General features: G+C 63.0%; 50 protein-coding genes (1 of these 50 only partly in view). 36 read left to right on the plus strand and 14 right to left on the minus strand.

What is annotated here, in order from left to right:
- Positions 1-68: the 3' end of a response regulator gene (locus tag AB0I57_RS19695; protein WP_358339140.1), read on the plus strand. Its footprint begins 550 nt before the window's first position; only the last 68 of its 618 coding nucleotides appear in the window; its start codon lies off the left edge, out of view; its stop codon occupies positions 66-68.
- A gap of 268 nt (positions 69-336) precedes the next feature.
- On the plus strand, positions 337-1,668 hold the full coding sequence (locus tag AB0I57_RS19700; RefSeq protein ID WP_358339143.1) for an ABC transporter substrate-binding protein: 1,332 nt from the start codon (positions 337-339) through the stop codon (positions 1,666-1,668).
- 46 nt (positions 1,669-1,714) lie between these two features.
- Here AB0I57_RS19700 and AB0I57_RS19705 read toward each other — a convergent pair whose 3' ends face one another.
- The 4 genes from AB0I57_RS19705 to AB0I57_RS19720 are packed head-to-tail and all read right to left on the minus strand — an operon-like array spanning position 1,715 to position 5,818.
- The gene (locus AB0I57_RS19705) at positions 1,715-2,506 is read right to left on the minus strand and encodes an ABC transporter ATP-binding protein (protein WP_358339146.1); all 792 of its coding nucleotides are present in this window, start codon (positions 2,504-2,506) and stop codon (positions 1,715-1,717) included.
- Positions 2,503-3,492: an ABC transporter ATP-binding protein gene (locus AB0I57_RS19710; RefSeq protein ID WP_358339148.1), complete on the minus strand. Its 990-nt coding sequence runs from the start codon at positions 3,490-3,492 to the stop codon at positions 2,503-2,505. The genes AB0I57_RS19705 and AB0I57_RS19710 overlap by 4 nt, the downstream gene beginning before the upstream one ends.
- Complete coding sequence (locus tag AB0I57_RS19715) at positions 3,485-4,474, minus strand: branched-chain amino acid ABC transporter permease (protein ID WP_358339151.1); 990 nt, start codon at positions 4,472-4,474, stop codon at positions 3,485-3,487. The genes AB0I57_RS19710 and AB0I57_RS19715 overlap by 8 nt, the downstream gene beginning before the upstream one ends.
- 3 nt (positions 4,475-4,477) lie before the next feature.
- Complete coding sequence (locus AB0I57_RS19720) at positions 4,478-5,818, minus strand: branched-chain amino acid ABC transporter permease (protein ID WP_358339154.1); 1,341 nt, start codon at positions 5,816-5,818, stop codon at positions 4,478-4,480.
- A gap of 251 nt (positions 5,819-6,069) precedes the next feature.
- On the opposite strand from AB0I57_RS19720, the gene polA reads away from it, so the two are divergent.
- Positions 6,070-8,814 carry a DNA polymerase I gene (polA, locus tag AB0I57_RS19725; RefSeq protein WP_358339157.1) on the plus strand — a complete coding sequence of 915 codons (2,745 nt, stop codon included), beginning with the start codon at positions 6,070-6,072 and terminating at the stop codon, positions 8,812-8,814.
- Positions 8,815-8,831: 17 nt separating this feature from the next.
- Here the strand turns inward: polA and trxA are convergent, their stop codons facing one another.
- Positions 8,832-9,200 (minus strand): thioredoxin, encoded by a 369-nt coding sequence (trxA, locus tag AB0I57_RS19730; RefSeq protein WP_358339160.1) that lies wholly within the window; start codon positions 9,198-9,200, stop codon positions 8,832-8,834.
- A gap of 73 nt (positions 9,201-9,273) precedes the next feature.
- Positions 9,274-10,272 carry a helix-turn-helix domain-containing protein gene (locus tag AB0I57_RS19735; protein WP_358339163.1) on the minus strand — a complete coding sequence of 333 codons (999 nt, stop codon included), beginning with the start codon at positions 10,270-10,272 and terminating at the stop codon, positions 9,274-9,276.
- 194 nt (positions 10,273-10,466) lie between these two features.
- On the opposite strand from AB0I57_RS19735, the gene AB0I57_RS19740 reads away from it, so the two are divergent.
- Positions 10,467-11,372: a DMT family transporter gene (locus AB0I57_RS19740; RefSeq protein WP_358339165.1), complete on the plus strand. Its 906-nt coding sequence runs from the start codon at positions 10,467-10,469 to the stop codon at positions 11,370-11,372.
- Here the strand turns inward: AB0I57_RS19740 and AB0I57_RS19745 are convergent, their stop codons facing one another.
- The gene (locus AB0I57_RS19745) at positions 11,373-11,897 is read right to left on the minus strand and encodes a 2'-5' RNA ligase family protein (RefSeq protein WP_358339168.1); all 525 of its coding nucleotides are present in this window, start codon (positions 11,895-11,897) and stop codon (positions 11,373-11,375) included.
- A 463-nt stretch (positions 11,898-12,360) separates the two neighbouring features.
- Here AB0I57_RS19745 and AB0I57_RS19750 point away from each other — a divergent pair, with 463 nt between their 5' ends.
- The 3 genes from AB0I57_RS19750 to AB0I57_RS19760 are packed head-to-tail and all read left to right on the plus strand — an operon-like array spanning position 12,361 to position 15,043.
- Complete coding sequence (locus AB0I57_RS19750; RefSeq protein ID WP_358339170.1) at positions 12,361-13,281, plus strand: ABC transporter substrate-binding protein; 921 nt, start codon at positions 12,361-12,363, stop codon at positions 13,279-13,281.
- Positions 13,282-13,292: 11 nt separating this feature from the next.
- Complete coding sequence (locus AB0I57_RS19755; RefSeq protein ID WP_358339173.1) at positions 13,293-14,285, plus strand: amino acid ABC transporter permease; 993 nt, start codon at positions 13,293-13,295, stop codon at positions 14,283-14,285.
- Positions 14,282-15,043, plus strand: a complete 762-nt coding sequence (locus AB0I57_RS19760; RefSeq protein WP_358339176.1) for an amino acid ABC transporter ATP-binding protein — start codon at positions 14,282-14,284, stop codon at positions 15,041-15,043. The genes AB0I57_RS19755 and AB0I57_RS19760 overlap by 4 nt, the downstream gene beginning before the upstream one ends.
- Before the next feature lie 36 nt (positions 15,044-15,079).
- Here the strand turns inward: AB0I57_RS19760 and AB0I57_RS19765 are convergent, their stop codons facing one another.
- A complete protein-coding gene (locus AB0I57_RS19765; RefSeq protein ID WP_358339179.1) occupies positions 15,080-15,973 on the minus strand; it encodes a class I SAM-dependent methyltransferase in 894 nt (297 codons plus the stop codon).
- 250 nt (positions 15,974-16,223) lie between these two features.
- On the opposite strand from AB0I57_RS19765, the gene rpsA reads away from it, so the two are divergent.
- Positions 16,224-17,708 carry a 30S ribosomal protein S1 gene (gene rpsA / locus AB0I57_RS19770; RefSeq protein WP_358339182.1) on the plus strand — a complete coding sequence of 495 codons (1,485 nt, stop codon included), beginning with the start codon at positions 16,224-16,226 and terminating at the stop codon, positions 17,706-17,708.
- Positions 17,709-17,833: 125 nt separating this feature from the next.
- Positions 17,834-19,048, plus strand: coding sequence for a dephospho-CoA kinase (gene coaE / locus AB0I57_RS19775; RefSeq protein ID WP_358339184.1), 1,215 nt, complete (start codon positions 17,834-17,836; stop codon positions 19,046-19,048).
- 3 nt (positions 19,049-19,051) lie between these two features.
- Here coaE and AB0I57_RS19780 read toward each other — a convergent pair whose 3' ends face one another.
- The gene (locus tag AB0I57_RS19780) at positions 19,052-19,570 is read right to left on the minus strand and encodes a DUF402 domain-containing protein (protein WP_358339187.1); all 519 of its coding nucleotides are present in this window, start codon (positions 19,568-19,570) and stop codon (positions 19,052-19,054) included.
- 78 nt (positions 19,571-19,648) lie between these two features.
- Between AB0I57_RS19780 and uvrB the strand changes: the two genes are divergently transcribed.
- On the plus strand, positions 19,649-21,811 hold the full coding sequence (uvrB, locus tag AB0I57_RS19785; protein ID WP_358339190.1) for an excinuclease ABC subunit UvrB: 2,163 nt from the start codon (positions 19,649-19,651) through the stop codon (positions 21,809-21,811).
- A gap of 53 nt (positions 21,812-21,864) precedes the next feature.
- Here uvrB and AB0I57_RS19790 read toward each other — a convergent pair whose 3' ends face one another.
- On the minus strand, positions 21,865-22,899 hold the full coding sequence (locus AB0I57_RS19790) for an FAD-dependent oxidoreductase (RefSeq protein WP_358339193.1): 1,035 nt from the start codon (positions 22,897-22,899) through the stop codon (positions 21,865-21,867).
- Positions 22,900-23,385: 486 nt separating this feature from the next.
- On the opposite strand from AB0I57_RS19790, the gene AB0I57_RS19795 reads away from it, so the two are divergent.
- The gene (locus AB0I57_RS19795) at positions 23,386-23,838 is read left to right on the plus strand and encodes a universal stress protein (RefSeq protein WP_358339196.1); all 453 of its coding nucleotides are present in this window, start codon (positions 23,386-23,388) and stop codon (positions 23,836-23,838) included.
- Between the two features lie 75 nt (positions 23,839-23,913).
- Here AB0I57_RS19795 and AB0I57_RS19800 read toward each other — a convergent pair whose 3' ends face one another.
- A complete protein-coding gene (locus AB0I57_RS19800) occupies positions 23,914-26,196 on the minus strand; it encodes an AAA family ATPase (protein WP_358339198.1) in 2,283 nt (760 codons plus the stop codon).
- 564 nt (positions 26,197-26,760) lie between these two features.
- On the opposite strand from AB0I57_RS19800, the gene AB0I57_RS19805 reads away from it, so the two are divergent.
- The 4 genes from AB0I57_RS19805 (at position 26,761) to AB0I57_RS19820 (ending at position 30,863) form a co-directional block, all read left to right on the plus strand.
- The gene (locus tag AB0I57_RS19805) at positions 26,761-28,287 is read left to right on the plus strand and encodes a sodium-dependent transporter (protein WP_358339201.1); all 1,527 of its coding nucleotides are present in this window, start codon (positions 26,761-26,763) and stop codon (positions 28,285-28,287) included.
- Positions 28,284-28,391 carry a methionine/alanine import family NSS transporter small subunit gene (locus AB0I57_RS19810; RefSeq protein WP_358339204.1) on the plus strand — a complete coding sequence of 36 codons (108 nt, stop codon included), beginning with the start codon at positions 28,284-28,286 and terminating at the stop codon, positions 28,389-28,391. The genes AB0I57_RS19805 and AB0I57_RS19810 overlap by 4 nt, the downstream gene beginning before the upstream one ends.
- Positions 28,392-29,238: 847 nt before the next feature.
- On the plus strand, positions 29,239-30,762 hold the full coding sequence (locus AB0I57_RS19815; RefSeq protein ID WP_358339206.1) for a sodium-dependent transporter: 1,524 nt from the start codon (positions 29,239-29,241) through the stop codon (positions 30,760-30,762).
- Positions 30,759-30,863: a methionine/alanine import family NSS transporter small subunit gene (locus tag AB0I57_RS19820; protein ID WP_358339209.1), complete on the plus strand. Its 105-nt coding sequence runs from the start codon at positions 30,759-30,761 to the stop codon at positions 30,861-30,863. Before AB0I57_RS19815 ends, AB0I57_RS19820 begins: the two co-directional genes overlap by 4 nt.
- 87 nt (positions 30,864-30,950) lie before the next feature.
- On the opposite strand, the gene AB0I57_RS19825 is transcribed toward AB0I57_RS19820, so the two are convergent.
- A complete protein-coding gene (locus AB0I57_RS19825) occupies positions 30,951-31,640 on the minus strand; it encodes an MBL fold metallo-hydrolase (RefSeq protein WP_358339212.1) in 690 nt (229 codons plus the stop codon).
- A 153-nt stretch (positions 31,641-31,793) separates the two neighbouring features.
- Between AB0I57_RS19825 and uvrA the strand changes: the two genes are divergently transcribed.
- Positions 31,794-34,781, plus strand: coding sequence for an excinuclease ABC subunit UvrA (gene uvrA / locus AB0I57_RS19830; RefSeq protein WP_358339215.1), 2,988 nt, complete (start codon positions 31,794-31,796; stop codon positions 34,779-34,781).
- A 7-nt stretch (positions 34,782-34,788) separates the two neighbouring features.
- Here uvrA and AB0I57_RS19835 read toward each other — a convergent pair whose 3' ends face one another.
- On the minus strand, positions 34,789-35,526 hold the full coding sequence (locus AB0I57_RS19835; protein WP_358339283.1) for an alpha/beta fold hydrolase: 738 nt from the start codon (positions 35,524-35,526) through the stop codon (positions 34,789-34,791).
- Between the two features lie 111 nt (positions 35,527-35,637).
- Between AB0I57_RS19835 and AB0I57_RS19840 the strand changes: the two genes are divergently transcribed.
- Entirely contained in the window at positions 35,638-36,339 is a 702-nt protein-coding gene (locus AB0I57_RS19840) for a WYL domain-containing protein (protein WP_358339218.1), read from the plus strand.
- 96 nt (positions 36,340-36,435) lie between these two features.
- On the opposite strand, the gene AB0I57_RS19845 is transcribed toward AB0I57_RS19840, so the two are convergent.
- Entirely contained in the window at positions 36,436-36,819 is a 384-nt protein-coding gene (locus AB0I57_RS19845) for a DUF1844 domain-containing protein (protein WP_358339221.1), read from the minus strand.
- A gap of 373 nt (positions 36,820-37,192) precedes the next feature.
- Between AB0I57_RS19845 and infC the strand changes: the two genes are divergently transcribed.
- The 19 genes from infC (at position 37,193) to tyrS (ending at position 57,554) form a co-directional block, all read left to right on the plus strand.
- A complete protein-coding gene (infC, locus tag AB0I57_RS19850; RefSeq protein WP_358339286.1) occupies positions 37,193-37,804 on the plus strand; it encodes a translation initiation factor IF-3 in 612 nt (203 codons plus the stop codon).
- A 46-nt stretch (positions 37,805-37,850) separates the two neighbouring features.
- Entirely contained in the window at positions 37,851-38,045 is a 195-nt protein-coding gene (rpmI, locus tag AB0I57_RS19855) for a 50S ribosomal protein L35 (protein ID WP_358339224.1), read from the plus strand.
- A 61-nt stretch (positions 38,046-38,106) separates the two neighbouring features.
- Positions 38,107-38,496 carry a 50S ribosomal protein L20 gene (gene rplT, locus AB0I57_RS19860; protein ID WP_358339227.1) on the plus strand — a complete coding sequence of 130 codons (390 nt, stop codon included), beginning with the start codon at positions 38,107-38,109 and terminating at the stop codon, positions 38,494-38,496.
- Positions 38,497-38,549: 53 nt separating this feature from the next.
- Entirely contained in the window at positions 38,550-39,359 is an 810-nt protein-coding gene (locus AB0I57_RS19865) for an RNA methyltransferase (RefSeq protein WP_358339230.1), read from the plus strand.
- Positions 39,360-39,453: 94 nt separating this feature from the next.
- Entirely contained in the window at positions 39,454-40,536 is a 1,083-nt protein-coding gene (pheS, locus tag AB0I57_RS19870) for a phenylalanine--tRNA ligase subunit alpha (protein ID WP_358339233.1), read from the plus strand.
- Positions 40,537-40,603: 67 nt separating this feature from the next.
- Positions 40,604-43,090 (plus strand): phenylalanine--tRNA ligase subunit beta, encoded by a 2,487-nt coding sequence (pheT, locus tag AB0I57_RS19875; RefSeq protein WP_358339236.1) that lies wholly within the window; start codon positions 40,604-40,606, stop codon positions 43,088-43,090.
- A gap of 41 nt (positions 43,091-43,131) precedes the next feature.
- Entirely contained in the window at positions 43,132-43,587 is a 456-nt protein-coding gene (locus AB0I57_RS19880; RefSeq protein WP_358339239.1) for a hypothetical protein, read from the plus strand.
- Positions 43,588-43,655: 68 nt separating this feature from the next.
- Positions 43,656-44,711 (plus strand): N-acetyl-gamma-glutamyl-phosphate reductase, encoded by a 1,056-nt coding sequence (argC, locus tag AB0I57_RS19885; protein ID WP_358339242.1) that lies wholly within the window; start codon positions 43,656-43,658, stop codon positions 44,709-44,711.
- Positions 44,712-44,722: 11 nt separating this feature from the next.
- Positions 44,723-45,952 (plus strand): bifunctional glutamate N-acetyltransferase/amino-acid acetyltransferase ArgJ, encoded by a 1,230-nt coding sequence (gene argJ / locus AB0I57_RS19890; RefSeq protein WP_358339245.1) that lies wholly within the window; start codon positions 44,723-44,725, stop codon positions 45,950-45,952.
- A complete protein-coding gene (gene argB, locus AB0I57_RS19895) occupies positions 45,949-46,860 on the plus strand; it encodes an acetylglutamate kinase (RefSeq protein ID WP_358339248.1) in 912 nt (303 codons plus the stop codon). The genes argJ and argB overlap by 4 nt, the downstream gene beginning before the upstream one ends.
- Positions 46,857-48,056, plus strand: coding sequence for an acetylornithine transaminase (locus AB0I57_RS19900; protein ID WP_358339251.1), 1,200 nt, complete (start codon positions 46,857-46,859; stop codon positions 48,054-48,056). Before argB ends, AB0I57_RS19900 begins: the two co-directional genes overlap by 4 nt.
- Before the next feature lie 5 nt (positions 48,057-48,061).
- Positions 48,062-49,000 carry an ornithine carbamoyltransferase gene (gene argF / locus AB0I57_RS19905; protein ID WP_358339254.1) on the plus strand — a complete coding sequence of 313 codons (939 nt, stop codon included), beginning with the start codon at positions 48,062-48,064 and terminating at the stop codon, positions 48,998-49,000.
- On the plus strand, positions 48,997-49,503 hold the full coding sequence (locus tag AB0I57_RS19910; protein ID WP_358339256.1) for an arginine repressor: 507 nt from the start codon (positions 48,997-48,999) through the stop codon (positions 49,501-49,503). The genes argF and AB0I57_RS19910 overlap by 4 nt, the downstream gene beginning before the upstream one ends.
- Before the next feature lie 48 nt (positions 49,504-49,551).
- Positions 49,552-50,751, plus strand: a complete 1,200-nt coding sequence (locus tag AB0I57_RS19915; protein WP_358339259.1) for an argininosuccinate synthase — start codon at positions 49,552-49,554, stop codon at positions 50,749-50,751.
- Between the two features lie 2 nt (positions 50,752-50,753).
- Positions 50,754-52,202, plus strand: a complete 1,449-nt coding sequence (argH, locus tag AB0I57_RS19920) for an argininosuccinate lyase (protein ID WP_358339262.1) — start codon at positions 50,754-50,756, stop codon at positions 52,200-52,202.
- 136 nt (positions 52,203-52,338) lie between these two features.
- On the plus strand, positions 52,339-55,296 hold the full coding sequence (locus AB0I57_RS19925) for an acyl-CoA synthetase (RefSeq protein WP_358339265.1): 2,958 nt from the start codon (positions 52,339-52,341) through the stop codon (positions 55,294-55,296).
- A 34-nt stretch (positions 55,297-55,330) separates the two neighbouring features.
- Positions 55,331-55,570 carry a Trm112 family protein gene (locus tag AB0I57_RS19930; RefSeq protein ID WP_358339267.1) on the plus strand — a complete coding sequence of 80 codons (240 nt, stop codon included), beginning with the start codon at positions 55,331-55,333 and terminating at the stop codon, positions 55,568-55,570.
- Between the two features lie 81 nt (positions 55,571-55,651).
- A complete protein-coding gene (locus tag AB0I57_RS19935) occupies positions 55,652-56,260 on the plus strand; it encodes a DNA-3-methyladenine glycosylase (RefSeq protein WP_358339271.1) in 609 nt (202 codons plus the stop codon).
- A gap of 16 nt (positions 56,261-56,276) precedes the next feature.
- Complete coding sequence (tyrS, locus tag AB0I57_RS19940; RefSeq protein WP_358339274.1) at positions 56,277-57,554, plus strand: tyrosine--tRNA ligase; 1,278 nt, start codon at positions 56,277-56,279, stop codon at positions 57,552-57,554.
- Positions 57,555-57,671 lie beyond the last annotated feature (117 nt).

Here is a 57,671-nt window from a genome sequence, read left to right on the forward strand (position 1 = left end):
GTCGCTCGACCATGAAGGCCGTCGCTCAGGTGGTACTCGAGACTCTAGGTGGGGAAGCGCTGAGTTGATGCCGGCGCGCTCGAGTCGGAACACCAAGCGGTGGACGAGCCGTGCGAGTTCTCATTGTTTGCCCGGAACCTGGCGAGGGGTTGGACGGGCTCGCAGGGGGCTTTCATGTGACGTCGGTGTTAATGCTGGGGCCGTTCAGGTCACAGTAAGGTCACGAGCCGGTTCGGACGGATCGCGAATGCTGTTGGACCGCTACCGTCTGATCCGATGACGGACGCAGATTCAGTTGGCGTCCGTCCGTGTATATGTGATCTAAGGAGATTCTGGATGGCAAAACAGACCTTCGTGCGGACGGCCGCGGTTCTCGGTGCGGCATCTCTCGCGCTCGCAGGCTGCAGTTCGAGCGGTGGCGACGCCGCGGCGAGCGAAACCGACAGTTCCGGCCCGGGCGCCACGGTTTCGACCGACTGCATGCCCGAAGTAGCGACGGCATCAGACGTTCCGTCTAACGGGCCACTGAAAATAGGCACCCTGCTTCCGAATACGGGCAGCCTGTCCTTCCTGGGCCCGCCGATGGTGGCAGGCACCCAGTTGGGCGTCAACGATGTCAACGCTGCCGGTGGGGTCCTCGACCAACCGGTCGAACTGATCCCCGGCGACTCGGGTGACACCACCACCGATACGGCGAACGTCACCGTGGACCGGGAACTCGCTGCGGGCACGCAGGTGATCATCGGTGCAGCGTCGTCGTCGGTGTCCCTCAAGGTCATCGACAAGGTGACCAGCGCGGGTGTCGTAATGTTCTCCCCGGCCAACACGTCCGATCAGTTCGTGTGCTACGAGGACGGCGGGCTCTACTTCCGCACCGCCCCGACTGACGTGCTGCAGGCGCAGGCTGTCTCACAGCTCATTTCGGATGACGGAGGCCAGCGTGTGTCGATCCTGGCGCTCAACGATCCGTACGGCACCGGGCTTGCCGAAAACCTGGTGCAGAACCTCGTGGACGCCGGCATCCCCGAAGATCAGATCGAGAAGATCATCTACGACCCCAATGCGCAGTCGTTCAACTCCGAGGTCGACCAGGTCAAGGATTTCGGACCGGACTCCGTCGCCGTAATCGGATTCGAGGAGTCGGCGAAGATCATCGACCGCATGCATTCGGTGGGCATTGGGCCGTCCGACGGCATGATGGTCTACGGCGTGGACGGCAACATGGGCAACGCGCTCGGCGAGAACGTGGCGCCACCGCTGCTGGAGGGCATGAAGGGCACCACACCCATGACCTACCTCGGCGAGTCGTTCGAGAATCGCCTCATGGACGTCGACCCTGAATTGATCGACTTCAACTATGCCGCCGAATCCTATGATGCGGTGATCGTTTCCGCGCTCGCGGCGGAGGCCGCGAAATCGACGGCGGGCACGGACATCGCCGCCAACATCAACGCGGTCACCGAGGGTGGCACCCCCTGCGCCTCATACGAGGAATGCCTCCCGCTGGTTCGTGACGGTCAGGACATCGACTACGACGGCATCACCGGCAAGCTCGACTTCAGTGCCGCCGGAGAGCCGTCGATCGGTTCCTACGCCAAGCTGCAGTTCGGTGCAGACAACAAGCTGACAACACCGACGGAGGACGATTTCATCATCGTCGGCGGTTGATCTCCCGCTCGCGGGTGACCAGGGTCCCTGGTCACCCGCGGGACTGCTACTTCTCTTGGCTTCCCGCGAGAGTGCCGAGGTAGAGTTCGATCACCTTGGGGTCGTGCATGAGATTCGGCCCCGAGTCGGTATAGGCGTTACGGCCCTGGTCGAGAACGTATCCGCGATCGCAGATCTGCAGGCATCGGCGGGCGTTCTGCTCCACCATGATCACCGACACTCCCGCGCCGTTGATGCTTTTGCAGCGGATGAACACCTCGTCCTGGAACATCGGTGACAGACCGGCGGACGGCTCATCGAGAAGCAGAACAGACGGGTCCATCATCAGGGCGCGCCCCATGGCGACCATCTGTCGTTCGCCGCCGGACAGGGCGCCGGCCTTCACCTTTCTCCGCTCGACCAGCAGGGGAAACAGTTCGCCGACGAACTCGAACCTCTCCTCGAAGAGTTTGGGGCGCAAGTACATCCCCATCTCGAGGTTCTCCTCGATGGTGAGCGAAGGAAAGACGTTCTGGGTCTGCGGGACATAGCCGACTCCTTTGTGCACAAGCTCGTGGGCAGGCCTGGATGTGATGTCTTCACCGCGCAGGACTACGGATCCCTCCCGGGCCGGAACCAGCCCGAACAACGACTTGAGGAGCGTGGACTTGCCCGCACCGTTCGGGCCGATGATGCCTACGATCTCGCCCTCGCGCAGAAAGAAGTTGCACTCATTGAGAATGTTGACGCCGGGAATGTAACCGGCAACCAAGCCGTCCGCTCGGAGGAGTGCATCCTCGGCGAGTCTTGCGTGCTCTTCGGGTGTAGCTGCGAATTCCGCTGGGGTCAGTTCGGTCATGGGGTTTCATGCCTCAGTTCGGTTATTTCGGGTTCGGAGAGGTCGCCACCGCTCTCGAGGGTCTCGGCCTCGGCCGCTTCGAGAGCCTCGGCGAGGACGGCGGTTTCGCCCACGGGATTTCCCGCGTCGTCGAATTGGAGTGCCTGATCGTGGTGGGCGCCCAGATACGCGTCGACCACAGCTTCGTTCGACGAGAGATGTTCCGGAGTGGACTCGGCGATCACGCTGCCCTGAGACATCACCACCACCCAGTCACTGATATCGCGGATGACATCCATGTCGTGTTCGACGAACACGACGGTCATGCCCTCGTCGCGCAACGACTTGATGTGGCCGAGCAGGCTCTGGGTCAACGCCGGGTTCACGCCGGCCATCGGCTCGTCGAGCATCACTACCGTGGGATCGGTCATCAACGCCCGGGCCATCTCCAGCAACTTCCGCTGACCGCCGGACAACGAACCGGCGAGGTCATCGGCCTTGGCATCGAGCTTGAACCGGGCGAGCAGTTCGTGGGCGCGTTCGGTGACGGTACGTTCCTGAGCCTTCCACGTCCATGGCAGCAGGGTGTTGGCGATGCGCTCGCCCCGTTGCCCCGTTGCCCCGAGTCGCACGTTGTCGAGCACGGACAGCTTTGACAGCGCCTTGGTGAGCTGGAACGTGCGTACCACCCCCTTGCGAGCCACCTGGTGTGGATACAACCGGCCCAGGGGCTGGCCGTCCATCGACCACGTACCGGTGTCGGGCCGGTCGAAACCGGTGAGCAGGTTGAACAGAGTTGTCTTACCCGCACCGTTGGGCCCGATGAGTCCAGTGATACAGCCGCGCTGGATCTCCAGATGGTCGACGTGGACTGCCTTGAGCCCGCCGAACGACCGGGATACGTTGTCCACCACAAGCATCGGGTCCGGTTTTGGCACGCCTGGCGAGTGTGGCACGTCGGTGAAGATCGCCGCGCGTTGTTCGGCTGTGAGGTTGGTGTCAGGCATTGAGCTGTACCTCCCGCTTGTTGCCCAGTATGCCCTGTGGCCGGAAGACCATCAGGACGGCGATCATGATGCCGAGCAATACGAATCGCATGGCACCCACCTGCTGTTCCGTCAGAGCGAGGAGCGGTTCGGGTCCCGAGATAGCCTGCCGCAGCAACGCGTCGGGGATGGCCAAGAGGAACCAGAACAGCATCGCGCCGATGACGGGTCCGAAGACGGTGGCGGCGCCACCGAGGATGAGCGCGCCGAAGGCGAAGAACGTCTGGGCGGTCGAATAGAAGTCGGGGTTGATCGACTTGGTTTGCAGTGCGTTGAACACGCCACCCAGGCCGCCGATCATGCCGCCGAGGACAAGGGCCTGCATCTTGTAGACGAAGACGTTCTTACCCAACGATCGCGCGGCGTCCTCGTCCTCGCGGACTGCTTTGAGCACGCGACCCCACGGGCTGTGTGTCAGAAGGTATACGAACCCGCACAGCAAGAGGACGAGCGACCAGCCGACCACCATCGACCACAGGTCGTCGCCGTAGAACTTCACCCCGAGGAAGGAGTACTGCTTCCCTGAATCGAACGGGCTGAGGTCCGTGAACGGGTCTGCGAAACCGAACAACCCGTTGGTGGATCCGGTGACGGAATCCGCAGCGGTGGAACGAAATACCAGCCGCAGGATCTCCGATGCGGCAATCGTGACGATGGCGAGGTAGTCGGCGCGTAGCCGCAGCGTCGGGATGCCGAGGACCAGGGCCAAGAGTCCCGCTAATGCGAGACCGACGAGAACGCCGAGCCACAGCGGCTGGTCATAGGTGACTGTCATGATTCCCACGCCGTAGCCACCGAGGAGTGCGAATCCGATCTGGCCGAAGTTCAGCAGTCCCGCGTAGCCGAAATGCAGGTTCAAGCCGATTGCGAGCAGTGCGTAGAAGATCGCCGACGGCCCGATCAGCTGGGCGAGCGAAACCTGTAGTGCTCCGATGATGTCCATGTCTCACCCGATCCTCTGTCGGCTGCCGAGAATGCCCTGAGGCCGGACTACGAGGATGACGATCAAGATGAGCAGTCCTCCGATGTACTTGAGGTCAGGGTTGATTACGAGCGTGGACAGTTGGACGAGAAGGCCGACGATCACACAACCGAGCAGCGCACCGTACGCGGTGCCGAGTCCACCGAGCGTGATTCCGGCGAACATCAGCAGTAGAAGCTTGAAGCCCATCTCCCACTGCACGCGCCCGCCGAGCTCGGAGATGGCGAACAGGATCCCGCCGAGGGCGGCGAGACCTCCGCCGAGACCCCAGACGAAGCGGATCACACGTTCGACGTCGATCCCGGATGACTCCGCGAGGTCACGGTTGTCGGAAACGGCGCGCATGGCCTTGCCGATGCGCGTCTTCTGTAGTAGCAGCGCGACGCTGACCAAGACGACGAGACTGATGACGATGGATACGAGATTGGCATCGGTGATCGCGATCGGACCCCACTGCCTCTGCACCTGGACTTGGTAGTCGTCGAACGGTTCCGTGCGGTCGGAAAAGAAGATGAGGATCAGGTAGCGCAGGGCAATCGCGAGACCGATCGACACCACGAGCTGCGCAATCAGTCCGGTCTTGCGTCGGCGCAAGGGTTTCCAGACAGCGGCGTTGTTCAGAAGGCCGATCAGGACGCCGACGATGATCGCGATGACAGAGGCCGCGATCAGCTGCATCCCGAACGTCACATTGACGACCCACGCCGCAACGGCACCAAGCGTCACCAGTTCGCCGTGCGCGAAGTTCGTCAGACCGGTGGTGCCGTAGATCAGGCTCAAGCCGACACCCGCGATGGCGATGATCAGACCGAACCGGAGCCCGTCGACGGTTTGCCGGATCAGCTTCTCGTAGAACGAGATGTCGGAACCGGTTCGTTCCTCTCCGAACAAGAAGATCACGGTGTTGGCACGACCGGCCACCACTTCTCGCTCCACGGTCTCTTGCACGCTCACGCCGTCGGGGAGCGATTCTTCGACGATCTCGAACGTGTAGGTGCCGGGAGCGAGATGAACCTCCCAGCGACCGTTGTCAGCTGAATCGGTGCGGGTGGATTCTTGCCCCGACGAGTCGAGGGCGCGCACTTCGACGCCGGCGAGACGGTCGCCGCCGTTGTTGAGGGTGCCGGTAACCCGGACCGCGTTCTCCGGGGGTGCGGTTTGCGCACTGGCGTCGAGGGGTGGCGGCGGGGTCGACTCCTGTGCCGCTGCGGGACCGCTGAATGTGATCGCAGCGACGAGGCTGAGCAGGAATAGGGCGAACACGCGGCCGAGGTACGGGGTTACCGGACCTCGTCTCGTGCTCATCCCTGGGGGTGTCGGTCGCGTACTCATTCTTGGGAGTCGCTTCCTTACGGTTGGGGCCACGAACAGGTCCTCCGGGTATGTCTAGTTGGTCGGGTCGTGCAGCGACGGACTGTCGAAAGCCCGTTCGCGACTTCCGGACTCTAGCGGCTCAGGTCGCGCGAAATCGGGTTCTCGGATTTCTGGCAAGTTTCTGTTGGGTTTCGAAGCGTCCGGCTGATCGCTGTCGTCCACGCTCCCTAGACTGGGCAATCGTGAGCCCCGCAACGACACCCCGGTCCACCACGTCCGTTACCTCCGGCGCAGCGGCGCCAGATGGTGACCGCCCCACCTTGATGCTTCTCGACGGTCACTCGTTGGCCTTCCGCGCGTTCTATGCACTGCCGGCAGAGAACTTCAAGACCCACAGCGGCCAGGTCACCAACGCGGTGTACGGGTTCACGTCGATGTTGATCAACCTGCTGCGCGATGAACAGCCCAGCCATGTCGCGGCGGCGTTCGATGTGTCGAGGCAAACCTTCAGGGCGGAGAAGTTCCCCGAGTACAAGGCGAATCGCAGCAAAGCACCGGACGAGTTCAAAGGTCAGGTGGAGATCACCAAGGATGTTCTCGGCGCGCTGGGCATTCCCGTCATGGCAGAAGAAGGCTTCGAGGCCGACGACATCATCGCGACACTGACCACCCAGGCGGAGGCGCTCGGGTACCGCGTTCTCGTGGTGACCGGTGACCGGGACTCGCTCCAGCTGGTCACCGACCAGGTGACGGTTCTGTACCCGAAGAAGGGTGTCTCGGACCTGGCCCGGTTCACCCCTGCGGCGGTGGAGGAGAAATACGGGCTCACACCAGCGCAGTACCCTGACTTCGCGGCTCTGCGGGGAGACCCGAGCGACAACCTGCCGGGCATCCCGGGCGTGGGGGAGAAGACCGCGACCAAGTGGATCAGGGAATACGGCGACCTCGTCGGCCTGGTCGACAACGTCGACAAGGTGCGCGGCAAGGTCGGCGACGCGCTGCGCGAGAATCTTCCGAACGTCCTCCTCAATCGGGAACTCACCGAGATGGTGCGCGACGTTCCACTTCCTTACACCCCGGACCAATTGATCCTCGCCCAGTGGGATCGTGACAGGATCCACGCACTGTTCGACGATCTCGAGTTCAAGGTGCTGCGAGACCGGTTGTTCGCGACACTCGCACCCGTAGAGGCCGAAGCGGAAGAGGGCTTCGAGGTGCGCGGCGGCGCGCTCGAACCCGGTGAGGTCGCCGACTGGCTGTCCGAGCACGCTTCGGGCGGCGATAGATCCGGAGTCTCCGTGGTTGGAACACGGACGCCGTACGGTGCCGACGTGACGGCGATAGCCGTCGCGGCCGCGGACGGCGAAGGCGCCTATATCGACACCGCGCGGGTCACACCCGACGACGAGAAGGCGCTCGGTGACTGGCTTGCCGATCCAGACAAGCCGAAGGCCCTGCACGAGGCGAAGTGGGCGATGCACGCGCTGCGCTCCCGCGGTTGGGTGCTCCGTGGACTCACGAGTGATACCGCGTTGGCGGCCTATTTGGTGAGGCCCGGCCAACGGACGTTCAATCTCGACGACCTGGCGCTGCGCTATCTGCGCCGAGAGCTTCGGGTGGAGGGGAACGTTGAGGAGCAATTGTCGCTACTGGACGACGCCGACAAGGTGGAGGCCGAAGCTGCGGAAGCTGAAATCCTAAGCGCGCGTGCCGTGCTCGACCTGGCGGCCGCACTCGACGTGGAACTGTCCGACATCGAGTCGAGCACCCTGCTCTCCGAAATCGAGTTGCCTCTGATGGAAGTTCTTGCAGACCTAGAGGCGTCAGGCATCGCGGTCGACGTCGATCACCTGCAGGATTTGCAGAGCCGTTTCGCCGCCCAGGTCTCCGAGGCGGCGGAGGCGGCCTACGGGGTCATAGGGAAGCAGATCAATCTCGGTTCACCCAAACAGCTGCAAGTCGTGCTCTTCGACGAACTGGAGATGCCCAAGACGAAGAGGACCAAGACCGGCTACACCACGGACGCCGATGCGCTGCAGAACCTGTTCGAAAAGACGTCGCACCCGTTTCTCGAGCATCTGCTCGCGCACCGAGACGCGACACGTCTGAAGGTGACCGTGGACGGTCTACTCAAGACCGTTGCCGAGGACGGCCGCATACATACGACGTTCAATCAGACGGTAGCGGCCACGGGACGGCTTTCCTCGACCGAACCCAATCTTCAGAACATCCCCGTCCGTACCGACGCGGGGCGTCAGATCCGCGACGGCTTCGTGGTCGGTGAGGGTTTCGATACCTTGCTGACTGCGGACTACAGCCAGATCGAGATGCGGATCATGGCTCACGTGTCCGGGGACGAAGGGCTGATCGAGGCGTTCAACACCGGAGAGGACTTGCACAGCTTCGTCGGTGCCCGCGCGTTCGGCGTGCCGATCGACGAGGTCACGCCCGAGCTGCGGCGCCGGGTGAAGGCAATGTCCTACGGTCTTGCGTACGGACTCAGCGCCTTCGGGCTCGCATCGCAGCTCAAGATCTCGACCGAAGAGGCCAGATCTCAGATGGAGGCTTACTTCGCGCGGTTCGGTGGCGTGCGCGACTACTTGCGCGAGGTCGTGGAACAAGCCAGGAAGGACGGTTTCACATCGACGCTGTATGGTCGCCGTCGCTATCTGCCCGATCTCAACAGTGACAACCGACAGCGGCGGGAAGTCGCGGAGCGGGCCGCGTTGAATGCCCCGATCCAGGGCACGGCCGCCGACATCATCAAGGTTGCGATGATCAACGTTGCACGCTCACTGCGTGAGGCGAGGCTGAAATCGCGCATGCTGCTGCAAGTTCACGACGAACTCGTGCTCGAGGTGGTCGAGTCGGAGCGTGACCACGTCGAGCAGCTGGTCCGTCATGAGATGTCCTCTGCCATCGAACTGTCGGTGCCGCTCGAGGTGTCCGTCGGTACGGGGCGCAGTTGGGACGCCGCCGCACACTAGGCGACGCCCCCGTCGTCCTATTCGGCCGGCGCTTGCTCGGCGATCTGCTTGCGCACCTCGTCCATGTCGAGGGCCTTTACCTGCGTGAGCAGATCCTCGAGCGCGGCAGGTGGCAGCGCACCCGGTTGGTTGAACACCAGTACACCCTCACGGAACGCCATGATGGTCGGGATCGAGCGGATGTTTGCCGCCGCCGCGATGCCTTGTTCTGCTTCCGTGTCTACCTTGCCGTGCACCACGTCGGGGTGCTTCTCCGACGAAGCCTCGAAAGTAGGAGCGAATGCGCGGCACGGTCCGCACCATGATGCCCAGAAGTCGACGAGAACCACGTCATTGTTGTTCACGGTCACATCGAAATTCTGTTGAGTCAGTGTCTTGGTGGCCACGAGCGTCCTTTCGATCGATGATGGTGTTGCTTGTGCAACGCCCGTTCACCCCCGATTCTTCCCTGCATGCCGATCAGGCGGTTCGTTCAGTGTCACGGAAGGCGCGTCGGTACGTCTGCGGGGTGGTACGACGCAGCCGCAGGAAATGCTGCCGCAGTACCGCCCCACTTCCGAATCCGACGCGGTCGGCGATCACGTCGACCGGCAGGTTCGAGTTCTCGAGGAAGTGTTGTGCGGCGAGGACCCGCTGATCGCGGAGCCAACGTGCTGGGGTGGAGCCCGTCTCGGCCTGGAACCGGCGCGCGAATGTGCGCGGTGACATGCTGGCCTTCGCTGCCATGGCGGTCACCGAGAGGTCGAGGGCCAGATGTTCGGTCATCCAGTCCAGCACCGGTCCGAGCGTGTCGGTCGCCGTAGCTGCCAGCGGCGTCGCCACGTATTGGGCCTGACCGCCGTCTCGGTGGGGCGGGACCACCATGCGGCGCGCGATGCCGTTGGCCACTGCGCTGCCCTGCGCCTTTCGCACGATGTGTAGGCACAGATCTATGCCCGCTGCGGTACCAGCGCTGGTCAGAACGGGGTCGTCGTCCACATAGAGGACGTTCGGATCGACCGTGGCGGCAGGATGGCGCTCAGCGAGTCGCTCGGTGTGCTTCCAATGTGTGGTGCACTTTCGGCCATCCAGGAGGCCTGCGGCCCCCAGCACATACGCGCCGCTGCAGAGGCTGGCAACCTTGGCGCCCCGGGCGACGGCGGCTCGGAGCTTGTCCAGAAGTGGATCCATGCACGAGTCGATGTCCACGCCGCGAACGTCGATGCAGTCTGCCAGGGTATAGGTCCCACCCGCAGGAACGATGACGAGATCGGCGTCATCGAGTTGATCGAGGTCGTAGGGAACATCGATTCCGTACCCGAAACGAGTGCGAATGGGCTCAGGTGAGCCTGCGACCAGGGAGAAATCGTAGGTGGGGAGTCCGTCGTCGGATCTGTCGACTCCGAACACCTCGCAGGCGACACCGAGTTCGAACGCCTCGGTGACAGGTAAGAGTGGGACGACAACCTTCTTCAACACCGCACCAGTATGGCGGAAAAATGTCGAACTGTGTCATTCCTGCCACTTTTCTCGCGGACGAGCAGAAGCCAGGCTCGAAGCATGGCGATCCTGGTTGTGATTCTCTTCGTGTTCCTGGCGATTGACGTGCTCGTGCTCACCGGCCGTACACCAGATACGCACAAAGATGTCACCCAGCACGGGGACTTCCGGTTTTGAGGGCGGGTCCGGCTGCGCAATATTCAGGTGCTGCGCTTGCGTGGGGTGCGAGCTTTTTCTTCATCAAGGTCGGGCTCGACGGCTTGTCGTTCGTTCAGGTCGTCCTGTGGAGGCTGGTTCTCGGGGTGCTCACCCTCGGCGTGGTTCTCGGTCTGACGCGGTCACGGTTGCCGAGTGATGCGGCGACGTGGGCGCATCTTTCCGTACTTGCCGTCGTGCAATGTCTCGTACCGTGGCTGCTGTTCAGTTGGGCCGAGCAGACAATCAGCTCCGGGCTGGCCAGCATCTACAACGCGACGACACCTCTGATGACGATGGCGTTGGCGTTGGCGTTGCTGCCAGGGGAGAAACTCACGGACGCAAAACTGTTCGGGCTACTGCTCGGATTCGCGGGTGTGCTCGTGGTGTTGGCTCCGTGGCAAATAGCGTCCGTGGGCAGTGTCCAGGCCCAGCTCGCGTGCCTGGGGGCGACTGCCTCTTACGGTGTCGCACTGGTATATCTGCGCCGATTCATACTTCCGCGCGGTATCGGCGCACCCACCGTCGCCTTCGTGCAGGTTCTGGTTGCAGCGTTGGTGTTGCTCGCCGTTTCGCCCTGGGCGGCGAATACTCCAATGAACCTGACGCCCGCGATAGTTGCGTCGATGATCGGGCTCGGGGTGTTCGGCACCGGGCTGGCGTTCGTCTGGAACACCAATGTGGTGCGTGATTGGGGTCCGACAGTCGCGTCCACCGTGACATACCTGACGCCGCTGGTCGGGGTGGTGCTCGGCGCGATTGCGCTCGGAGAGAGCATCTCCTGGAACCATCCTGTAGGTGGACTTGCGGTCATTGCAGGAATTGTTGTCACGCAACGCTATTCGCGAAGAGTCACGAATACGACGGTCGTAAAAGCGAAGTGATCACGGGGGTGCGGTGAGGATCCACTCGCGTTTGGCGTCCCCATCCCATCTGCGCATCACGGATGCGTGGCCGACGATGTCGCCACCGTCGAGTAGTCGCGCGGCATCCGGGATCTGGTCGGCTGGGAGTCGCCGTGCGAGGGTCACGTGCGGTGTCCATTCCCCGGGCCGGATGTGTGGTGGGACTTTCGTGGCTTGCTCCGCGAGGTCGAAGACCTTCCGGTGCAGAGACAACAACGCCTTCGACGGCACCACCAGCCGTGAGAGGGTCACGTACCGGCTGCTGCCGAACACCACGAGGCCGCCCAGCCGGATGTGAAACGAAGGCGTGGCGATTTGCCTGCGGAGGAGTTCGTCGATCTCAGTCGGGATGTGGCGGGCCACGAACAGGGTGACATGTGGTCGATTCGATATCGCACGAACGCGGGTTCGGCTGGGTAGCCCCGCATCCCACAGACGTTGCCATTCGGCGCGAACGGCTACGTCGGTTTCCTCGTCGAACAGCAGTTCCACCGACTGGACCATGGTAGGAAATCATGGCCCCATGAGCAGTGTGACGGCAAACATTTGCGGAGACTGGGTGTCGTCGAGTCACGTGGAAGCCTTATCGAGACTTTGGGCACACCGCGCTCGGTGTGCCGACCGATAGCCTGGTCAGAGTGTTCCGTTTCAGGATCCCGCGACATTCGATGGCGACCACGGATGTTTTTCGGTGAGCGCGAAGCGGGTCTGTCGGTTGTGCATGAGCCGTCGGAGACGTTTGCCGGTCAGAGGCCGCCGCCGTGTTCGCGGATGTGTTGGAATGCTGATGCCACAGCCGGGTTGTGACGATCAACCGGAACGGAGGACGACCCACCAGGTTTTCGCACGTAGGATTCCCACGGCCGGGAGGAAGTCAAGTAGCCTTCCGTTCGAGAATTTCAGTTCGGCGATCGAGAGTTTCTCCTTCGCCGCAGTTCGTTCGATGCACCACTATTTCTTGGAGGACATGGCAGTGACTGGTCGATCCGTCATTAAGCGAGGCCGAGTTACCCGCAACCTCGGGGTGCTGGTGGGTGCCAGTGCTCTGCTGCTCGCGGGGTGCGTGTCCAACACCGAGGGTGGCGTGCCTGACGGGGGCGAAATCCCGGAGGTGAGCAAGGTCGACGCGATCGCGGCCCAGTTGCCCGAGGAGATCGCCTCGGATGGCGAGATCATCGTCGGCGTCAATGTTCCATACGCTCCCAACGAGTTCAAGGATCCGAGCGGCAAGATCGTCGGCTTCGATATCGACCTCATGGATGCCGTCGGGAAGGTACTCGGTGTGACGCCGGTCTTCACCGAGGCCGACTTCGACAAGATCATTCCGTCGGTGCAGGCCGGCAGCTACGACTTGGGCGCGTCCTCGTTCACAGACACCTTGGAACGTGAGGAGTCGGTGGACTTCGTCACCTATTTCAGCGCCGGGGTGCAGTGGGCCCAGGCCGCAGGCGGATCGGTGGATCCGAACAATGCCTGCGGGCTGCGGGTCGGCGTGCAGACGACCACCATCGAGGACATCGAAGAAGTACCCGCCAAGAGCGCGGCGTGTGTCGCAGCCGGTCAGCCGCCGATCGACATCGTCAAGTTCGATAGTCAGGACGATGTGGCCAATGCGCTCACACTCGGCAGGATCGACGCGATGTCCGCAGACTCCCCGGTCACCGGCTACGCGATCGCGCGGAGCGAGGGAAAGCTCGAAGCAGCCGGAGAGATTTTCGACGCACAGCCCTATGGCTGGCCCGTCGCGAAGGGCTCGCCTTTGGCGGAGGTTCTGCAGCAAGCTCTTCAGCATCTGATCGACGACGGCACCTACGCGCAGATCGCGCAGAACTGGGGCGTCGAGCAGGGTGTCATCACAACTTCTCAGATCAACGGCGCGACGAGCTGAACGGTTGAACAGTGTCTGATTCGGAGTACACGCCCGCAGGGTCGGTGGGCGCGACGAACGAGGAACCGGAGCCGATCAAGGCTGTCCCGCTGCGTCGTCCCGGTCGATGGATTGCCGCGATCGTCGTGGGTGCGCTGCTGGCCCTGTTCGTCTACGGAGCACTGACCAACGAGGCGTACCGGTGGGACATCTACGCACGCTACCTGTTCGACGAGCGGATCTCCGCTGCGGCGTGGAAAACCATTCAGCTCACCGTCCTGGCGATGGCGATTGCCATCGTGCTGGGTGTGATCCTCGCGGTGATGCGGTTGTCGTCGAATCCCGTGTTGAAGACTGTTGCGTGGGTCTACTTATGGGTCTTCCGTGGCACCCCGGTATACGTGCAGTTGGTGTTCTGGGGATTGTTTCCGGCCATCTACAAGCAGTTGGATCTCGGTATCCCGTTCGTCCACCAGTTCGTGCACATCGACCTGCAGGGACTGAACGCGGCCTTCCTGTTCGCGATAATCGGCCTCGGGCTGAACGAGGCCGCCTACATGGCCGAGATTGTCCGGGCCGGCGTGAACTCGGTGGGCGAGGGGCAGACCGAGGCGTCAGTGGCGCTCGGCATGACCTGGTCGCAGACCATGCGGCGAACGGTCCTGCCACAGGCCATGCGTGTGATCATCCCGCCCACGGGCAATGAGCTGATCGGCATGCTCAAGACGACATCGCTGGTCTCCGCTATTCCATATACCCTCGAATTGTACGGCCGTACCAGAGATATCTCCGGGGCCAACTTTCAGCCGATTCCATTGTTGATGGTTGCCGCCACCTGGTATCTCGCCATCACGAGCGTGCTGATGATCGGCCAGTACTACCTGGAGCGATACTTCTCCAAGGGCGCGACCCGCGAGCTGACGACGCGACAGTTGCAGGCCCTCGCCGACGCGGAGGGTAAGCCACTCATAGTCGAACCCGGCACCGCCCACTTGCCGGATGCACCCGGAGGGGAACGAAAATGACGCCGATGGTCAAGGCGGATCGGGTGTGCAAGAACTTCGGCGCACTCGAGGTACTCAAGGGTGTGTCGCTCGAAATCGATCGGGGTCAGGTCCTGTGCCTGGTCGGCCCGTCCGGATCGGGTAAGTCGACGTTCCTGCGCTGCATCAACCACCTCGAGCAGGTCAACGCGGGGCGGTTGTATGTCGACGGCGAGATCGTGGGCTACGCCGAACGGCACGGAAAACTCCACGAACTGCATCCGCGTGCTGCGGCGAAGCAACGCCGCGGCATAGGCATGGTGTTCCAGCACTTCAATCTCTTCCCGCACCGGACAGCGCTGGAGAACATCATCGAGGCGCCCACGCAGGTGAAGCGGATGAACAAGAAGAAGGCCATCGAACGCGCGCGGGCGCTGCTCGAGCAGGTCGGGTTGAGCGAGAAGGCGGACGCTTATCCGGCGCAACTGTCTGGCGGCCAGCAGCAACGCGTTGCCATCGCCCGCGCGCTTGCAATGGATCCCAAGCTGATGTTGTTCGACGAGCCGACTTCCGCTCTCGACCCAGAATTGGTCGGAGAGGTACTCGGCGTAATGAAAGATCTCGCCGCGGGCGGCATGACCATGGTCGTCGTGACCCATGAAATAGGCTTCGCACGGGAGGTGGCCGACCGCCTGGCGTTCATGGATGCCGGCGTGATCGTCGAATCGGGCAAACCCAACGAGTTGCTGACCAATCCGCAGCACGAACGTACGAAGGCGTTTCTCTCCAAGCTGCTCTGACGAGGCGTCCTCGAGTACTTCGTGGGCCTTGCAAGGTCACGGAGTGCTCGAGGGCTTGCGGCAACTGAAGATGGCGGTCCCGGGGAATAGTTGCCCGCGCAGCGGACTCCACTGGCCCCACTCGCGCTCGAGCCACTCGGGCCACTCCGGCTCGATGATGTCGCGGATCTCGAGCCCCGCCGCTACGATCTCACGGACCCGGTCGCCGAGGGTCCGGTGATGCTCCACGTACGTGGGTACACCGTCGTCATCGACCTCCACGTAGGGCGTGCGATCGAAGTAGGGGAGAGTGGCGGTCAGTCCCCGCGGGCCCGGATCGTCCGGAAAGATCCAGCGGATCGGGTGGTTGACCGCGAATACCCAGAGTCCTCCGGGGCGAAGAACTCGCGCAACCTCGAGCATTACCTGCTGTGAGTCCGCAACAAACGGAACTGCACCAAAAGCCGAACACGCTATGTCGAAACTGGAGTCTGCAAAAGGCAGGTGTTCAGCCCCCGCCTGCACGAGCGGCACTGTTGCCCCTCCCACCCGCATCGCCTGGGCGCCTCGGGTCAACATCGACATCGACAGATCGAGTCCGACGGCCCGAGCGCCTCGAGCCGCCAGCCAACGCGCGCACGGTGCGGACCCGCAACCGACTTCGAGGATGTCCTTTCCCGCCACCTCACCGAGAAGGTGGTGATCGCCTTCGTGAAGGCCTTCCGGGCACCAAACGAACTCGCCATCCCGCGCGTCGACGCCGAGGAACTCGCCGTGCGCGCGGTGGTAGTCGTCGGCGTCAGCGTCCCACCAGGCGCGACTCGCACGTTCGCTGGTTTCGGAATCGACGCGGACTCGGCCGACCGCGGCGGTTCCGAGGACTGAATTTGCCGCGCCGTGACGGTCGTCTTCGGGCGAGAAGGGTGATCCGGCGGAGTGAGAATCGGGCATGGGGGACAGACTAGAGCGCGAGGACGTGCCCGGGTTTGCCCAGCTTGCCCCAAGGCGCGTAGCCTATTGCACGCAAGTGTCTACGTGTGCGACATCGGATTCGGTTCAGTTCGAGATTGTTCTGTTCCAATCGGGTGTCGTTCGCTGCACTCAGGGTGGCCTGATTCGGCGGGTATGTTTCGTCGGTTCAGGTTGCTAGTCCGACAGAACACCATCAACCGACCACAACCCGTCCGGAGCAACTCAACACATGCCCTCCACCACCGTGACCTCGCCGCAGGTCGCCGTCAATGACATCGGCTCCGCCGAGGACTTCCTCGCCGCCATCGACGCTACGATCAAGTACTTCAACGATGGCGACATCGTCGAAGGCACCATCGTCAAGGTCGATCGGGACGAGGTTTTGCTCGACATCGGTTACAAGACCGAAGGCGTCATCCCCTCTCGTGAGCTCTCCATCAAACACGACGTAGACCCCAACGAGGTCGTCTCCGTGGGAGATGAGGTCGAAGCTCTCGTCCTCACCAAGGAGGACAAGGAAGGCCGACTGATCCTGTCGAAGAAGCGTGCTCAGTACGAGCGCGCTTGGGGCACCATCGAGGAGCTCAAAGAGAAGGACGAGGCAGTCAAGGGCACCGTCATCGAGGTTGTCAAGGGCGGTCTGATCCTCGACATCGGCCTTCGCGGCTTCCTTCCTGCTTCGCTCGTCGAGATGCGGCGGGTCCGTGACCTCCAGCCGTACGTCGGCAAGGAGATCGAGGCCAAGATCATCGAGCTCGACAAGAACCGCAACAATGTGGTCCTCTCACGTCGTGCATGGCTCGAGCAGACGCAGTCCGAGGTTCGCAGCGAGTTCCTGAACCAGCTGCAGAAGGGCCAGGTCCGCAAGGGCGTTGTTTCCTCCATCGTCAACTTCGGTGCCTTCGTGGACCTCGGCGGCGTCGACGGCTTGGTGCACGTGTCCGAGTTGTCCTGGAAGCACATCGACCACCCGTCCGAGGTCGTCGAGGTCGGCACCGAGGTCACTGTCGAGGTTCTCGACGTCGACTTGGATCGCGAGCGCGTTTCCCTGTCGCTCAAGGCCACGCAGGAAGACCCGTGGCGTCAGTTCGCCCGCACCCATGCCATCGGCCAGATCGTCCCCGGCAAGGTCACGAAGCTGGTTCCGTTCGGTGCCTTCGTGCGCGTCGAAGAAGGAATCGAAGGCCTCGTCCACATCTCGGAGCTGGCCGAGCGCCACGTAGAGGTTCCGGACCAGGTTGTCGGCGTCGGCGACGATGCACTCGTCAAGGTCATCGACATCGACCTCGAACGTCGCCGGATCTCGCTGTCGCTGAAGCAAGCGAACGAGGACTACAACGCCGAGTTCGATCCGTCGAAGTACGGCATGGCGGACAGCTACGACGAGCAGGGCAACTACATCTTCCCCGAGGGATTCGATCCCGAGACCAACGAATGGCTCGAGGGCTTCGACAAGCAGCGTGAAGAGTGGGAGAACCGCTACGCCGAGGCTGAGCGTCGCCACAAGATGCACACCGCCCAGATGGAGAAGACGGCCGCAGACGAGGCCGCCGAGGCTGCCACTGCTGCCGCCGGCTACTCCTCGGAATCGGGTGGCGAAGAGGCCGACGCAGCTGCAGCGCCCGCCGCATCGGCGTCCGAGGCTGCTGGTGGATCGTTGGCCAGCGATGCACAGCTCGCCGCTCTGCGCGAGAAGCTGTCCGGCAACGCCTGACGAATTCGGCTGACACCTTTCGTTAAGCCAAAGACCCCGCCCCTGAATTTGCAGGGGCGGGGTCTTTTCTGTATGTGGACCCTCCGGAATGTGGGCTGCTGTGGATGGATGCAACACTGGGGAGCGTGTTGAGAATCGGCCTCACTGGAGGCATAGGAGCCGGGAAGTCCACGGTGTCGAAGATCCTTGCCGACCTCGGGGCCGTCATCGTCGACGCTGACCTGATAGCGAGGGAGGTCGTCGAACCCGGAACCCCTGGCCTCGCAGCCCTCACCGACCGATTCGGCGAGGACATCCTGACAGAGGGCGGGGCACTGGACCGTCAGGCCCTGGCCGCACGGGCTTTCGCCGACGAAGAATCTCGGCTGGCGCTGAACTCGATAGTCCACCCCCTTGTCGGCGCGCGCACGATGGAGATCATCGAGTCGGTTCCTGAGGACGCGGTGCTCGTTCAGGACATCCCATTGCTCGTCGAGGGTCAGATGGGCGCTGCCTTCCATTTGGTGCTCATCGTGTGCGTCGAAGCCGAAGAGCGCGTGCGGCGCCTCGTCGGTTCGAGGGGGATGCTCGAGTCCGACGTGCGGTCCCGCATCGCTGCCCAGGCTGACGACACTCAGCGGCGGATTGCAGGCGATATCCTGCTCGACAACAATGGGGCTCCGGATTCGCTGGAGCCGAAGATCCGTGAGTTGTGGGCCGAGCGTCTCGTGCCGTTCGAGTCCAACATTCGTTCTCGGACCGTCGTGAGTGCCCTGCCTGTGCTCGTTCCGGCCAATCCGCAATGGCCCGAGCAGGCGCGTCGGCTCATCGCTCGGCTCGAGCTCGCGTGCGGCGATCGGGCTTTGCGTATCGACCACATCGGCTCGACCGCTGTTGACGCACTGCCCGCCAGAGATGTCATCGATATTCAGATCACTGTTGCGAGCCTGGAGATCGCAGATGACCTCGGCGAATCCCTCGCCGCCGCAGGTTTTCCGCGGATCGAGAACGTCACGGCGGACGACCCTAAACCGGCGTACCAGGGAGGGGAGACCGACCCGGCGTTGTGGGGCAAGCGAATTCATGGAGCGGCAGATCCGGCACGGCCGGCCCGCATTCACCTCCGCGTCGCAGAGTGGCCCGGACAGCGCTTCGCGCTCGTGTTCCGGGACTGGCTCCGCGCCGACGCTGAGGCTCGCGCCGAGTACTCTGCGATCAAGAGGGCCGCGGCCGCCAAAGCCGCCTCATGCTCGTCCGACAAGGAAGCGGTCGAGTCCTACGTCGAAGGGAAGGCGCCGTGGTTCGACCGTGCCTACGACCGGGCGTGGCACTGGGCGGAGCAGACGGGGTGGTCGCCGTAGGCGTCAGCGCCAATCGATCGGCATCCCCAGTGACTCCAGCCAGCGGCCGAGGTCGTGACCGTGGGCGGCGATCCCGTCGATTGCCGTCGCGGCCGACAGCACGGCCTGCTCTGCGGTAGCCGCATCCAGCAGGCTCGTTCTGCACGCTTCCATGAGTTCGTCGACATCGAGGAGTTCGGTGTCACGGCCGGTTCGGATGACGAGGTCGAGATAGTGGTCCTCGGATTTCCAGACCCGATCGCCGCGGGTGAAGGTGCCGATGTCCACGTAGTGATCCTGATCGCGCTGGTGATAGGGGTGGTAGTGGAAGATCGAGGCACGGATTCCGAGGTCGGGGAGCAGCCACGACTCGAGATAGTGGAACTGCGGGTGATCGGATGACCTAGCCATGTAGAGCCCCCACGGTTCGACGCGGTAGTGATCGACCGACCGAATGAAGCCCTTCGGATCCGTGTTGGTGCGTTCCTGCAGGTCGAAGTACTCGATCTTCGGTGCGTGAATGCGGCGACCAGCGTCTCCCATGGGGGGAAATCTACCGGGAATGTTGCCCGTCGGCGCTTGGCCGGTGAGGGTGTCGGTGCTTGCGCCTAGCCTGGTTGTATGGCGTTTGCATCCGAGCATCCCGTGGTGGCACATTCCGAGTTCCGTCCGATCAGTGACATCGAACGGGCGGAGGGACAGTTCGAAGTGGTCAGTGACCACAAACCGGCAGGCGACCAACCGACGGCCATCGCCGACCTCGAGCGGCGCATCAGAGCGGGCGAGAAGGACGTGGTTCTGCTCGGGGCAACGGGTACCGGCAAGTCTGCGACCACAGCCTGGCTCATCGAGAAGGTTCAGCGACCAACGTTGGTGATGGCGCCCAACAAGACCCTTGCTGCGCAACTCGCCAACGAACTGCGAGACATGCTGCCGAACAACGCCGTCGAGTACTTCGTCTCGTACTACGACTACTACCAACCCGAGGCCTACATCGCGCAGACGGACACCTACATCGAGAAGGACTCGTCGATCAACGATGATGTCGAACGATTGCGGCATTCCGCGACCTCGAACCTGCTCTCGCGTCGGGACGTCGTCGTAGTGGCGTCCGTATCATGCATCTACGGCCTCGGAACTCCGCAGTCGTACCTCGACCGTTCGGTGCAACTCGAGGTCGGCGTGGAGGTACCCCGCGATGCACTGCTGAGATTGCTCGTCGACGTGCAGTACACCCGCAACGATCTGGCGTTCACTCGAGGTTCCTTCCGGGTGCGCGGTGACACGGTCGAGATCATTCCCTCGTATGAGGAGCTGGCGGTGCGCATCGAGTTCTTCGGTGACGAGATCGAGGCGTTGTACTACCTGCATCCCCTCACGGGAGACGTTGTGCGTCAGGTTGATTCGGTGCGAATCTTCCCTGCAACGCACTATGTCGCCGGTCCCGAGCGGATGGAACGCGCCGTCAAGGACATCGGGGCCGAACTCGAGGAGAGGCTCGCGGATCTCGAGAACAGGGGCAAACTCCTCGAGGCGCAGCGGCTGAGGATGCGCACCGAGTATGACCTCGAGATGATCAAGCAGGTCGGATTCTGCTCCGGCATCGAGAACTACTCACGCCACATAGACGGGCGCGCGGCAGGCACGCCGCCGGCGACGCTGATCGACTACTTCCCCGAGGATTTCCTCCTCGTCATCGATGAATCGCATGTGACGGTCCCACAGATCGGGGCGATGTACGAGGGCGACATGTCGCGCAAGCGAAATCTCGTCGAGTTCGGCTTCCGGTTGCCGTCCGCCACCGACAATCGTCCATTGACCTGGGAGGAGTTCACCCAGCGGATCGGGCAAACGGTGTATCTGTCGGCGACACCCGGTGCGTACGAACTAGGGCAGTCAGGCGGCGAGTTCGTCGAGCAGGTGATCCGCCCTACCGGCTTGGTCGATCCCGAAGTCATCGTGAAGCCCACCAAGGGACAGATCGACGATCTGATACACGAGATCCGCGAGCGCCAAGACCGCGACGAGCGGGTCCTGGTGACCACTCTGACAAAGAAGATGGCCGAAGATCTCACCGACTATCTTCTCGAACTCGGCATCCGGGTTCGGTACTTGCACTCGGATATCGATACCCTCCGACGGGTCGAGTTGCTGCGACAACTTCGACTCGGCGAGTACGACGTGCTGGTGGGCATCAACTTGCTGCGTGAGGGCCTGGACCTCCCCGAGGTGTCGTTGGTGGCCATTCTCGATGCAGACAAGGAAGGCTTCCTTCGAAGCTCCACAAGCCTCATTCAGACGATCGGGCGTGCGGCACGCAACGTGTCCGGACAGGTTCACATGTACGCCGACAAGATCACCGACTCGATGCAGAACGCTATCGAGGAGACAGAGAGACGCCGCGCAAAACAGATCGCCTACAACAAGAAGATGCGCGTCGATCCGCAACCCTTGAGGAAGAAGATCGCCGACATCCTCGATCAGGTCTATGAGGAGGCCGAGGACACGGCCGTGGGTGCCGAGGTGGGTGGATCTGGACGAAACGCCACACGGGGTCGCCGCGCCCAGGGTGAGGCCGGTCGTACGATCAGCGCTGGGGTCTACGAGGGCCGTGACGCAAAGTCGATGCCAAGGGCCGAGTTGGCCGACCTGGTCAAGGAATTGACCGACCAGATGATGAACGCGGCCCGCGACCTGCAGTTCGAGCTCGCCGGTCGACTCCGAGACGAGATCGCCGACTTGAAGAAGGAACTGCGTGGCATGGACGCGGCCGGCCTGAAGTAGCGCCGGCGCGGCCCGGTACCGTTCTCGAGCATGGATGCGGGCAGCGCACGGCACTAGTTTGCGAGGTCGGATTGAGACGGGGTAGAGCCATCTACGATCGCGTCGGCCAGCGTTTTCCCCACAAATGGCGCCATTTTGAACAGATTGTCGCCGTAGAAGGCAAGAATGCTGCCCTGCCGTAGGATATGGAACCCGTCTCCCAGGTTCGGGTGTGTGCAGTAGACCCTTCCGATTTCGGTGGGGTCCACTCGATCGAGAGTAGTTGCGACATAGTCTTGGACAACCCGGGCTGAGGCCTTCTCCGCGTGATCGCGGCCGACCTCCCAGGCCACATCATCGGGCGGCATGTGAGCACCGACGGCCCACTGCCCAGGGGTGTTTTCGTGTTGATATGTGCTGATCCCGTCCAGCGGCTTGTCGATCCAGCACTGAGGACTCTCGACGCCCACGTTCAAGCGGAATGTCAGCCGTAGGGTGTGTTGCATTTCGCTGGGTGTATGCATACCGACTTGCGCCGCGAGTTCGGGTGTTCCTGCTCCCGCCGCAATGATTGTGGCGTCGAAGTCGGTGTGGCTGCTCTCAGTCCAGATTCGAACACCGTGAGCAAGGTGCTCGAGCGCATGGACTTGCTCGAGATGTATTGAAGCTGCCGTTGCGCCAGTCAACAAGTTCCTGACTCTGTCGACGTCGATGACTCCGCCACTGAGGTCGACAAGGGCGAGACTGGGTGGCTTCCGGGTCGGAAGGCGGAGGGTGTTCGATGACGACGACGCGATCTCATATTTCGCGCCCGCGGCGGCCATGCTGGATGCCCAAGGCTCCAATTCTCCGCCGCTGATGACCGTTCCACAGTCACTTATGATTGGCCCCTCGCCCATTTCCCACTGAGCAAATAAGGCACGCGATTTCGATGCAATGGTGACGAGCTCGGGCTCTTGGTGAGCCAATCGGAATATTCGCGACGAGCCCAGTGAGCGTTCCAACATCGGCCGGCGCTTTTCGAAGCACCTTACGGTTTGATTCGACTGGAGTAGGTAGTAAGTAGTTGCCAGTCCGATTACGCCGCCCCCGACTACAGCTACTCGCATGCCACACCCGAATCGCCACTACCCCCGAGCCGACGTTGCGTGAGTCTCGGTGCCGCACGGCTGCCGAATTGGCGAAAGTGCATGTCTTGCGAGGAACGGCAATACATATCTGCACGATACGTGACCCCGGGCGGGCAGAGCGCCGTCGATATTGACTGGCAGGGCTGCGGCCTGCAGTTTCACGCGTTCAGGACCAGCCCGCCGGCCCATTTCGCGGCCTGTTGTCGGCAGGTCCGGGTGATGCCTGTGGGTTCGGGAAGATTCGGACGACATCGACTCTGAGCCTGTTCGGTCCGAGAGTTGGCCTGTCCCGCCGATGTCCGGGCATGTCCTGCAAATGCATTTGCCCCTTACCGATACCGTTAGGGACAGCGCAGTAGCTGCAGGGTCCAGCCATTCCGTGCGCCGGATCCTGTATATCGACCAAGGCAACAGTCGGTCCACCGTGCAGACGGTTGACCGATCATCGCGAACGTGGAGGAATGAATGAGCGCCTACCAGACCGTAGTCGTGGGAACCGATGGCTCTGAGTCGTCTTTCCTGGCCGTAGAGAAGGCTGCTTCCATCGCAGGAGACGCCGGCGCCAAACTGGTTATCGCGTGCGCATATTATCCGGCTGATCCCAAGGACATCAGCCATGACGCTGATGCGCTCGGTGACGAGGCGTATCAGATCACGGGCTCGGCGCCGACGTACGACATCCTGCGCACGGCAAGAGAGCGTGCTCACGCGGTGGGCGCCAAGGATGTCGTAGAGCGGGCGATAGTCGGTGAGCCGGTGGACTCGCTGTTGAGTCTGGTCGAAGAGGTCGAGGCGGGACTTCTGGTGGTCGGAAACCGTGGGCTCAACACTCTGACCGGGCGGCTCCTGGGGTCCGTTCCATCGGACGCGGCTCGCAAGTCCACGTCCGACGTTCTGATCGTGCATACGGTTCGCTGACGCACACTTTCGACCAGCTGTGGTGCGTCGCGGGGATCAGGTTTTAGGCGATCGAGTCTCTGCGGCGCACGGATGTCACGACCACGGTGTGGCTTCTGCAGGAACCAGATCGGACAGTACCTCGGGCAGCGGTCGGGTGTGAAGGACACCGAGGCGTTGTGTGGCGCGGGTCAGCGCGACGTAAAGGTCGTTCACCCCCCGCGGCGACTCGTCGAGGATGTCTTGAGGTTCTGCGATGAACACAGAATCGAACTCCAACCCCTTCGCATCTCGCACGGTGAGGACGCTGACGGTGTCGGACGCCAGATCGGCAAGTTCGGCGGCGAGTCCGCGACTGGCGATCAGAGCGGTCGTGCCCGGGTGATCCACGTGAGAGACGCACGTGCGCAGGGTATCTGTCATGAGGTCGGCAGAGACCTGTAAGGACCATGGCGACGATCCGGACTTTCGAACCGACCGCGGTACGGCCTGCTCCGGATCGATCGCGGTGAGCAGCCGCTGCGCCGGCGCCATGATCTCCGCCGGCGTGCGGTAGTTCACGGTGAGTTCGGTGAGTTTCCAACGGTTCGCCACATACGGTTCCAGAATTCGCTGCCACGAGGTCGTTCCGGCCGGATCACCCGTCTGTGCCGTGTCTCCGACAAGGGTCATCCAGTGATTCGGTATGCGGCGCATCAGCATTCGCCATGCCATTTCCGAGAGCTCTTGAGCCTCGTCGACGATGACGTGACCGTAGGTCCAGGTACGATCACCGGCCGCACGTTCCGCAGTGGTTCGATGCTGTCCTACATCGTGACGCTGCGCCAACTGGCTGGCGTCGATGAGGTCGTATGCCATCAGGATCTCGGGATCCAGCTCGTCTTCGAGATCCTGTGGCGCCGAACCGGTCAAGATGTCGAGTGCGCCCTGTGCGTCTGCGATCTGCGCCCTCCACTGTCGGCGAGCAAGTTCACGCTCGGCGGCATCGTCGACTCCGAGTAGTTCCGCAAGTTCGTCGAGAAGGGGCGCATCGGCGGCACTGAAGCCGCGAGTGGCGGGTCGATGCAGCAGCGCTCGGTGGGATTCGGTCAAGTTCGGTGCGGCGTCGGCCAGCCTCTTCGGTGAAGCCAACAACTCGGTGAGAACCTGCTGCGGCGACAATTCGGGCCAGAAGGAGTTGATTACCTCCATGATCTGCGGATCCTCGCGCATCTCGTCCCGAATATCGGCGATGTCGTCCCGGCTCAGCAGATTTCCACCGTCGACGACGTTGGCGCCCAGTGTGTCGGCGAGTTGCTGGGCCAGCGCATCGACGACCGCGGAGACGAATATCGGGCGAGCCAGGTTGTGCGGGCGCCGGGACGACCGCGCCCGACCCCGCGCGCGAGTGACGACCTTACGGTCCAGGGTGATCCGGTAGGAATCAAACGTGAGTTCGACGGGACGCGGCGGCACTTCCTGCCGATCCCGTACCGCCTTCTTCAGAACGTCCAGTATGTCTAGAGAACCCTTGATCTCGCTGGACTCCAGGCTGTCCTCGACCGTGGCACGGACACCGGGATAGAGGTTGCCGATCGTCGACAGCAGCACACCCGTCTCGCCGAGCGAGGGTAGTACCTGGCTGATGTAGTCGAGGAACTTCGCGTTTGGACCGATGATGAGTACGCCGGACTTCGCGAGTTGCCGGCGGTATGTGTACAGGAGGTATGCGGCACGGTGTAGGGCGACCGCAGTCTTGCCGGTGCCGGGGCCACCCTGTACTACCAGCACGCTCTTGTGTTCGGACCGGATGATGGCGTCCTGCTCACTCTGGATCGTCTCGACGATGTCGTGCATCTGGCCCGTTCGCGCGGCGTTCAGCGCTGCAAGCAATGCGCTCTCGCCCGCAACCCCGTCGGAACCTGTGACGGCGCCCGCGGCCTCCGCTGCCGCCAGATCCAGGTACTCGTCGTTGACCGCAGTCACGCGTCGACTCCGGGTGCGAATGTGCCGTCGACGCGAGACGCCGTCGGGGGCCGCGGGGGTGGCGAGGTAGAACGGGCGCGCAAGTGGTGCACGCCAATCGAGCAGCAGTGTCTCGTAATCGTTCTCCTCGTCGAGGATGCCGAGACGCCCGATGTAGCGGCTTTCTCCGTCGAGGTCGATCCGCCCGAAGCAGAGCCCGTTTTCGGCGGCGTCGTACTTGGCGAGATCTTCGGTGTAGAGCTGGTTGAAGGATTCCCGCTCGCTCCGAGCCTGGGGGGTCCCGCCGCTTTCGAGCAGCACACGGCTGAGCCTGGCCGCCGCGTACCGGCGAAGGGCATCGAGTCGGGCGTAGAGCATTGTCACGTATTGCTGCTCGAGCTCGCGCTCGTCATGCGACGTGTCCTCATCGGGCAAGGGGGCTCCTCGACTGGTTCTGCTGCAGATCCGATCGGCTGCAAAAGTGCCTGAACAGTCTAGTCGGCCGGAGGGGTCTACCGCCCGAGTCGCAGGTCGGCGATCGCTTCCAGTCGAGCAAGATCGCGTCGCGTGGTGGACCCGGACATCAGGTTCGCGGAAGACTGCGCGGCAGGCGCGCCCATCACTTACAAGAACACTCGGTCGGTTCGGCCCAGTGGCAAGTTGTGTGTCCGTGTTCTTCCCGTCACACGGGATTAAGCTTGACATCTGGGGCCTATTGTGCAGCCGATTTCCTCGGCACGGGCGAAGTGGAGCTTCGCGACCGTGTGACGCTGTTGACTTTGTCGGTGAGTCCCATCACATATGTCGACAGTTCATTTGCTCGGGATCCATACTCCCATAGCAAAAGTCGCCAGACGAAACTCGAGGACTTGGCAACTCCGGCAGCAGGTGTACTCTGCTGCGCACACGGAAATCGCCGATAACTTTGGAAGCGCCCAATGGGTACGGCGACTCAAGCGGCACCCGGTGTCTGCGTCGAGCGAAAGGCAACGAACGACAGTGGAACGTCAACGAGAGGCGTGGTCGGGACGGACCGTGTTCATCCTGGCCGCGATCGGCTCCGCCGTCGGTCTGGGTAACATCTGGAGGTTCCCGTACGTTGCCTACACGAACGGCGGCGGCGCCTTCATCGTCCCGTATCTTGTCGCGCTCCTGACCGCGGGAATTCCATTCCTGTTCCTGGACTATGCCCTCGGTCACAAGTTCCGGGGCTCACCGCCCTTGGCGTTCCGCCGGCTGCACAAGCGTGCCGAAGCCATTGGGTGGTGGCAGGTCGGCATCTCCTTCGTCATCGGTGTGTATTACGCCGTAATCGTCGCGTGGGCGATCCGGTACTTCTTCTTCTCATTCAATGAAGCATGGGGTGACGACCCGGGAACGTTCTTCTCGAGCGACTTCCTGAATCAGAACGGTGACGCGACGGTCTCATTCGACTTCGTCCCCGGCGTCGCATTCCCGCTGCTGGTGGTATGGGTTCTGACGTTGGTGGTGCTGGCATTCGGTGTGCAGAAGGGAATCGGCGCGTTGGCGCGGCTGTTCGTCCCGCTGCTGATCGTCATGTTCGGAATCCTTGTCGTACGTGCACTCTTCCTCCAGGGGGCAAGTACCGGACTCGATGCCTTCTTCCAGCCGAACTGGTCCGCTCTGTCCGACCCCACCGTGTGGATTGCCGCATACGGGCAGATCTTCTTCTCCTTGTCCGTTGCGTTCGGCATCATGCTCACGTACTCGTCCTATCTGGGACGTAAGACAGACCTCACCCGCTCCGGACTCGTGGTGGCCTTCTCGAACAGCAGCTTCGAGATTCTTGCCGGGATCGGCGTCTTCGCGACACTCGGATACATGGCAAGCCTCTCGGGGATCGCGGTCGACGAAGTGGTCGAGAGTGGAATCGGACTCGCGTTCATCGCGTTCCCGACGATCATCTCGTCGATGCCCGGCGGCCCTCTGTTCGGATTACTGTTCTTCGGAACCCTGGTGATCGCCGGCTTCACCTCGATGGTCAGCGTCCTCCAGGTTCCCGTTGCTTCCATAGCGGACAAGTTCGGAATCGGCCGTGTTCCAGCCGTCCTGAGCGTGGGCGGTGTCTCCGCGGCCATATCGCTGCTGCTCCTGCCGACCACCACCGGACTGAACATCCTGGACGTGCTGGACAGCTTCGCGAACAACATCGGGCTCGTCGGTGCGGCGCTGGTCGCGACCGTTGTGGTCGCCTGGGTGCTGCGGCGCCTGACCACCCTCGAAGATCACCTCAACTCGTTGTCGTCGTTCAAGCTCGGCATCGCATGGCGCCTGTTCATCGGCGTCATCACCCCGGCTGTGCTCACGTACATGTTGATCGACGAGACGATCGAACGCATACAGGACGGGTACGGTGGCCTTCCCGACGTGCTCGTCAATACCTTCGGTTGGGGTGCACAGATCCTGGTGATCGTCGCCGCAGTCCTGTTGTCGTTCACCCCGTGGCGGCGAAAAGAAGTAGAACTCGAACACGTCGAATCGGTAAAGGTTGGCGAGAAACAATGAGCGTATCCGCGATCGTGATGATGCTGGTTGCCTTCACGTTGATATGGGGTGGCTTGGTGGCGAGCATCGTGGGCCTGCAACGTCACCCCGACAACGAGCAGTAGAACGTCACAGAAGAGTTGCGGGTCGCCGGCATCCTTGTATCACTTGGAGTCGGGGCCCGCAACTGTATTTCCACAAGCTTCTCCAAGAGCCGATCCAGCTCGACACAGCGCATCCGACGCCGAAATGGTCTGCTGGGAGCAGAGTTTCAGGAATCTCGAGTTGCAACGAATGATGTTCGTGCGCTGGGCATTTCCCGCTTGCTTGCTCATCCACGCCAGCACACCCAGACAGTCGTTCCGCGGTGATCGAGCGCTCGGAGATGTTCAGCAGCGACAACTAGGTGGCGTTTTGCCATCGACCGATACTTGCAGCTCTCCCAGGTTTGGGGCGCGGTTGCGAACGACTGGTACGACGTCGTGACGGAACTTTCGGGAGTGGGGAACGGGCAGTGCAACATCCTCATAGTCCGCCCTCGTCGGTAAGCCGGATCCGATGTCACCTACTCATGCTGGAGGCTCGCCGACACCAGTCACTGATGATCGTTGAACTGTTGTCCCCCAACGATGTACGAGTTGTAGGCATGTCGGTTGTGCCCATCACATGGCAACGCTCTACTCATCGGGGGCAGTCGCGAAGGCATTGGCGAGGCGCTTCCGCGACGCCGTCCCGCTATTGACTTTGTCGGTGACTCGCACCACACTGTCGAAAGTCAATACGCACGGGATTCGTATTTTCACAGCGAAAGTCGCCAAGAGAAACTCGAGGTGGGACTCGATGTCGACGATCTCGACATCGAGACTCGGTCGGTGCTGCTGGGCACGAAAACGCCTGTAACTGGGCAACACTCAGTGGGCACGGCGACCCAACGGCAGCGGGGGTTGCGTCGAGCGAAAGGTGGCAGCAGCAGTGGAACATCATCGTGAGGCGTGGTCGGCAAGGACCGTGTTCATCCTGGCCGCGATCGGCTCCGCCGTCGGTGTGGGCAACATCTGGCGGTTCCCATACGTCGCCTACGAGAACGGCGGCGGCGCCTTCATCATCCCGTATCTCGTCGCGTTGCTGACGGCGGGAATTCCGTTTCTGTTCCTCGACTACGCCCTCGGCCACAAGTTCCGGGGCTCACCGCCGCTGGCGTTCCGCAGGCTGCACAAGCGTGCCGAAAGCATCGGCTGGTGGCAGGTCGGTATCTGTTTCGTCATCAGTACGTACTACGCGGTGATCGTCGCGTGGGCGATCCGGTACTTCTTCTTCTCGTTCTATGAGACCTGGGGTGACAACCCCGCGAACTTCTTCTCCAACGACTTCCTGCATCAGAGCAGTGAGGCAAATGTCGCATTCGACTTCGTCCCCGGCGTCGTACTTCCGTTGCTGGTGGTGTGGGTTCTGACGCTCGCGGTGCTGATATTCGGTGTGCAGAGTGGAATCGGATCGTTGGCGCGGCTGTTCGTCCCGCTGCTGATCGCCATGTTCGCGATCCTGGTCGTGCGCGCACTCTTTCTCCAAGGGGCAGGTACGGGACTCGACGCCTTCTTCCGGCCGAACTGGTCCGCGCTTTCCCACCCCACCGTGTGGATCGCCGCATACGCGCAGATCTTCTTCTCGTTGTCCGTAGCGTTCGGCATCATGCTCACGTATTCGTCCTATCTGGGACGCAAGACGGATCTCACCCACTCCGGGCTCGTGGTGGCGTTTTCGAACAGCAGTTTCGAAATCCTCGCCGGGATCGGTGTCTTCGCGACACTCGGCTATATGGCCAACATCTCGGGGGTCGCCGTCAACGAGGTGGTCAGCGATGGAATCGGACTAGCGTTCATCGCGTTCCCGGCGATCGTGTCGTCCATGCCCGGCGGTCCTCTCTTCGGAATCCTGTTCTTCGGAGCCCTGGTGCTTGCCGGTTTCACGTCGATGGTCAGCGTCGTCCAAGTTGTCGTCGCCGCCGTCGAGGACAAGTTCGACATCGGCCGCGTACCGGCTGTCCTCGGGGTGGGTGGGGCCTCGGCAGCGATATCGCTACTCTTTTTGCCGACCACCACAGGACTGAACATCCTGGACGTGCTGGACAACTTCGCAAGCAACATTGGAATCGTCGGAGTGGCGCTGGTCGCCATCGTGGTCATCGCCTGGGTGCTGCGGCGCCTGACCAACCTCGAAGACCACCTCAATTCGTTGTCGTCGTTGAAGCTCGGCTTCGCGTGGCGGCTGTTCCTCGGCGTCATCACCCCGGCTGTGCTGGCGTACATGTTGATCGACGAGACGATTGATCGCATACAGAACGGGTACGACGGCGTTCCCAGTGTCATCGTCAATACCTTCGGTTGGGGTGCGCAGATTCTGGTGATCGTCGCGGCAGTGCTGTTGTCGTTGACCCCGTGGCGGCGCACACACAAACTCGAACACTTCGAACGGGCAAGGGATGGCACAAAAGTATGAGTATGTCTGCGATCGTGATGATGCTGATAGCCCTCACAGTGATATGGGGTGGATTGGTGGCGACCATCGTGAGCCTGCACCGTCACCCCGACAAGGAGTAGTTGCGCGACACGGAAGGGCTACGAGCCGGAAAGCGACCTACCGTAGTTCGCCCACATTTACTGATCGCTGATCATGTAGCGGGTGGATCACCAACCGCGTTCACGCCACTCGTCCAGATGAGGACGCTCGACGCCGAGGGTGGTGTCGTCGCCGTGGCCGGGGTAGACCGCGGTGTCGTCCGGGAAACGCTCGAAGATCTTGGTTGTGACATCCCGGTAGAGCGAGTTGAACTCTTCCGCGTTTGTCGTCCGTCCAAGACCCCCGGGGAATAGCGAATCCCCGGTGAAGAGGTGAGTGCGGCCGCCGCCCGCTTCCGTGAGTGCGAGGGCGATCGAGCCGGGGGTGTGGCCGGCGAGGTGGATCACGTCGAATGCGATTTCACCGACGGTGAGTGTGTGTCCGTCCTCGAGGAAGCGGTCGGGTCTGACTGGCAGTGGACCGGAGTCGAGGGGGTGTGCCGCGGTGGTCACAAGGGTCGCTGCGGCGACGTCTGCGAGCGCCAACCAATGGTCGCCGTGCTGGTGTGTGGTAACGATCAGTTCGAGGGACGGGGCGTGCTCGTCGATCAGCTGAAGGATCCGTTGCGTCTCGTTGGCGGCGTCGATCAGGACGGATTTCCCAGTTGCGGAACAGACGATCAGGTACACGTTGTTGTCCATGGGGCCCACTGACATCTTCGTGATCGTCGCTCCTGGCACGCTACGGCGTTGCGGCGCGGAACCGGGGGAGACGTGGCCGGTGTAGGAGTCATCTATCACCATGTGCTGCTCGGTCATGTTGGGCAGGCTACCGTCGAATAGAGGCAGATGGGTGGCTGGGCGGATCTTCGTCCCGCAGAACGTGTCGGTGCCCCGGCTTAACATGGCTCGGTCAGGGGAACAGAGCATTCACAGGCATCCTCGGCCGTGGAACAAGTGAAGGGACATTCAGTGGCGGATCGCCTTGTCGTACGGGGTGCCCGTGAACACAATCTGCGAGGGATCGATCTCGATCTACCTCGCGACAGTCTTATCGTGTTCACCGGGTTGTCGGGCTCGGGTAAGTCGAGTCTCGCGTTCGATACGATCTTCGCCGAAGGTCAGCGACGCTACGTCGAGTCGCTCTCGGCGTACGCACGCCAGTTCCTCGGCCAGATGGACAAGCCCGACGTCGACTTCATCGAGGGGTTGTCACCAGCCGTCTCGATCGATCAGAAGTCGACCAATCGCAACCCGCGGTCGACGGTTGGGACGATCACTGAGGTCTACGACTACCTCCGGCTTCTGTATGCCAGGGCGGGTACCGCGCACTGCCCGGTGTGCGGTGAGCAGATTGCGCGGCAGACGCCGCAGCAGATCGTCGACCAGGTTCTCGACATGGAGGAAGGGGCTCGCTTCCAGGTACTTGCCCCGGTGGTGCGTACTCGCAAGGGAGAGTTCGTCGACCTGTTCGACCAACTCAACGTGCAGGGCTACTCGCGTGTGAGGGTCGACGGTGTAGTGCACCCGCTCACTGATCCGCCGAAGCTGAAGAAGCAGGAAAAACACGACATCGAGGTCGTCGTCGACCGCCTCACCGTCAAAGCGAGTTCGAAGCAGCGTCTCACTGATTCCGTGGAGACAGCGTTGCGGCTGGCGGAGGGCATCGTCGTTCTCGATTTCGTCGACCGAGAAGAGAATGCTCCAGATCGCGAACGTCGGTTCTCGGAGAAATTGGCCTGCCCCAACGGCCACGCGCTCTCCATCGATGACCTCGAGCCGCGTTCGTTCTCGTTCAACTCTCCATACGGCGCGTGCCCCGAGTGCACCGGCCTCGGAATCCGCAAGGAGGTCGACCCCGACCTCGTCGTTCCCGACCCGGAACTGTCGCTGAAGGACGGCGCGATCGCGCCCTGGTCCATGGGGCAGAGTTCCGAATACTTCGGCCGGTTGCTGTCCGGCCTCGGCGACATTCTCGGCTTCGATATGACCACGCCGTGGAACAAGATTCCGGCGAAGGCGCGCCGTGCGATCCTGGAGGGCAGCGAGGAACAAGTTCACGTCCAGTACAAGAATCGGTACGGGCGTACCCGTTCCTACTACGCGGAGTTCGAAGGCGTCATGCCCTTCCTTCACCGCCGTCTCGAGCAAACCGAGTCGGACCAGATGAAGGAACGCTACGACGGCTACATGCGTGACATCCCCTGTCCGGCATGTGGTGGTGCACGTCTGCGCCCGGAGATCTTGTCGGTGAGTATCTCGAGCGAGAAGTTCGGCAAGAAGTCGATCGCCGAGGTGTGCGAGCTGTCGATCTCCGATTGTGCGGACTTCCTGAACAGCCTCACTCTGGGTAGCCGCGAAGAGGCGATTGCAGGTCAGGTACTCAAGGAGGTTCAGTCCCGCCTCGGTTTCCTGCTCGACGTCGGCCTGGAGTACCTTTCACTCGCCCGTGCGGCCGGGACCCTCTCCGGTGGCGAGGCGCAGCGTATTCGTCTCGCCACCCAGATCGGTTCTGGTCTCGTGGGCGTCCTGTACGTACTGGACGAGCCGTCGATCGGTCTTCACCAGCGTGACAACCGCCGCCTCATCGAAACCCTCACGCGCCTACGCGATCTCGGAAATACGCTGATCGTCGTCGAACACGACGAGGACACCATCCGTACCTCGGACTGGGTGGTCGACATCGGGCCGCTCGCCGGCGAGCACGGAGGCGAAGTCGTCCACAGCGGTCCGTATCAGGAGCTACTCGACTGTGACGAGTCCTTGACGGGTGCCTATCTGGCGGGGCGCAGCCACATCGAGGTCCCCGCCATCCGTAGACCAGTCGAACGCAAACGGCAGGTCACGGTGGTCGGCGCCCGCGAACACAACCTCGGTGGCATCGACGTCAGCTTCCCGCTCGGGGTGCTCACGTCGGTCACCGGTGTGTCCGGATCCGGCAAGTCGACTCTCGTCAACGACATCCTCGCGACCGTCATGGCGAACAAGCTCAACGGTGCCCGTCAAGTTCCGGGCCGGCATACCCGCATCAACGGGCTCGACCAGTTGGACAAACTCGTGCGGGTAGACCAGTCGCCGATCGGCCGCACCCCCAGGTCCAATGCAGCCACCTACACCGGCGTATTCGACAAGATCCGAACGCTGTTCGCGGCCACCACGGAGGCGAAAGTCCGCGGATACCAGCCTGGTCGGTTCTCGTTCAATGTAAAAGGTGGCCGGTGTGAGGCTTGCTCCGGTGACGGCACACTGAAGATCGAGATGAACTTCTTGCCCGACGTGTATGTGCCCTGCGAGGTCTGCCACGGTGCGCGATACAACCGGGAAACTCTCGAAGTCCACTACAAAGGTAAGACCATCGCCGAGGTTCTCGACATGCCGATCGAGGACGCCGCCGCGTTCTTCGAGCCGATCACCTCCATTCACCGATACTTGAAAACCCTCGTGGAGGTTGGTCTCGGATACGTTCGGCTCGGCCAGCCCGCGCCCACGCTGTCCGGTGGTGAGGCGCAGCGCGTCAAACTCGCTGCCGAACTGCAGAAGCGGTCGACAGGACGCACCGTGTACATCCTGGACGAGCCCACGACGGGCTTGCACTTCGAGGACATTCGCAAGCTGCTCAAGGTCGTCAACGGACTGGTCGACAAGGGAAATACCGTCATCGTCATCGAGCACAACCTGGACGTGATCAAGACGTCGGACTGGATTATCGACATGGGTCCTGAGGGCGGATCCGGAGGCGGAACCGTTGTCGCGCAAGGCACACCCGAAGACGTAGCGCAGGTACCCGAGAGCTACACCGGCCGGTTCCTCGAGACCGTTCTCTCGGTTCCATCACCTGTTGTCACCAAGCCCAAACCAGCCCGTGCAGACGGCAGAGGGACTGCCTCGAAGAAGACTGCCGCGGCCGGGTCTCCAGCCCCGCGCAAGCGGGCACAGAGAAAGGCCGCGGCAGTCGGCTGAGCACGGGTCAGCAGGCGGCCCCATCGATCGCCGCCGTCAGGTCGGCGGGGCGGGACCACATCGGCCAGTGTCCGGTCGGAAGATCTACGTACTCGACCTTGGTCAGTCGTGACAGTTCGGCGACCATCGGGTGACCGGCTGCGGACATCTGCGCAATGGTGTCTGAGGGGAAGCTGGAGCAGACCACCGTTGACGGCACATCGAAGCGCCGTGGGTTAGTCAGTTCGAAGGCGTCGCGTGCCGGGCCCGCCGGCTGGGGGACAGCACGTGCTCGAAAAGCCGCGAGCATCGATTCGTCCAATCCTTCGAGGCTGCTCCCGTCGGCCTCGAGATCCGGCCAGTCGGGCAGCGGGATCTCCGACACCGAAGGATCGAGGTCTGGCCGTAGCGCGGCGCCGTTCTGCAGCGGACCGCTGTCGACGTACACGATCCCGTTGAGCTGGTTCGGCACCCGATCGCTCGCGCCATACGCGACCGGGCCGGCACCGCTGTGCGCGACTAGCAGTGTGCGCTCTCTGGCTGTCGTCGTGGAAATCACGTCGACGAGCGCGGAAATGTGATCCTCGAGACTGATTGTGCTGCGGTCGGATTCGGTCGAATCGAGTCCGGGGAGAGTTACTGCCGTGACTCGGTGGCCTCGATCGGCCAAGCCGGCGGCAACGGCGCCCCATGACCAGGCGCCCAGCCAGAATCCGGGTACGAGAATGATGTGCGTTCGAGTAGTGCTCTCTGTCATGGGAGTCAGTATCGAGCGGAGACGGTGACGCCTGGGTGTCACCGTTTTCGTCACAGTCGGATAACGAAACACGTGCCGCGCGAGTGGAAATTCGCGGTGCGCTTTGGGCAGACTGCGTGCATGGACCGTCCGGCACGACTGCACGCACTTTCCGAGGAGCTCCGCCGGGCAGGGACGCGCGGACGTACCTCAGAGCAATTGGCGGCGCAGTTCGAGGTGACCACACGGACGATCAAGCGCGATATCGCCGTTCTCCAGTCGTCGGGAGTAGCTATTCGATCCGCCGCGGGTCCGGGCGGCGGCTACGAAATCGTGGGAAACGCGACGCTTCCTCCCGTGAACTTCACACCGGCACAGGCGGTGTCGGTAGCGATTGCCCTCACGGTCTGTGGCGACGTGCCTTTCGCTCCTGAGGGCCGCGCTGCGCTGGCGAAGTTGCTCGACGTGATGGACTCGCAGTCGCGTGAGCGGGTCGCGAAACTGGGGGCGCGGGTGTGGATTCGGCAGGCAACCCGAGATACGAGCACCGGAGCGCGCATACGTGGTGTCGTGGAGGAGGCTCTCCAACGTGATGTGCTGGTGTCGCTTTGCTACGTCGACAAGGAGGGGCGGCGCACCGAACGCGTGGTCGAACCGCACCTTCTCGCGCACAGTTATGGTGCCTGGTTCGTTGTCGCTTGGTGCCGGACCCGCGACGGAGTCCGGTGGTTCCGACTCGACAGGGTGGCCGACGCCAGGATCACTCGCCGCACATTCGTGCCCCGCGATCCAGAACTCTTCGGTGAACCGCCGCCCGACGCACGGTCGGTGTTCGGCGCCTGAGCCCGGACTTGGGCCCGCAACCCGATCACCTCCGCCGACTTCTGCACAGCCTCGGGCTTCGCCGAATCGGTGCACCGGTCGATTCGACAAGCCGAATCAGTGCACTGGGCCGGTGTACTTCTCGCCGGGACCCTTGCCTGGCTCGTCCGGATACGCCGATGCTTCGCGAAACGCCCGTTGAAGAGCCTGAAGACCTTCACGGATCGGGCCTGCGTGTGGTCCGAGGTACTCGACGGAGGCGGTCACGAGACCGGCGAGGGCGGTGATGACGCGCCGGGCTTCGTCGAGGTCGAGGTGCGGACTGGACTGCGGGTCGGGGTGTGAGAGTCCGAGTTTCTCAGCGGCCGAACTCATGAGCATGACCGCTGCGCGGCTGATGACCTCGACGGCGGGAACGTCGGCGAGTTCCCGGACGTCGGTAATTGGGTCAGCGGCTGTGGGTGCGCCGCCATCCGGGGTGTCTTCGAGGTTCTCCTGCATGACCTAGAGGATTCCACTTGGAACTGCAGCGCGATGCTCCGGTATCGATTAGCTCGCGAAGTGCGCCGAATGATATTCTTGTCCTCACGACCGCCTTCGGATTATCGGGGGCAGCAAGTGGAGTCCGACTCCCACCTCTGCGCGGCAGGTGAAACTGCAGCTCAGCGGTCCGGTCGCTCGTTCCGCGGATTGTCGGTTCGAGTTCCTCGAGTTCGAGGAGACGAGGCATCGGCGTCAGCCGTGAGCTTCGTCTGATCGGTCGACATCGGGCCCCGCATGGTGAATTCATTCACTGCGGGGCTTTTTTGTTGGGGACCCGGGCGTCCGGGCTGCTGGCGGTCTCGAGACAAGACCGTTCAACCTAGGAGGCCCCATCAGCACTGAGACCCGCATCAACGATCGCATCCGAGTTCCCGAGGTTCGCCTCGTCGGGCCCGGAGGCGAACAGGTTGGCATTGTGCGTGTTGAAGATGCACTCCGCTTGGCCCTCGAGGCCGATCTCGACCTGGTCGAGGTGGCCCCCGATGCTCGTCCGCCGGTCTGCAAGATCATGGACTACGGCAAGTTCAAGTACGAGGCCGCGCAGAAGGCTCGTGAGTCGCGCAAGAACCAGCAACTCACAGTCATCAAGGAGCAGAAGCTCCGCCCCAAGATCGACGATCATGACTACGAGACCAAGAAGCGCAACGTCGTGCGCTTCCTCGAAGCAGGGTCGAAGGTCAAGGTCACGATCATGTTCCGCGGCCGTGAACAGTCGCGACCGGAGCTCGGGTTCCGACTGCTGCAGCGCCTGGGCGCTGATGTGGCGGACCTCGGGTTCGTGGAGACATCCGCGAAGCAGGACGGCCGAAACATGACGATGGTGCTCGCTCCGCACAAGGGTGCGAAGACTCGCGCGAAGGCGCAGGAAAGTGCCGCCGCGCGACCAGCGCAACGTGCTACGGAGGAAACCGGCGGCACGCCGGGCGAAGCACCGACCAGCTAGTCCGAATACACCAGCACGACCCGTATACAGAAGAACTGAGGACTCCATGCCAAAGTCGAAGACCCACAGTGGCACCGCGAAACGCTTCAAGGTGTCCGGTAGCGGAAAGATCCTGCGCCAGAAGGCCGGTCGCCGCCACCTGCTCGAGCACAAGCCCACGAAGGTGACCCGTCGCCTCGATGGTGTGGCTGTCGTGAGCAAGGCAGACACCCCTCGCGTCAAGCGCCTGCTCGGCATCTGAGTCGACACTCTTATTGACCACCCGGGGCGGCCCACCGCCCCTAGATTGACAGGATTCTTCAGTGGCACGCGTAAAGAGGGCGGTAAACGCCCACAAGAAGCGTCGTTCGATTCTCGAAGCCTCTAGCGGCTACCGCGGACAGCGTTCGCGCCTGTACCGCAAGGCCAAGGAACAGCAGCTCCACTCGCTGACTTACGCATACCGCGACCGCCGCGCGCGCAAGGGCGACTTCCGCAAGTTGTGGATCACGCGTATCAACGCCGCCGCAAGGGCGAACGACATCACGTACAACCGGCTGATCCAGGGTCTGCGTCTTGCCGAGATCGAGGTCGACCGAAAGAACCTTGCCGAGTTGGCTGTCTCTGACGCCGAAGCTTTCGCAGGCCTGGTCGCACTCGCGAAGGCTGCTCTCCCTGCGGACGTGAACGCTCCCGCCGGGGAAGCGGCCTGAGTCTGGCACCCAGGCCTGGCGAGCCCCGGCCCGTCGAGTCTCGGAAACGACCCGTGGAACCGCTCACCGAGCGCACACCGCGGGTCGTTTCCGCTGTCAAGCTGCTGCGAGCCGTGGAACGCCGAAAGCAAGGTCGGTTCCTGGTGGAGGGCGAGAACTCTGTTGTCGAGGCTCTCGAGACCTGTGCCGTGCACGATTTCTTCTATACCGAGGACGCGCAACGGCGGCATGGCGGGTTGATCGAGCGGGCGCATGCCGCTGGTGTTCGCACAGCGCTGGTGACGGATCGGGCGGCTCGGGTATTGAGTGACACCGTGACCCCTCCCGGTCTCGTTGCGGTCTGCGATCTGCTCGACGTCCCTCTGTCCGAAGTGGTCGGTTGCAAGTCGCGACTCCTCGCGGTGCCTGTTGCGGTGGCAGAACCGGGAAATGCGGGAACTGTCATCCGGGTCGCGGACGCGGTGGGCGCCGACGCCGCGATTCTCGCGGGAGACAGTGTCGATCCACATAATGGCAAGTGTGTTCGAGCCTCGGCTGGGAGTCTGTTTCACCTGCCGGTGGCACGTGAACGGAACACGGTGGCTGTGCTCGAGAGCATCAACGCGGCCGGAATCCAGTTGCTCGCGGCCGCGGCGAACGGCGAAGTCGACCTCGACGACGCCGACGAGTTGTTGAGTCGGCCGACAGCATGGCTGTTCGGGAACGAGGCTCACGGTCTCGACTCGGCCACCTTGGCACGTGCTGACCACCGCGTCCGAATTCCCATCCACGGTCGTGCCGAGAGTTTCAACATGGCCACCGCGGCGTCTATCTGCCTGTACTCGAGTGCGCGGGTGCAGAACCGCAGACAATCCGACAACTGAAGAGCAGAGAATCGGATCGCATAGGATTTGAGGCGAGCTGTTTCGGTTTCGTCGAGACTGCTGACTGAACCAACTTGAAGGAGTGGCACCGGCCGTGGCAAATAATGAGGGCGCTGCGTCCACGGGGGGCGATGGCACGGTCGACGTGAGCGTGCTCACCGAGGATGCGTTGACTGCTGCCGCGGAAAGCGCTGAGAAGGCGTTCGCTTCAGCAAACGATCTGGATGACTTGGCGCAGGCCAAGGTGGAGCACCTGGGCGACAAATCTCCGATCGCGCTGGCTCGCCGTGGGCTCGGTGCCCTTCCGGGGAAGGAAAGGGCCGAGCCGGGCAAACGCGTGAATGTCGCCCGCACGCGGATCAGCGCAGCCTTCGACGAGCGACGAGCCGTGCTGCTGGCCGAGCGCGACGCTGCCGTCCTGGTTGCCGAGGCGATCGATGTGACGCTGCCATCGCAGCGTCAGCCCGTCGGTGCCCGTCACCCGATCAGCGTCATCTCTGAGGAGGTCGCGGATGTATTCGTTGCAATGGGCTGGGAGGTAGCCGAGGGGCCCGAGGTCGAGACGGAGCAGTTCAATTTCGATGCTCTCAACTTCCTTCCCGACCATCCGGCACGGACGATGCAGGATACGTTCCATATTGCGCCCGAGAGCTCGCGGCAGGTGCTCCGCACCCACACGTCCCCGGTTCAGGTGCGCACGATGCTCTCGCGTGAACTGCCTATATATGTGGTGTGTCCCGGGCGCACTTTCCGCACCGACGAACTCGACGCAACACACACACCCGTCTTCTCGCAGGTGGAGGGACTCGCAGTCGACAAGGGCCTCACCATGGCCCACCTGCGCGGCACACTCGACGCATTCGCCCGCGCCTTGTTCGGCCCCGAGACCCGCACAAGGATGCGCCCGAACTACTTTCCGTTCACGGAACCGTCCGCAGAGGTCGACGTCTGGTTCCCGGACAAGAAGGGCGGCGCAGGCTGGGTCGAGTGGGGTGGATGCGGAATGGTCAATCCGAAGGTACTGCGCGCCTGCGGAATCGACCCTGAGGTCTACACCGGGTTCGCATTCGGTATGGGGCTCGAGCGCACGCTCCAGTTCCGCAACGGTATCCCGGACATGCGCGACATCGTCGAGGGTGACGTGCGATTCACGCTGCCCTTCGGTATTGAGGGCTGACCGGCGTTGCCGGAACCCCGTCCACCATCAGTTACGACATCTTGACGAACGAGAAAGCTGAGTAGACGTGCGAGTAGCGCAATCCTGGCTGACCGAGATCTTGCAACGTGGTACCCCGGACTGGGATGTCACTGCGGGGGAACTCGATGCCGGCTTCGTCCGGGTCGGGCTCGAGGTGGAGGAAGTCGAAGAACTGGAGCCCGTCGAAGGCCCGCTCGTGGTGGGCAGGGTCGTCGAGATCACCGAGCTTACGGAGTTCAAGAAGCCGATCCGCTTTTGCACGGTCGACGTCGGTGAGCCGCAGCCGCGAGGAATCGTGTGTGGTGCTCGCAACTTCTCCGAGGGCGATCTCGTGGTGGTCGCGCTCCCCGGTGCGGTCCTTCCCGGCGGTTTCGCCATTGCATCCCGCAAGACGTACGGCCAGGTCTCGGATGGAATGATTTGCTCGGTGGCCGAACTCGGTATCGGCAAGGACCACACGGGCATCCTCGTTCTCGAACCGGGTACTGCGTTGCCAGGCGCGGATGCCAACGAGTTGATCGGACTGCAAGACACCGTCGTCGAACTCAACATCACTCCGGACCGCGGCTACTGCTTCTCGGTGCGCGGCCTGACGCGGGAGTTGGCTTGCGCGTTCGACCTCGAGTTCGCGGATCCGGCGTTCGTGACGCCTCTTCCTGCCGAAGGGGAGGCTTGGCCGATCCGTGTAGACCCCGCGTCGAAAGCGACCCGATTCGTCGCCCGCCGTGTGACGGGTATCGACCCGAACGCGGTGAGCCCGTGGTGGTTGCAGCGTCGGTTGCTGTTGTCCGGTGTGCGCCCGATCTCGCCGGCCGTCGATGTCACCAACTACGTTCTTCTCGAACTGGGCCAGCCGCTGCACGCGTTCGACGCGGCCAAGATCAGCGGTGAACTCGTGGTGCGTCGCGCCGAATCCGGGGAGAAGCTGACGACTCTCGACGAGACAGAACGCGTCCTCGACCCCGAGGACGTCGTGATCGCCGACGATTCGGGTGTGGTTTCGCTGGCTGGAATCATGGGTGGCGCGACCACCGAGGTTTCGTCCGGGAGTACCGACATCCTGCTCGAGGCGGCCACGTGGGATCCGCTCGCCGTGTTCAGGACCGCCCGCAGGCACAAGCTGTCGAGCGAGGCCAGCAAGCGCTTCGAGCGAGTGGTCGACCCCGAGATTCCCGTCGCGGCGTTGGACCGGGCGGCATCCCTGCTGGTGGACATCGCGGGTGGACGCATCGAGCCGGTACTCACGGACATCGGTGCGGCAACACAGCACGATCCGATCCGCATGGACATCGACCTTCCCGACCGCGTCGCTGGGATCGATTACCCAACCGGCACCGCCGCTCGGAGGCTTACTCAGATCGGCTGCAACGTCGAGGTCGGAGTCAGCGACAGCGGTCACGGGCAGCTCGTGGCCACCCCGGCTTCGTGGCGGCCCGACCTTGTGCAGCCCGCCGACCTGGTGGAGGAAGTGCTGCGGCTCGAGGGCTTGGAACAAATTCCGTCGGTACTTCCCACTGCACCTGCGGGACGTGGGCTGACACAGTCTCAGCGCCGCAAGCGTGCTGTGGGCCGAGCAATGGCGTTCTCCGGATACGTCGAGATCCCGCCTCCGGTGTTTCTGCCGTCGGCGGTGTTCGACACCTGGGGCCTGGACCCGGATGATCCGCGCCGGAGGACCACCAAGGTCCTCAACCCGCTCGAGTCGGATCGCCCGGAACTGGCTACAACCCTGCTGCCAGGACTTCTCGAAGTCCTGGCACGCAACACCTCCCGAGGCCAGCGCGACTTGTCGCTGTTCGGGATCGCGCAGGTCGTATTGCCGGGTGCGGAAGACAAGCCCGTCGACGCGATCCCGGTGGATCGCAGACCGACCGACGAGGAGATTGCGGCGCTCGAGCAGTCGCTGCCCGCCCAGCCCGTGCATGTGGCGGCGGTTCTCACCGGTCAGCGTGAGCTGAGTGGACCGTGGGGCCCCGGGCGCCTCGCGGATGCCACCGATGCCTTTGCCGCCGCCCGTACGATAGCGGCGGCGGCCGGGGTCGAACTCGAATTCCGCGCCACGGTTTACCAGCCCTGGCATCCGGGCCGGGGGGCGGAACTTCTCGTGGACGGCGAAGTCGTAGGGCACGCGGGCGAGCTGCATCCGGCCGTTCTCGAACGCGCTGGGCTACCTCCGCGAACGTGTGCCGTGGAGATCGACCTCGACGCCCTCCCGCTGGTGGAGAACTTGCCGGCTCCGGCGGTGTCACCCTTCCCGGCGGTGCTCCAGGATGTGGCAGTCGTCGTCGACGCCACTGTGCCTGCGGCCGACGTGCAAGCGGCACTGCAGTCGGGTGGCGGCGAACTTCTGGAGGACGTCCGGTTGTTCGACGTGTTCGAGGGTGAACAGGTCGGTCAGGGCCGGAAGTCGCTGGCGTTCGCGCTTCGATTCCGTGGCCACGATCGCACCCTCACCGAGGACGAGGCGAGTGCCGCCCGGGACGCAGCAGTCGCTGCTGCCTCCGCTGCAGTCGGCGCCGAACTGCGCAGCTGATCAGTAGCCTTGGGGGAGAGCCCGAGGCAAGGAGCAGTGTCATGAGTGATGTGCACGATGTCGCGGCGGCCGCCAGCCGATTGACGGACGCCGAATTCCTCGAGGTGGTGCGTAAGGTCGCGGCAGGGCGTCCTGGTCTCGGCGGGCTACTGGCAGTGGTGGATCCCGGCGCTACCGTTCCGGTCGGCGGAGCTGTCGGTGCGCTCCCGTCGGAGGACCCGGTTACCGCCGAGGTCGTACCCGAAATCGATACCGGGATGCCCGTTCCCGGCTATATGTCCGGCAGTACTCCAGCTCCTGACTACACGCAGGAGGGTGTTCCGACGTTCGATCATGTCCGCGATCGGATAGAGGGACGCTCAGCGACTGCGATGGGAAGTTCGGAACTTGCCCACGAAAGCGCGTCGGGCAAGTCACTGGACGAGCAGTGGGAAGCGCGTAAGAAGGCGGGTAAGGCCAAACTCGAGGAGATTCGGCGGTCGCTGGGTAAACAGTGACCACCCGATTCGTGGGTGCGAGGCACCCGCGTGTGCATTAGATTGCACGATGATGCATAATGACTCACATGATTGAGCAATCGGGAGACCCGATCAGGATTGCCGTCGCCGGCGCAAGCGGATACGCCGGTGGTGAGGTGTTGCGTCTACTGCTGGGGCACCCGCTGTACGCGGACGGTTCGCTCGTCATCGGTGCGCTCACTGCCGGCGGCAATGCGGGATCGACCCTGGGCTCACATCATCCGCATCTTCTTCCCCTCGCCGAGCGAGTGCTCGAAGACACCACCGTCGAGACTCTGGCCGGACACGATGTCGTGTTTCTCGGTCTGCCACACGGTAATTCGGCACAATATGCGAGGGCACTTCCCGAGTCCACGGTCATCATCGACTGTGGTGCCGACTTCCGGCTGACCAACGCCGAAGACTGGGAGCAGTACTACAAGAGTCCACACGCAGGCAGCTGGCCCTACGGACTCCCCGAGCTTCCGGGTGCCCGCGAGAAGTTGTCCGGTGCCACTCGCATCGCCGTTCCCGGATGCTTCCCTACGGTTTCGAGCCTGGCGATGGCCCCTGCGGTCGCCGCCGGTGTAGTCGAGCCCCGGGTCACGATCGTTGCTGTCACCGGAAGCTCAGGTGCCGGACGGGCTCTCAAGGCCGATTTGCTGGGCTCCGAGATCATGGGCTCCGCCCGCGCCTACGGCGTGGGAGGCGTCCATCGTCATACTCCCGAGATCATTCAGAACCTCTCTGAACTCGCCGGTGAACGAGTCACAGTATCGTTCACACCCGTACTCGCACCGATGCCGCGCGGCATTCTGGCCACCTGCACTGCCGTCACCACGGCGACCGAGGCTGAGGTACGAGCAATTTACGAAAAGGCCTACGCGAATGAGCCTTTCGTTCATGTTCTTCCAGCCGGTGTGCTGCCGCAGAGTGGGGCTGTCATCGGATCGAACGCGGTTCATATAGCGGTGACGGTCGACTCAGAGGCTGGTCAGATCGTCGTGGTCGCCGTAATCGACAATCTTACGAAGGGCACCGCCGGAGGCGCGGTGCAATCGATGAATCTTGCACTTGGAATACCCGAGACCGCTGGTCTCTCGACCGTGGGAGTTGCCCCGTGAACAGTAGCCACGTGTTCGACGCTCACTCGGCGCGGGAAGTGGGCGGCGGCAGGCTGATTCGCAGCCAGGGAATTACTGGTCCGGCAGGTTTTCGCGCCTCCGGGGTAAAGGCAGGGATCAAGTCCAGCGGAAACGCGGACCTGGCCCTGCTCTTCAACGAGGGCCCTGATCTCACGGCCGCAGGCGTCTTCACGTCGAACAAGGTGAAGGCTGCCCCGGTGTTGTGGTCGCAGCAGGTGCTCACAACGGGTCGATTGCGCGCTGTGGTGCTCAACTCGGGTGGGGCCAACGCCTGTACCGGTCCGGGCGGATTCCAGGACACTCACAGGACTGCCGAGGAAGTCGCAACCGCGCTCACCACCTGGGGAACCGAGACCGGCGCCGTCGAGGTAGCCGTGTGCTCCACCGGACTGATCGGAGATCGGCTCCCCATGAACAAGCTGCTGCCCGGTGTCACCGAGGCAGTTCAGGCGCTTGCGGGTGGTATCTCCGGTGGTATGGATGCCGCGTACGCGATCATGACGACGGACACGGTTCCGAAGCAAGCCGCGCTTCACCACGTGGACCAGTGGAACGTCGGAGGAATGGCGAAAGGTGCGGGCATGCTCGCGCCAGCGCTCGCCACGATGCTCTGCGTGATCACCACCGATGCGGTCGCGACCGCTGCGCAACTCGATTCCGCGCTACGCGCAGCCACTCGAGTTACATTCGATCGACTCGACATCGACGGTTCGGCATCGACCAACGACACGGTGTTGTTGTTGTCCTCCGGTGCGAGCGGCGTCACCCCCACCCAGGAAGAACTCGACGCCGCCGTGCTCGCCGTCTGTGATGACCTCGCCGACCAGATGATGTCCGACGCGGAGGGTGTGACCAAGCGGGTGCGAGTCACGGTCAGAGGCGCAGCCAGCGAAGATGACGCTCTCGTCGGTGCCCGGACCGTCGCCCGTGACAGCCTGGTCAAGACGGCGCTTTTCGGTTCAGATCCCAATTGGGGTCGCGTCGTGGCCGCCATCGGCATGGCGCCGATCGACTTGGATCCGAACAAGATCGCCGTCTCGTTCAACGGCTTCCCCGTCTGTGTCGATGCCGTGGGCACACCGGGCGCGCGTGAGGTGGATCTGAGCGGCATGGACATCGCCCTCGACATAGATCTCGGTGTCGGCAGCCATGCGGCCACCATTCGGACCACCGACTTGTCGCACGCGTATGTAGAAGAGAATTCGGCGTACTCGTCATGACGCTCGAGGGAATTACCGATCACCAGAAGGCGCACGTCCTCGCGGAGGCGTTGCCGTGGCTACAGCAGTTCCGCGACAAGGTCGTGGTCGTCAAGTACGGCGGCAACGCCATGATCGACGCCGGGTTGAAAACAGCGTTCGCGGCGGACATGGCGTTCTTGCGGACCGTCGGAATTCACCCGGTTGTCGTGCACGGCGGTGGCCCACAGATCACCGCCATGCTCAATAGGCTCGGCATGACAGGTGAATTCAAAGGAGGCTTCCGCGTCACCACTCCGGAGGTGATGGAGGTTGTCCGCATGGTTCTGTTCGGTCAGGTCGGTCGCGAACTGGTCGGATTGATCAACGCGCACGGGCCCTACGCCGTCGGGATCTCGGGTGAGGACGCGCACTTGTTCACTGCCACGAAGCGGACTGTGATCGTCGAGGGCCAATCGACCGACATCGGGCTCGTCGGTGACGTGACGACCGTGAATCCGGAGGCAGTCTGTGACCTGATAGGTGCGGGTCGAATCCCAGTGGTCTCCACCATCGCGCCCGACTCGGACGGTGTGGTGCACAACATCAACGCCGATACCGCCGCCGCTGCGCTCGCCGAGGCCATCGACGCAGAGAAGCTTGTGGTTCTCACCGATGTCGAAGGGCTCTATACCAACTGGCCGGATCGTGATTCGCTGACGACCGAGATCGATGTCGTCGCTCTCGAACAACTGCTACCGAGTCTCGACGCAGGCATGGTTCCGAAGATGGAGGCATGCCTGCGGGCTGTGCGAGGGGGCGTACCGACCGCGCACGTCATCGACGGCCGCGTCCCCCACTCCGTTCTTCTCGAACTCTTCACCGGCAAGGGCATCGGCACGATGGTTACACCCGCCCACATTTCATCTACCGAGGGAGTTGTCTCATGACCGGAACCGACGAATTCCGGCAACGCTGGTCCAACGCCGTAATGAACACATATGGCGTTCCAGCGGTGGCGCTCGCACGTGGTCGGGGTGCGGTACTGACTGACGCTGACGGCAAGGAGTACGTGGACTTTCTGGCCGGCATCGCGGTGAACATCCTCGGGCACGGGCACCCGGCGATCATCGAGGCCGTTACCACTCAACTCTCGACGCTCGGACACGTATCGAACCTGTACGCCAGCGAACCGGCGATCGAGCTGGCCGAGCGGCTGCTCTCCCACGTAGGTGCGCCGGGGCGGGTGTTCTTCTCCAACTCTGGAACCGAGGCCAACGAAGCGGCGTTCAAACTTGCACGGGTTACAGGTCGATCGAAGATCATCGCTGCGGAGAAGTCATTTCACGGCAGGACCATGGGTGCCCTTGCACTGACCGGACAGGCCGCGAAGCGTGAGCCTTTCGAGCCGATGCCTCCGGGGGTCGAGCACGTGCCTTACGGCGATCTCGAGGCTCTCGACCGCGCCGTCGACGCGGACACTGCGGCCGTCTTCCTGGAGCCGATGATGGGCGAGAGCGGTGTCGTCGTTCCGCCCGAGGGCTATCTCGTCGGCGCCCGGAAAATCACCGCGGACCGAGGTGCGCTGCTCGTGCTCGACGAGGTGCAGACCGGCATCGGCCGAACGGGATCGTTCTACGCGTACCAGGCTTGCGGGATAGTCCCCGACGTCATAACTCTCGCAAAGGGACTTGGTGGCGGGATGCCAATCGGTGCCTGTATCGCAACCGGCGTGGCCGCGGATCTTCTCGGCCCGGGAAAGCACGGCAGTACATTCGGCGGGAACCCCGTATGCGCAGCAGCAGCGCTCGCTGTGTTGCGAACGATCGCTGAGGACGACCTGATTTCACGTGCGGAGTCGCTCGGGAAGACGCTGTTCGCCGGGATCGAAGGAATCGGACACCCGTTGATCGATCACGTGCGTGGTGCCGGACTGCTGCTGGGAATAGTCCTGACAAGGGACGTTGCGTCTGCAGTGGAGAAGTCCGCACGCGATGCCGGATATCTGGTCAACGCAGCGCAACCAGGTGTTGTGCGGTTGGCTCCGCCGCTTGTGCTTACCGACGATCAGGCAGAAGGTTTCGTCGCGGCACTGCCCTCAATTCTCGAGAACACGCAATCGGCGGCTCAGCCGGGAAAGCGGTAACGATCGTGGTGAAACACTTTCTCCGGGATGATGACCTCACCCCTACACAACAGGCGGAAGTACTCGAACTTGCAGCCAGGTTGAAGAAGGATCCTTTCGCGGAACGGCCGCTGGAGGGCCCACGGGCTGTGGGGGTGATTTTCGAGAAGAACTCGACTCGCACACGTTTTTCGTTCGAGGTGGGTATCGCTCAACTCGGCGGGCACGCGGTCGTCGTCGACGGGCGCAGCACGCAACTCGGCCGTGAGGAGACGCTGCAGGATACGGGCCGAGTTCTGTCCCGATACGTCGATGCCGTCGTTTGGCGCACCTTCGGACAGAAGAGGTTGGAGGCGATGGCATCTGGCGCCGACGTCCCGATCGTGAACGCGTTGTCGGACGAGTTCCACCCGTGCCAAGTGCTCGCCGACCTCCAGACGCTCAACGAGCAGAAGGGTTCACTCGTCGGGCTCAAACTCACCTACCTCGGCGACGGCGCCAACAATATGGCGCACTCCCTGATACTCGGCGGTGTCACTGCGGGAATCGACGTCACCATTGCTAGCCCCACCGGATTCGAGCCCCTGCCGTGGGTCGTCGAAGCGGCAAGGGCTCGGGCCGCCTCGACCGGTGCCACTCTCACCGTCAGTTCTGATCCGCAATCGGCGGTCGTCGGTGCAGATGCTCTCGTGACTGACACGTGGACTTCGATGGGGCAGGAGAACGACGGACTCGACCGTGTCGGCCCATTCCGGCCGTTCCAGATAAACGAGGCATTGCTCGCGAAGGCCGATTCCGACGCTGTGGTCCTGCACTGTCTACCCGCTCACCGCGGCGAGGAGATCACCGACGCCGTACTCGACGGACCTCAGAGCGTCGTCTGGGACGAAGCTGAAAACCGTCTCCACGCGCAGAAGGCGCTACTGGTGTGGCTGCTGGCGCAGCGGACGGGAGAACGACCGTGAATGCCGCCCAGCGTGCCGCCAACGCTGCGACGGCACCGACGCGCGCCGGACGACAGGCGCGGATCGTCGACCTCCTCTCGAACAACCCCGTGCGCAGCCAGACGGAACTCGCCACGCTGCTCGCAGCCGAAGGCATCGAAGCCACCCAGGCCACCTTGTCACGTGACCTCGAAGAGCTTGGTGCCGTGAAACTTCGGGCCGCCGATGGCGGAGCCGGGGTGTACATGGTGCCCGAGGACGGGAATCCCGTGCGTGGCGTTTCCGGCGGAACGGACCGCCTCTCGCGGTTGCTGGGGGAGTTGTTGGTCTCGACGGACGCCAGTGGCAACTTGGCGGTGCTGCGAACTCCGCCGGGAGCAGCGCACTACCTGGCCAGTGCACTCGACCGGGCGTCATTAACCGACGTCGTGGGAACAATCGCCGGCGACGACACCATTCTCGTGGTGGCTCGTGAGCCGCTCAGTGGGTCGGAACTGGCCGCCAAGATAGAACATCTCGCCTGACAACTTGAATCGTCTCTACAGATAGTCAACCTAAGGAGCACAAGCACCATGGCCGATCGCGTCGTACTCGCCTACTCGGGCGGGCTGGACACCTCAGTCGCCATCAGCTGGATCGGTAAGGAGACGGGCAAGGAAGTCGTTGCTGTCGCCATTGATCTCGGCCAGGGCGGTGAGGACATGGAGGTCGTGCGTCAGCGTGCCCTCGACTGCGGCGCGGTCGAGTCGGTCGTAGTCGATGCCCGCGACGAGTTCGCTGACGAGTACTGCCTGCCGACCATTCAGGCCAACGCGCTCTACATGGACCGCTACCCGCTGGTGTCGGCCATCAGCCGTCCACTGATCGTCAAGCACATTGTGAAGGCCGCACGCGACCACGGTGGCACGGTGGTGTCCCACGGCTGCACCGGTAAGGGCAACGACCAGGTGCGCTTCGAGGTGGGCTTCGGTGCCCTCGCGCCCGACCTCGACGTCATCGCACCGGTCCGCGACTACGCCTGGACTCGTGAGAAGGCCATCTCCTTCGCCGAGGAGAACAACATTCCGATCAACGTCACCAAGCGCTCGCCGTTCTCGATCGACCAGAACGTGTGGGGCCGTGCGGTCGAGACGGGATTCCTCGAAGACTTGTGGAACGCCCCCACCAAGGACGTCTACGACTACACCCAGGACCCGACGCTCAACTGGAACAGCCCAGACGAGCTGATCATCAGCTTCGAGGCGGGCAAGCCCGTTGCGATCGACGGCAAGTCCGTCACCGTGCTCGAAGCGATCCAGGAACTCAACAAGCGTGCCGGTGCCCAGGGCGTCGGCCGTCTCGACGTCGTCGAGGATCGTCTCGTCGGCATCAAGAGCCGTGAGGTCTACGAGGCCCCGGGCGCGATGGTGCTCATCAAAGCGCATCAGGAGCTCGAACACGTCACCCTCGAGCGCGAGCTGGGCCGCTACAAGCGTCAGATGGAGCAGCGGTGGAGCGAGCTGGTCTACGACGGCCTGTGGTTCTCGCCGCTCAAGACCGCGCTGGACGCGTTCGTGCAGAAGAGCCAGGAGCGGGTCACCGGCGACATCCGCCTGTTCCTGCACGGCGGGGCGATCACTGTCAACGGCCGCCGTAGCCCCGAGTCCCTGTACGACTTCAACCTGGCCACCTACGACGAGGGCGACACCTTCGACCAGTCGTACGCCAAGGGATTCGTCAACATCCACGGCCTGTCCTCCAAGGTCGCGGCAAAGCGCGACCTGGGTCTGTAGCCGTGTCCGAGCAAGGCGATACGGGGGCCGCTTCCCGTGAAGGCGTCACCGTCGAAGGAGCGCTGTGGGGCGGGCGGTTCGAGTCCGGGCCGGCCGCCGCCATGGCGGCACTGAGCAAGTCCACGCACTTCGACTGGGCGCTGGCTCCCTACGACGTCCGGGCCTCGCAAGCGCATGCGCGCGTGCTGCACAAGGCTGGGTTGCTCAGTGACGCCGACCTCGAGAGCATGCTCGACGGACTGGCGCGGCTCGGCGGCGACGTTCAGAGCGGGGCATTCGTTCCCGCCGAGACCGACGAGGACGTGCACGGCGCACTCGAGCGCGGACTGATCGAGCGTGTCGGCCCGGAGGTCGGCGGCCGATTGCGGGCAGGTCGTTCACGCAACGACCAGGTGGCCACACTGTTCCGGATGTGGCTGCGTGATGCCGTACGACGCGTCGCCGACGGAGTCCTCGACATCGTCGACGCGCTCGCCACGCAGGCCGCAGCGCACCCGGCGGCGGTGATGCCCGGCAAGACGCACCTGCAGGCGGCACAGCCGGTGCTGCTTGCGCATCACTTGCTCGCGCACACGCATCCGCTGCTGCGCGATGTGGAGCGCCTGCGGGACCTCGACAAGCGGGCGGCGGTGTCGCCCTACGGTTCCGGTGCGCTAGCAGGGTCCTCTCTCGGGCTCGACCCCGATGCGATTGCGGACGAGTTGGACTTCGACTCGGCGGCCGAGAACTCGATCGACGCCACCTCCTCGCGCGATTTCGCGGCCGAGGCGGCTTTCGTGTTCGCGATGATCGGTGTGGATCTGTCTCGGATGGCTGAGGAGGTGATCCTCTGGAGCACCCCGGAATTCGGCTACATCACGCTTGCCGACGCCTGGTCGACGGGCTCCTCGATCATGCCGCAGAAGAAGAATCCGGATGTATCCGAGCTGACGCGAGGGAAGTCGGGTCGGCTCATCGGCAACCTGACCGGGCTCCTGGCCACGTTGAAGGCGCAGCCGCTCGCCTACAACAGGGATCTGCAGGAGGACAAGGAGCCGGTCTTCGACTCGGTCGCGCAGCTCGAACTGTTGCTGCCTGCGATCACCGGGCTGGTCTCGACGCTCGAGTTTCACACCGACCGAATGGCGGAACTGGCGCCGGCGGGTTTCACGTTGGCCACCGACATCGCCGAGTGGTTGGTACGTCGCGGCGTACCTTTTCGGGTCGCACACGAGGCAGCAGGGGCGTGCGTCCGCGTTGCCGAGGCGCGTGGTGCCGGGCTCGAGGATCTCACCGACGACGAACTCGCAGCGGTCGACCCAGCTCTTACTCCGAGCGTGCGGGAGGTGCTCACCGTCGAGGGCTCGATTGCCTCACGCAGCGCAAGGGGCGGTACGGCAGGTACCCGCGTGGCCGAGCAACTCGGCGGGATCCGTCAGCTGTCGGAGTCATTGCGGCAGTGGTGTCGTTGAGCAGGTAGGACGCCCGAGTTCAATGCCGCGCTATGCGCATTGACGCAGTAGTGTGAGGGCGGGTCAAAGTAGGCGTGCGTTAGAAACTCGAGAGGCTTTGGGGGGAGTGTTTGTGGGATCGACTACCGAATCGGTGATGGGGACCATTCGACGCGTTGTGGCTACGGCGCAGAACGGGTTGGAGGTCGTTCGTCTCGGTGGACTCGAGACGGGCGTGACTACATCACCATTCGAGGTGATCGAACGGTCGACGATGTATCGGCTTCGGAGGTACTTTCCCGATACCGCCGAAGCTGGACCTCCGATCGTTCTCGTTCCACCCATGATGATGTCCGCCGACGTCTACGACGTGACGCGGGACCAGGGTGCTGTCGGCATCCTGCACGACATGGGCATCGATCCGTGGGTCGTGGACTTCGGCTCGCCCGACTCCGAAGAGGGTGGCTGGGATCGCAATCTTGCCGATCACGTGATCGCCATCAGCGAGATCATCGACCAAGTTCATACGCACACCGGACGTGACGTCCATCTCTCCGGATACTCGCAAGGTGGGATGTTCGCGTACCAGGCGGCGGCATACCGTCGCAGTCGCAACATCGCGAGTCTGGTCACCTTCGGAAGTCCGGTCGACACTCTTGCCGGGCTTCCGTTCGGCATCCCCGCCGGGCTGGCCTCCGATGCAGCCGACTTCCTCGCGGATCACGTCTTCAACCGACTAGCGGTGTCGAGTTGGATGGCGCGTACGGGTTTTCAACTCCTCGACCCGGTCAAGACTCTCAAATCGCGCGTCGACTTCGTCAGGCAACTCCACGATCGGGAGGCGTTGCTTCCTCGTGAACAGCAACGGCGATTCCTTGCTTCCGACGGTTGGGTGGCGTGGTCCGGTCCTGCGGTCGCGGAGTTGCTCAAGCAATTCATCGCGCACAACCGGATGATGACCGGTGGATTCGTGATCAAGGACCAGGTGGTCTCGCTTGCGGAACTGACGTGCCCGATCCTCGCGTTCGTCGGTGAGGTCGACGATATAGGGCAACCAGTGGCGGTTCGTGGCATCCGCCGTGCAGCCCCTCGCGCAAAGGTCTTCGAATCTACCTTGCGAGCGGGGCATTTCGGGCTCGTTGTCGGTTCCTCTGCCGCAACTCGCACGTGGCCCACCGCCGGACGTTTCGTTTTGTGGACCGAGGGACTCGGTAAGCGGCCCTCCGAGCTGTCGGTAATGCGCCACGACGCAAGTGTGCGCCGCAAATCGGGTGTCACCGTGAGTGATCGCATCATGCACACCGTGGCATCGGTCGCCGAGGTAAGTGTCGGGGTCGGTAAGGGAATCAGCGATTTCGCGTCGGGTGCGCTACGGGGAACGGTGGAGTTGTCTGGCGAAGCGACCCGGGCACTGCCACGACTGGCCCGGCTGGATCAGATTCAGCCGCATACTCAAATTTCCTTGAGCCGGTTACTGGCTGAGCAGCGCAAGAAGGCACCCAACGGGGAGTGCTTCCTGTTCGACAACAGCGTCCACACATACGAAGCTGTGAACCAGCGGATCGACAACGTGGTCCGCGGGTTGATCCAAGCAGGTGTTCGTCCCGCAGCCCACGTCGGCGTCGTGATGCACACGCGCCCCAGCGCGCTGGTCGCGATCGCAGCCCTTTCACGCCTCGGCGCGGTGGCAGTTCTGCTGCCCCCTGGACGGGATATCAGCTCTGTCCTGCACCAGGACGGTGTGGAACACATAGTGGTCGATCCGGAGAATCTCGACTCCGTGATCACGAGCGGAATCCAGATTCTCGTACTGGGTGGCGGTGACCTCCGCAGCCTCGACGTCGACCCGTCAGCGGATGTCGTGGACCTCGAGCAGATCGATCCCAAAGAGGTGTCGCTACCGGGTTGGTACAGGCCCGATTCGGGTGTCGCACGTGAGTTGGCCTTCATCATCTGCAGTGAGGCCAGTGGGCAGTGGGAGATGAAGCGGATCACCAACTACCGGTGGGCTCTGTCCGCGTTCGGAACGGCATCTTCCGCCGATCTCGACCGCGGCGACACCGTATATTGCCTTGCTCCTCTGCACCATTCGTCGACTTTGCTCGCCGCAATCGGTGGGGCACTGGCGGGTGGGTCGAGGCTCGCGCTCACCCGGGGTCTCGACCCAGAGAGGTTCGACGAAGAGGTCCACCGATACGGCGTGACGGTGGTCAGCTACACGTGGACGATGATGCGTGAAATCCTCGATTCCGACAGCATCGTCCACGACGGGGGCTACCCCATCCGGCTCTTCATCGGCTCAGGAATGCCGCAGGGGCTGTGGCGCCGGACGACAGAGCAATTCGCGCCGGCGAAGGTCCTCGAGTTCTATGCCTCCACCGAGGGTGATGTGGTTCTTGCGAATGTGGCCGGGGTCAAGGTCGGGGCGAAGGGGCGCCCCCTGCCGGGTAGCGCGGAAGTACGACTAGCCGGCTTCGATCCGATCGAGGGTCGACTGATCGAGGACGAGCGGGGGTTCATCAGGGAATGCGGGGATGGCGAGGTCGGGTTGCTTCTCGGCAGAGCAGGCGTGCACGCCGAGGTGTCAGGTGGCGCGATACGTGGGATCTTCGCTGCCGGCGATGCCTGGATCCCGACAGAACATCTCTTCCGCCGCGATTCCGGCGGGGACTACTGGTTGGTCGATCACAAGAAGACTGTGATCGCGACGCCGAGAGGACCTGTCTTCACACAGCCGATCGTGGACGCCCTGGTGTCCTTCGAACGGATCGACCTGGCCGTGGCCTACGGCGTGGAGGTTGGGGGGATTACGTTGGCTGTCGCCGCGTTCACCCTGCTCGACGGGCGCGTACCTCGGGTGGCGGAGATCTCCGATGCCCTCGGCGCGCTTCCGCTCGAGTCGCGTCCCGATATCGTTCACATGGTGGCAGACATCCCATTGGGGTCTTCGTACCGCCCGAATGCCGATACCTTGCGCGCGAGCGGGCTGCCGAAACCGGGAACGCGCGCGTGGTATCTGGATCGGTCCTCGCATCAGTACAAACGGTTGACGAAGGCAGTAGTCGCAGGGCTGCGGGAGGGTTCGCCCGACGTAGTCGAGCGCACGGTAACCTGACAGCGCTCACCTGGATCGGTTGGAGAGGACTGCCGTGGACATAGATGCGACGTTGCTTGGTATCCTCGCGTGCCCGCAAGACAAGGGCCCTCTGCTGCTCGTCGGAGACGAATTGCTTTACAACCCTAGGCTGAGGCGGGCGTATCCAATCGAGAACGGGATCCCGGTCCTCCTTATCGACGAAGCACGAGACGTGAGCGCGGAGGAGCACGAGGCGCTGCTCGCCAGGTCTCGAGAGAATCCTGATCAGTCGGGTATCGACTCTGTGGGCTAGCGCTGCTGCACTGGTCGACCTGATGTGATGAGTTTGTGTGACCACGGTGTTCCGGCGTCAACGGTTGAGGACAATCGATAGGTGACCGCCGAACGACTTGCCATGGCAGACCCGGTAGACGCTGCCAAGCTCGTCCTCGGGTCCATGCTGATCGTCGGCGACGTGCGCATCCGCATCGTCGAAGTGGAGGCGTACGGCGGGGAGCGAAACGGGCCGTGGCCCGATCCCGCGTCCCACTCGTACCGCGGCAAGACACCCCGCAACGAGGTGATGTTCGGTCCGGCAGGATGCTTGTACGTCTACCGCAGCTACGGCGTGCACTACTGCATGAATATTTCGTACGGACCCGTGGGAATCGCAGGCGGAGTGCTCCTGCGGGCGGGGGAAGTGCTCGCTGGCAGTTCGACGGTTCGGGCCCGGAGGCCGCTCGCCGCACGACCTGCAGATTGGGCTCGGGGTCCCGGCAATCTGGGTTCGGCTACCGGCGTCACACTCGAAGAGAACGGCGTGGCCCTGTTCGCGGACGATTCCCCTGTGCGATGCGAAATCGGGGCAGCGAGCAATTGGGACTGTGGCCCGCGCGTCGGGGTCGGCGTCGCGGCTGACCGGCCGTGGCGTTTCTGGATCCCGGAGTCCGAGGCAGTCTCCACGTACCGCAGAAGCCCGCGTGCGCGGGTCGTCGAGTGGTAAATGGGATGATCGAGGCGTGACTGAGAACATCATCGATGAATTGACCTGGCGTGGACTCATTGCCCAATCAACCGATCTAGACGCGTTGCGCCGTGATCTCGACGCCGGGCCGGTCACACTGTATGCGGGTTTCGACCCGACCGGACCGAGTCTGCATGCAGGCCATCTGGTGCCCCTGCTGGCGCTGAAGCGCTTCCAGCGCGCGGGCAATCGCCCTATTGTCCTTGCCGGCGGGGCAACTGGGTTGATCGGTGATCCGCGCGACATCGGCGAGCGCACGTTGAACTCCGCCGACACGGTTGCCGAGTGGGCAGACCGGATCCGAGGACAACTCGAGCGATTCGTGGACTTCGACGACTCCGCGAGCGGGGCGATCATCGAGAACAACATGACCTGGACCGGCAAACTGTCGGCCATCGATTTTCTGCGTGACACCGGCAAACACTTCTCGGTCAACGTGATGCTGGCCAGGGACACCGTGAGACGTCGCCTCGAATCCGACGGCATGTCCTACACCGAGTTCAGTTACATGTTGCTGCAGGCGAATGACTATCTACAACTACGCCGAAATCATGGGTGCACGTTGCAGGTCGGTGGGTCCGACCAGTGGGGGAACATCATCGCCGGTGTCGAACTGAACCGGCGTGTCGACGCCGAATCGGTTCACGGCCTCACAGTTCCACTGGTTACCTCGGCTGACGGCAAGAAGTTCGGAAAGTCGACTGGGGGCGGAAGCCTGTGGCTCGACCCGGACATGACGAGTCCCTACGCCTGGTACCAGTACTTCGTGAACACCAGCGATGCCGACGTGATCAAGTACCTGCGCTGGTTCACCTTCCTCTCGGCAGAGGAACTGGCGGAACTCGAGATCGCGACCGCAGAGCGACCACATGCCCGCGAGGCGCAACGGGCACTTGCGGCCGAGATGACGACGCTTGTGCATGGTGAAGAAAACACCCGCGCTGTGGAGTTGGCGAGCCATGCGCTGTTCGGCCGCGCGGAGCTGCAGGACTTGGACGAACCGACCCTCGGTGCTGCGCTTCGCGAAGCGTCCGTCGCGGATCTGGCACCGGGTCAGGCTTCCAGCATCGTTGATCTGCTGGTGCTCAGTGGTCTGTGTGAGAGCAAGGGGGCGGCCCGTCGAACCGTGAAGGAAGGCGGCGCCTCGGTCAACAATCAGAAGATCGGCAGTGAGGACTGGACTCCCGGGTCCGCAGATTTGCTCCACGGCAGATGGCTGGTGATTCGTCGCGGAAAGCGCAACTTTGCCGGCATCAGAGTGCTCGCAGGCTAGCTGGCTTGCGGCGGGGCACACCGAGCCGAGCGGTCGAACCAGGCTTGGTGTGCCCGATCCGGCGTCACTCACCAGCTGATTTCGGATGTTGAAAGTGCGCGACCAGGCGATTTGGTT

It is taken from the genome of Rhodococcus sp. NPDC049939, assembly GCF_040656415.1.
Classification (GTDB): Bacteria; Actinomycetota; Actinomycetes; order Mycobacteriales; family Mycobacteriaceae; genus Rhodococcus_F.

Coding starts and splice junctions, on each gene's coding strand:
- AB0I57_RS19700 (WP_358339143.1), top strand. CDS start 337: ATGGCAAAACAGACCTTCGTGCGGACGGCCGCGGTTCTCGGTGCGGCA.
- AB0I57_RS19705 (WP_358339146.1), bottom strand. CDS start 2,506: ATGACCGAACTGACCCCAGCGGAATTCGCAGCTACACCCGAAGAGCAC.
- AB0I57_RS19710 (WP_358339148.1), bottom strand. CDS start 3,492: ATGCCTGACACCAACCTCACAGCCGAACAACGCGCGGCGATCTTCACC.
- AB0I57_RS19715 (WP_358339151.1), bottom strand. CDS start 4,474: ATGGACATCATCGGAGCACTACAGGTTTCGCTCGCCCAGCTGATCGGG.
- AB0I57_RS19720 (WP_358339154.1), bottom strand. CDS start 5,818: ATGAGCACGAGACGAGGTCCGGTAACCCCGTACCTCGGCCGCGTGTTC.
- AB0I57_RS19745 (WP_358339168.1), bottom strand. CDS start 11,897: ATGGTCCAGTCGGTGGAACTGCTGTTCGACGAGGAAACCGACGTAGCC.
- AB0I57_RS19750 (WP_358339170.1), top strand. CDS start 12,361: ATGGCAGTGACTGGTCGATCCGTCATTAAGCGAGGCCGAGTTACCCGC.
- AB0I57_RS19760 (WP_358339176.1), top strand. CDS start 14,282: ATGACGCCGATGGTCAAGGCGGATCGGGTGTGCAAGAACTTCGGCGCA.
- AB0I57_RS19765 (WP_358339179.1), bottom strand. CDS start 15,973: ATGCCCGATTCTCACTCCGCCGGATCACCCTTCTCGCCCGAAGACGAC.
- rpsA (WP_358339182.1), top strand. CDS start 16,224: ATGCCCTCCACCACCGTGACCTCGCCGCAGGTCGCCGTCAATGACATC.
- AB0I57_RS19780 (WP_358339187.1), bottom strand. CDS start 19,570: ATGGGAGACGCTGGTCGCCGCATTCACGCACCGAAGATCGAGTACTTC.
- uvrB (WP_358339190.1), top strand. CDS start 19,649: ATGGCGTTTGCATCCGAGCATCCCGTGGTGGCACATTCCGAGTTCCGT.
- AB0I57_RS19790 (WP_358339193.1), bottom strand. CDS start 22,899: ATGCGAGTAGCTGTAGTCGGGGGCGGCGTAATCGGACTGGCAACTACT.
- AB0I57_RS19795 (WP_358339196.1), top strand. CDS start 23,386: ATGAGCGCCTACCAGACCGTAGTCGTGGGAACCGATGGCTCTGAGTCG.
- AB0I57_RS19810 (WP_358339204.1), top strand. CDS start 28,284: ATGAGCGTATCCGCGATCGTGATGATGCTGGTTGCCTTCACGTTGATA.
- AB0I57_RS19820 (WP_358339209.1), top strand. CDS start 30,759: ATGAGTATGTCTGCGATCGTGATGATGCTGATAGCCCTCACAGTGATA.
- AB0I57_RS19825 (WP_358339212.1), bottom strand. CDS start 31,640: ATGACCGAGCAGCACATGGTGATAGATGACTCCTACACCGGCCACGTC.
- AB0I57_RS19840 (WP_358339218.1), top strand. CDS start 35,638: ATGGACCGTCCGGCACGACTGCACGCACTTTCCGAGGAGCTCCGCCGG.
- AB0I57_RS19845 (WP_358339221.1), bottom strand. CDS start 36,819: ATGCAGGAGAACCTCGAAGACACCCCGGATGGCGGCGCACCCACAGCC.
- rpmI (WP_358339224.1), top strand. CDS start 37,851: ATGCCAAAGTCGAAGACCCACAGTGGCACCGCGAAACGCTTCAAGGTG.
- AB0I57_RS19880 (WP_358339239.1), top strand. CDS start 43,132: ATGAGTGATGTGCACGATGTCGCGGCGGCCGCCAGCCGATTGACGGAC.
- argC (WP_358339242.1), top strand. CDS start 43,656: ATGATTGAGCAATCGGGAGACCCGATCAGGATTGCCGTCGCCGGCGCA.
- argB (WP_358339248.1), top strand. CDS start 45,949: ATGACGCTCGAGGGAATTACCGATCACCAGAAGGCGCACGTCCTCGCG.
- AB0I57_RS19900 (WP_358339251.1), top strand. CDS start 46,857: ATGACCGGAACCGACGAATTCCGGCAACGCTGGTCCAACGCCGTAATG.
- AB0I57_RS19915 (WP_358339259.1), top strand. CDS start 49,552: ATGGCCGATCGCGTCGTACTCGCCTACTCGGGCGGGCTGGACACCTCA.
- AB0I57_RS19925 (WP_358339265.1), top strand. CDS start 52,339: ATGGGGACCATTCGACGCGTTGTGGCTACGGCGCAGAACGGGTTGGAG.